The organism is Pedobacter nyackensis, assembly GCF_032678475.1.
GTDB lineage: Bacteria > Bacteroidota > Bacteroidia > Sphingobacteriales > Sphingobacteriaceae > Pedobacter > Pedobacter nyackensis_A.
Window position 1 is genome coordinate 576,714 of record NZ_JAVTSF010000004.1, and the last position, 40,862, is coordinate 617,575.

Genomic DNA, 40,862 nt, shown 5'->3' on the forward strand with positions numbered 1-40,862 from the left:
AGTCTGAACATCAAGAAAATATCCATTGATGGCAAATCGACAAAACAAGATGGGGCAACTTTCCAATTCTTCTTTAACAAAAAGGACAGTACTGAGGTGATTGCCTATGATGATAAAGACAATATACTGATCCAACAGCGACTGGCGCTGAAATTGGGGGCTAATGTTTTTGGGGTATATCCTAAAAGTCCACTTGACCCTACATTAGTAGTCGGAAAAAATCCCCTGGAAGAAACGGACCGCATTGAGGGGACCTATCAGTTCAAGATATTGAACTATAACAAGATTATTTCGCCAAATGGTGAACCCATACGGTTAGCTATTTATAAGGGAATCCTGGTCTATGATGAAGAGACATTTTCGGAAGAAATGGTGTTTGAAGAACACCCCCTGGTAACAACGGATTTAATTACAGATGAAATTCCCGATAATTACATTGAGCTCCCAATTACGACATTTTATAGAGCTACGGTCCTGGATAAAGATGGAAATCCTTTATTGAAAGAAGGACAAAATGTATATATATACCCTCGGATATCAGCACTAATCGGTTATAAATCTGGCATCTTCTATTTACCTAATAAAGAAGCTGATGTGATTTTTGAAGATGATTGGACAACCCTGGTTGATGGACTAGGCTTTGAATTGTATGATCTCTGGCTAAAACAATAAAATAGCTTGTTGGTTACTACCATGTAACGGAACTGGGTGTCATCCTGCCGATGGCTTTTTATCACATAATTATAGAAAACCGCTTAAATATTAAAAGCCTTAGATTTCTCTAAGGCTTTTAATGCCTATTGATGTCTTATTCCCGAACCAATTGGTTACAAATACCGGCCTTACGGCATAGCTATCACCTGATTATAAATATTCTTTACCAAAGAAACATAATCTGCTTCAGGCGTTTCAGGAAAATTACCACCTAATTCATTAGCCCATTTTTTTTCAATGGTAAAGAAATCAATTGGAACCGGATTAGTTAGCTTACCATCCAATACCATTTGTTGCTGGTCTATAAAAAGCTTCCACCTGTTATAGTATAACGTTTTAAGTAGGCCATTCCATTCACGGTGTGAATATTCATGCAGATCTGTTGATGGGTTAGTATCAGGCCCCCATATCGTAATCAACAGCCTTGCGTTTCTTTCACACAGATCTTTTGACGCCTTATCATACCCCGCGGCTCGCGCTTGCTTAAGCCAGGTAGACAACATAAAACGCTGATCACCTTTCAGCAAATTATCCTGTAACAAAATGAGTTTAAGAAAGGATTTTGATGCATTTGCATACGCTTTAGCATTTTTTGCTAAGTATGCCTCTCTCATCCGGGTATGAAAAATCTGGCTTTTATTGGCTATCATTTGTCTTACTGCATCAATCAGATCAAAACGGTAAGTAGGTACATTTTTAAAACTGCCTGCCGCGTCCATCAAGTATTTTACCCCTGATTCGAACAAAGCCGGATCGTAAGAAATTCTACGCGTACCCCAGGTTGATACTGATTTTATATCCAATGATGGCCTTGCACATAACAAACTTTCTGTAGGGCCTTCCTGACTTTCGGCATGACTAAAGTAGGCTGTTTGCAAGAAAAATTCCCAGGCCTTAACCGCAGCGGCATTATACTTACCATAACGGTATTGTGGATAAGTCTGTACAAAATGTTTGGCATCATTTGAAGGGGCCATCCAGGGCATGCTGAACATCATATCATACACTATGGGATTATCCGCAATCCCTTCGGGCATAACCCCAATACCCGCAAATGTATTGGGATATTTTTTTGCTGCACGTTGTGGCTCCTGTAACAACCGATCCAGCTTACCATACATACCTTCTTTACCTCCAAAATTATTTACAATGTTCCACATGAAAGGAAAACCATTAAAACCATTACTTTTCTCCCATTCATTTCTAGCTTCTCCAAAAAGATCCTGCACCATTGTATATTTTCTATCAAGCCCCGCCAGCAGATCGGCTTTTGGATTGCCTCCCCAGCCCATTAATAACCAGGTAGATCCTTTATAATGTTGCTGCATTAACTGCTGAATATTTTTAGCCGCTGCTTCAACATCAATTCCACCAGCTTTTCCGCCCTCATGAAAAGGATCCCCACCAAAATACTTAATATCATTTCCATAGAGTTTTTTCAATTCCTGATAATAAACATCTCCTACTTTTTTAAAAAGCGGGTCTGAGGGATCTAACATCGCCGGCCGGTCAAAACCACCTGCCCATTTTCCCTGATCAACTACTTTGGCCTGCGGAAACTTTTGTAGGAAAGACTTTGGTACCATTCCGTAAAAACCGTGCAACTCGGGTTCAATACCCAGTTCATGCATGCGTTTAATTATTTTTTGTTGTAAGACCACTTTGTCTTTCCGCATTCTTTCAGGCATAGGACCACCCCATCCCTCTAAATTCCCCATTAGCCACCAGGCGTGGAAAGCAGGGCCGGGTATAAAATCATCTATTTCAGTAGCGGTAAAAGAAAACTGTTTTAACGTATTATACCAAACTTCCTCCACTCCTGTTAGTGCCAAAGCAACATTTACACCATTTAAAGACATCCAGTCCAGTTCTCTTTCCCATTCTTTCCAACCCCAAAAACTCATGGTGTAATTAAAGGTACAATAATTATGTGCGTAGCGTTTATCAGCCCAACTGGCATGTATTTCCTTATTCTTTATTACCGGTAAACTGGATAATGGCTTAATATTGTCGCCATCAAGAGAAATCATTTGCTTTGCATAATATTTTAGATACCAATTGATTCCCTGACCAGCCGCAGATTTCGATGTAGCTTCAACATATAATTTATTATTCTTTGTACTAATCTCGAACCTATCGCCTCCATTTTCTTTGATTTGAGAAAACACGACTTTCCCCCCTAACCATGGTATCTGTCTGCTTACCAAATTTTTTAAAGGTGTAAAATCAATTTCCGGCTCTTGCGCCCGGATATTCAAGCCTTGTAAAAACAAGAGGCAGATCAAAACGTATATTTTCTTCATTTTTATAATTGTTATTTAAGGTTGTTATCAAGTAGTACGAATTCCGATTTATTGTTATTGTAAACAGAAAGGAGTTCCCTTATTGGTTGATTTTATCGGAATAATATTTTTGGAGTGATCTGTTCATAGCATGTTATCCTTCCTTTTCAATTAGCTATTTAGCCATATTATATTGGGTTTTAAAACCCAATATAATATTAATTACGACTAATGAAGCGTTGGGTCAAAGGTTCCACCCCAATCTTTGTTTTGCTCCAGTTTATTGGCATTCGCAATAATGCTTTGTTGTATAGGTGCAAAATAATATTTATCAGGTACGAAATTTAACCTTACACCAGATTGTGGAATCTGTACTAAGCTATATTTAAAATTCGTTTCTGTTAATAGGTTAGCCCTTGCCTGTGTCCGTGCCTGTGCTAATGGCATTTCTGTCCCATCAGATTGTATCGCAATTGATTCTACACCGTATTTAGTTGAGTTATTTAACAGGTTGAACATTCTCCATCTGCGCAAATCATTAAATCTAAACCCTTCGAAACAAAATTCTATATTACGCTCGTTTATGATCATGTTTCTCATATCCTCCCTCGTTGTTGCATTAATACCGTAATTTCCATCAGCTCCTGCATCAATCCCTGCCCGTTGCCTGATTTGTTTTAAAATATCCAATGCTTCTGCCAAATGATTGGTTTCATTAGCTGCTTCAGCATAATTGAGCATCACTTCTGCAAACCTCATCAATACAAAATCTATATCGTATTTAGTAACATCGGCCGCTATAAGTGCCAAATTATTGTTTTTTAAGACAAAAAATCCAGTATAAAAATTGTTATTGGTGGATCTTTCGGTTGAATTAGGGTTAATTCCAAAATTATCACCAGCTGCTGCAATCCCCAGACCAGTAAATTGTCTGTATCCCTGTACTGTCCCAGCAATTGGATATGGTTTTGCATTCCATACGATTGACTTTTCAAACCTTGGATCTCTGTTTTTCCAATAGGATTGCAAGAAATCTTCATCACTTACAAAATATTGACTGGTTGGGTCGTTATACATTTTTCCGTCCCTCATCGGGAATGCTTTAACCAGCTCCCATGTAGGACAACGTACAGAAAAAGAATTGGCCCCCAATGACCCTGGGCGTGTAACATTGTCCCAGCTAGCTGATTTATCTGGAAATTGATTGACAACAGAAAAAACGATTTCTGTATTTCTTTCTGTCAACGCAATATTTGAATAGTTATCGACCAATTTATAGCCTTTGGCTTTCAAATCATCATACGCCTTCTTATTAACCACATAAGCATCAGCCCAATACGCATTACCCCATGGGTTCGCCGGGTTAAACTGTGGAGATGCTTTATACAAAGCAACTTTAGCTTTAAAAGCCAATGCAAAAGCCCCATCTATTTTACCCCAGTCTGCCGAAGAAGGAAGAATGCGTGCAGGTAATAATGCGATTGCCTTATCCAAATCCTCCATCAAAAAGTCGAAACATTCTTTGGTAGAATTTCGAGGTACATTTAACTCATCCGTATATCTATCCTGCGGAACTTTGATGTAAGGAATACCTCCATAAGTACGTACCATTGCAAAATACCTATAGGCACGGAGAAAATAAGCCTGACCAAGCACTGAGTTTTTTACATCAGCAGGTAAACTTCCTTTTTCCACCTCTATTAGTGCCTGGTTTATTAATCTTATAGGAGCATAATTCCAATTGCCCAAACCTCCATTGGTGATGGTAACCGCGTTCTCCGGGAAAGAAATACCACCGATTTGCTCACTATTCATGTCAGCAGACAAGTTCCAGTTGCCAAAGCTTGAGCTATATATACTTGTCATATATGCATTGGCTAATTTCGGATCATTCCAGACTTTTTCGGGATCGTATCCATTAAGGTTTTCTAACTCAAGCGCCTTTTTGCAGCCAGACAGACAACCTATCATTGCTAAAAATATGAACAATTTTTTCATCTTTTAATGTCTTTATTTTTTATACTTCAGTTTAAATTTTCAATCTTATCCCTAAGAGGTAAAGCGTATTAAAATTTCACGTTTAAGCCCATTGTAAAAGTTTTCATGATTGGATATGAATCATAATTATCCTGCTCGGGATCCTGAAATTCTTTCATTTTTGAGAAAGTAAGCAGGTTTGAGCCATTAAAGAATACCTGTGTACCCGACAGACCTATTTTCTTTATCCATTTTTGAGGTAAGTTATAGGCTACATTTATATTTCTAACTCTTAAATACGCACCACTTCTCATCCAAAAGGTAGATGCACCGGTTCCGGATTCGGCCCAATTCTGTCCGTTTACACGTGGATATTTTCCATTAGGGTTTTCTGGTGTCCAGACATCATCGGCCCAAATAGGATAATAGGTTCTGAAATTGCCACCCCATTGCCGCATACCACCGCCTTCGTAATTGCTGATCATCCGGTCATAAGCACCCACACCCTGTAAAAGTGCATCAATACTAAATCCCTTCCACTCCACATTAAAACCAAGGCCAAAATTAATACGTGGACTCGCATTATTGCTCAGCAGTTGCAAGTCATTATCATCAATTTTTCCATCAGGACCTGGTGAAAATGCATCTCCGCGAATATCCTCATATATTATTGCTCCTAAATAAGGTGTTCTGCCATACTGTTTAAAGCCTTTCGCCTTTAAGGCATCCAGTTCGGATTGTGTACGTACAATACCTAAAGATTTAAATCCTATAATCCGATTATTTGGCTGGCCGATAGCCGATCTCCAATTGTTTACTCCGCCAGGTAAATAATCGGCACTTTGGTCTATGATATCCCATCTATCCTTGGTGTATGCCATATTGCCATATACAGAATAAGAGACTTCTCCTGCCCTATCTTGCCATTTCAAATCCAAATCAATACCCCTGAATGATCTTGCTGCATAATTTTCAGGCGCCAGACTTTGTCCATAAGAAGCTGGTAATGTAACAGTTCGATACCCTAAAATATCTTTCATTTTATTTACATAGGCATCTACCGAACCTGACAGTCTATTGTTTAAAAAAGCAAAATCCAAACCTATATTGGTATTTTGAATAGTTGCCCAGGTTACGTTTGGATTTGGAGTAGCACCCGGACCGATACCCTGATATAATGTATTACCAAACATATAAGAACCGGAGTTACCATAAGTATAATCGTAGGTAAAACCAGCAATTGCATTGCCGTTAACATCTATAGGATTTCCAGTTGTTCCATATGAACCACGTAATTTTAAATCATTGAGCCAACTTTCTGCATTTTTCAGAAAAGATTCTCTAGATAAGCGCCATGCTAAAGACACAGATGGAAAGAAACCCCATCTTTTATTTGCTGCAAACAATGGATTTCCATCATACCGAAAAGAGAAATCTGCAATATAGCGCTCATCAAAATTATAATTCAATCTGCCAATCCAGGATTGATTGGCTCCATTCCCTTCACTTGCTCCTCCAATTCTTTTTCCTGCAGCGGTAGGGTAGGCAAACATCTGGTCACTTTCAGTAAGTGGCGAATATCCAGTCGCAGTGCTCGAAATACTTCCTGCTTCTGCCTGTTCGTAAACTATCATTGCATTTACACCATGTTTACCAAAGGTTCTGTCATAATTTAAAAACCAGTCCAACTGGTACTTCCATCCTGTCGCTAAATTATAATTGAGTGATGGTTGATCCACGCCAAAGTTAAAAATGCTGGTTTGGTTAGGGTCTGGCGCAGCTGGAATGAAACGGTTTCCACTTGGGTCAGCTGGAATATATACGTAATTTTTTTGGAAGCTTAGGTAAGTTTTACGCATATAGTCATTAGCCTCATAGTTAGCCAAAACTTTTGTTGACAAGCCCTTCGTAAACTGATCTAACTTCACATCCATCGTTAGCGTAGGATTAAATTGTCTTCTTCTGGTATCTTGATACCTATCGCCAATTACCTGATCTATCACGCCCCAGGCCGTCCAGCTACCCATTGGTGTTTGAACTGGGTATGGCGTAATATAGTTTGCCGGTGTACCATCTTTTTCCGTGTAAAAAGGGAATAGTTTAGGCCAGTTAAAAGTAACGCGATAAAAACTGGCTATGTTAAAATCATCGGCTAAATTATCGAATGCCCAATAAAATCTATCGTCATTCTGCTGCGCCGCCGCAAGATTTAAATTTACAGAAATAGCCTTACTTATTTTAGCTGTGATATTAGACCGGAGGTTAAACTTGTTGTAATCTAAATTGATATACGATCCTTTTTCTTTGGTATAGCCCGCCATTGCAAAATAAGTAATTTTATCACTTCCTCCGTTTACGCTTAGCAGGTATTTCTGATTGGTTGGATTTCTCCAGATCATATCATTGGCATTGTAATTTTTATCTTTAAAATAATCAAATTCTCTTTGTGCATTTGGTGGCGTGAATACGGCTGGTCTATTTGGATTTTGCTCATAATCAAACTGCGCGACCCTATTTTGATAGATTAAATCATCGCTGGCCCTTGTCTTATCAGATAACAATTGCTGTGTTGGATTAGAAATTGAGTTTGAAACCTGGAAAGAAAAAACTGGTTTCTGCTCCGTTCCTTTCTTAGTTGTGATGACCAATACCCCATTACCAGCCTGAGAACCGTATACAGATGCGGATGCTGCGTCCTTTAACATGGTCATCTGGTCAATTTCGTTAGCATCCAATGCATCAAAAGCCTCCTTGTTTTTTATAACCCCATCAATAACGTACAACGGATTGTTAAAACTACCTCTTACCCTTATAGATGAACTGGCACCTGCAAGCCCGGAAGTATTAGTGATGTTAACCCCGGCAACCCTACCTGCCAAAGCATTAGAAAGCCGGGAAACAGGCATATCGGTCAATTTATCCATCTTTACCGATGCTACTGCCCCTGTAATAGCTCCTTTTTTCTGGGTACCATAACCCATCACTACTACCTCATCAAGATCTGAATTAGGCAATAGCTGAATATTCAGCATCGATTGCCCGGATTTACTAACGACAAAATCATTATTGGTCCAGGTCTTATATCCCACATAAAATACACTGATCTGATAAGACACCTGTGCCTTAAGACCGGATATAAAAAATTTACCATCGTTATTGGTTTTGGTTGTTTGTTTCTGGGTATCCTTGTTACTGGCTACCACAACTGACGCTCCTATAAGAGGAGCTCCTGTTTCATCTTTTACTATTCCTTGTACATCTATTGTTTGTGCTTTCAATGTGCTGCAAATACAAATGAATACGAGGCAGAAAAATATTTTTTGAGTAATTTTTTTTCGCATAGCTTTATTTGGTTTGTTTTTTTGGACAAAAGACTACCTTTAAGCACCAATAAGTTTTTGGTCTCATTACCTACTGTGTTACCTGGTAGTTTTTACTTGTTTAAGTTGTCGTGGTTTAGTTTATAAAATATCTAAGCGTTCAGTATGACAAGCTTTCAATATTTCATGTTCTTTTGGGGAGAGCTTCTTAAGGAGTTTTTTCTGATTTTTTCATACCATTTCGTTTGTTTTTGTTTTTTACTTATATTATTGATTGGATTTAGTTCTGTTACTTATTATTGTATATATGGAATACATATCGTCCTCAACAATATGTCAGCTTTTACTAATTAACTAAAGTAAATTTTAGGCTTTTATAATTAAGTATTGTTCACTATTGTATCATAATACTATTATATAAACCAAAGTGTTAAACCTATAGACCTGAATGAGATGAGGTTAAGTGAAGTTTGCTGATTTGGTTAATTGCAGTAAATTTAACTACCTTACAATAAAATATTGTTCATCATAACACTATAGAACTAGATTGTAAGTCCTCGAAGCTAGTAAAAACTATTAATCCAGATGCAGTTAGATATCCTATCAACCCAAAACCGAAACATTATAGATTTCAGGAAATATGGTTTTACCGATTTACAGGTCCTTGGTAAATACAATTACAATAAATCTGAAACGAAGCTTCCTAACCATAGTCATGAGGGTATGATTGAAATTTGCTATTATGATAAGGGAAGTCAATATTTTGAGGTAAACAATAAACAATACCTGATTAAAGGAGGAGAAGTTTTTATTCATTTCCCTAATGAAATTCATGGTTCAGGTGGTCACCCGGAGGAAAAAGGGTTGTTGTATTGGATAATTATTAAGACAGAAGGAGGAGAAGAAAACACCCTGTCTTTTTTGTGTAATTATCTGATTGAAAAACAGAAACGCCATTTTAAGGGAGGAAAAGAGATCAAGAAATATTTAGAAGAAATATTTTTAGTTCACAGCAAAGAAGAACCAGTGCTGATTAAAAAAGCGCGTATTTATCTGATGGCACAGACCTTTATGCTGAAGCTCATTGATGCTATGGAAAGTGAAAGGCATGATACAGACAATGAGCGACTACATAAAGTACTAACCTATATCGACAAAAACATCCTGGACAAAATTTCCATCAGTGCTTTGGCAAATGAAATAAACCTCTCTGAATCAAGATTTAAAAATCTATTTAAAGAGCTCACAGGATTTACCCCGGGAGATTATATGCAGAGAAAAAAAATTGAAATTGCATTAGAAAAAATAAAAAGTGATCCTAACATCTCGTTAACGAACCTGGCTTATGAGCTCAATTTTTCCTCACCTCAATATTTTAGTACCGTAATCAAAAAATACATTGGGACAACCCCCAGTTCGATAAAATCAAATCCTTAGCAGTTCAAAAACTAAATAATCCTCAATTTTCTTTGTTTAAAAAAATACTATGCGTTTATCTTAAACATTAATTCGGAATTGATCACTCAACTTAGTGAAAATTATTTTTACATGAGCGACCAATTGATATCTAAAAATCTTGTTAACTTCTTTGAAGAAAATGGCTATGTAGTTGTTAAAAAGCTACTGTCAGCCGATGAAATAGGACATTACAAACAGCTATATGAAGACTTCCTTAATAATACAATTGATACGACGGCCTATCGATCTGACCTTGGGGGACATGTTTCAAAAAACGAATCAATCAAGAAAGAGTTAATTACACAGATTATGGTTCCCAGTAGAATATTACCTGAACTACTTAAGCAACCATTACACGAAAAATCCCTGCAGATAGCTCAGGAGTTACTGGGAGCAGATATGGCACTTGATTTCGACATGCTGATTGATAAAGCACCGCTAACGAATACACCAACACCCTGGCATCAGGACAGGGCGTATTGGATTACCATGCCCGACACCCGCGCAACCAGCTGTTGGGTAGCGCTTGATAAAGCTATCATAGCTAATGGATGTATGTGGTATGTACCCGGTTCGCACAAATTACCTGTCAGAACACATGTGCCTGCCGGTAAAGGTGGAGGTGCGTTACAATGCGACGCCGATGAAAGTGAAGGAATAGCCGTAGAAATTGAACCTGGAGATTGTATCTTTCATCATGGAGGTACCTTACATTATAGCAGAGGTAATTCAACAGAATTAAGGAGAAGAGCCTTTATCACGAACTTCAGACCTCAGGCCATGATTGACTATGAGAGAAGTCAGGGTTATGATCATACCGGGAATCGCCAGGTACGTGATGAAAATGCACAATCGAAAAACACATAAAGCCTTGGATATTTTATTCTTTTGTCCACGCTGGGGAGCAGATGCTGTAGATTGGGAAACATTTTTAGATCAGGTTGTTGATGCGGGCTATCATGGTGTAGAGATTGGTTTGCCAGATGGAACTGCAGAAGCTGAAATGATATTAGAGCTAATCAACAGGAGAAACCTGCTGTATATCTTACAACATTACGAAACCACGGCCCCCGATTTTGAAAATCATAGAACTGAATATAAAAACAGAATTACCAGATTGGCCTCCTATCAACCTTACCTGATTAACTCGCATACCGGACGTGATTTTTTTACCGCAGCTCAAAACAGGATACTTCTGCATGATGCAAAGGAAATTGCCGATGCGCATGGGCTGAATATTACCCATGAAACACACCGAAGCAGATTTAATTTTGCGGCCCATGTTACCCATGATTTTCTGGATAATGATTGGCTAAAACTTACCCTGGATATCTCGCACTGGTTTTGCGTAGCAGAAACCATGCTTGAAGATCAGGAAGAGATAGTTACCGATACTATCCCTCATGTTGCACATATTCATGCCCGTTATGGACATACCCAAGGTCCACAGATAGACCAGCTTGATCATCAAAAGTGGGATTATATCAAAGAAAGACATTTGCAGGTATGGGACAAGATAATTGCCTATCATTTACAGCACAAAAGTCAACAGATTGGCATTACTACAGAATTTGGTCCATGGCCCTATATGGTAAGTGCTTCTCCTTTAGAAAATGGTCATACGATACAATTTGAGTGGAATAGAACGCTCATGACACTTTTAAAAACCCGTTATAAAACTTTGAGATAAGATATGCAACCGAAATCAAAAAATAGCTCTTACCGTTCAGCGTTGACCGCAACAATTTGTATCTTCTTCTTCTGGGGTTTTGCTGCATCAGGAAATGCACTTTTTATCCCTGTACTTAAGCAACAATTTTCGCTTGGGCAATTCCAGTCGCAATTGGTAGAACTCTCATTTTATGCAGCTTATTTTACGGGATCCCTACTTTATTTTTTGATTAGCATCAAAAAGTCTAACTGGCTAGCTACTTTAGGCAGCAAAAAAGTAATGGCAGCAGGCCTTACCCTGTCGGCCTGTGGTACAATTAGCCTTGCCCTGGCCACTGGTGTACATTCCTACATTTTATTTCTCGCTTCATTATTTATTATTGCTCTTGGCTTCTCATTCCAACAAATTATTGCCAATCCACTGCTAATTATGCTGGGTGATGAAAAGTCGGGGGCCAATCGGCTGATCCTTGCCGGAGCCATTAACTCTTTTGGTAATACCATAGCACCACTTGTGCTCAGCTATTTTATTTTTGGTAAACTATCAAGCAGCGGTAACTTATCTCTCATCGCTGTTAAGCCTTTATTTTTTGCAATAGCAATCTTATATGTTTTATTTGCCTGTTGGTTTTACAGCGTAAAATTACCTGCAACACTGTATACGGTTAAGGATCAGGTAACAGATATGGGCGCATTCCGATTTCCTCAATTGTTACTGGGTATGGTAGCCATTTTTTGTTATGTTGGCTGCGAAGTTACCATCCAGGGAAATCTTCCGGCATTAGTGGCAGATGCCGAGATTATGGGCCTCCCGGCCGACAAGGCAATCCATTATTTTAGTTTGTTTGGAGGCAGTCTGCTAATTGGAAGATGGACAGGTGCCTTGTTTATGTTTAACCTAAATAAAACACTAACTAACATCTTGTTGTTTATTGTTCCGATTACTGCATTCAGTGTTGTCCTTGCTGTGAATTTTATCAATGGTTCAAATCTTTCACATCTTATAACCTATACACCATTTATTTTTATTACTTCACTTATCTTACTGCTCAGTAATCAAAAGACCGAGAAAATACTTTTCTTTTCCGCGATAACATCCATTTTACTGATTGTTTTCAGTTTGACGGTTGATGGCAGATTGAGCATGTTCTGTATTATTTCCATTGCCATGCTCAGTGCTTTATTGTGGCCATGTATTTTTTCATTAGCAATTAGCGGCTTAGGAAAATACAAACAACAAGGCTCGTCTTTACTTGTGATGATGATTGTAGGTGGTGCATTATTTCCTCCAATTCAAGGCTTTATTTCCGATTTACCAACAATAGGCATCCGATTATCCTTTTTACTACCGGCGTTGGGTTATTGTTATATAGCATGGTATGCTTTAACAGCAAAAAAACGGGACAATTTTACCACTCTTCACAGTGAAGATCCAGAGCGTTGTGCTATAGAAAAAGAGGATAAAAAATCAATCAAAAACCAAACTGCTCCGCTAGAAATTTAATCGATTACTCCATAAGTTTATGTATTAATCCTTTTTACGCTTAATCCAAAACATTTGGGGTTGATCTAACTGATTGTTAACCTCTCTGGATATCGAACCATGAATTGACCTTCCGAAACTTTTCAGTGCAGAAGAACTAGAAATAAAATCTCAGCAAAAATAAAAGCTTTAGAGAAATCTAAGGCTTTTATAGTTATTTAACAAGATGATCCTTAATCAGCATACCATTTCGAACGGATTCTACTATATAGTTTGTTCCCGCTGGCAATGCCATTAACTTATTGAATTGCTTACGGTCCTTCAACAGCATTTTAGCGGTTAACCCGTTTAATGTTTTTACTTTAACACCAGCTGTGAGGCTCACCTTGGGATTTTCAGATGCTATTAAACTGATCACCTCCAGTTCGCCCTCTAAATTAAAGCCAAACAGGTATCCACCAATGACAAAATCATATGGGTAATTATATGTTTTGTTTGGACTCAAATGAATCTCCTTTTTCTGCATGTTAATGGTAAAATTGTATCTGCTTATTAAGCGAACCCCTATTGAGCCATCGAAACCAGGATTCCAGCTTTCACTTTGTCCGCCACCGGCCATTAAGGTTACCGGCAGATTAATAAGCGGGGACATATCAGACAAAGTAAAATCAGATGCTTTACCGCTAAAAGTTGGCGTGGTCATACCCATACTAGTCGTAGAACCACTGTATTCTGATTTAAAACCACTCACCAATAATTTGTTTTTCTTTACAAAAGGTCTGAAGCATATCAAACTATAAGAGGCTCCTGTATCAAAAACAAAATCGCCCTTGTGGCCAGGTTCTGTTGTAATTCTTAAAGACCCCGGAATGATAAACAAGCCTGAAGGTATAGTAAAAGGAACTGAAGCGCCCGCCTTTTCATACTGATAATCACCAAAGCTATAAAGTACCATCTCCTTTTTATCGTAATCTATTTTGGTGATGTATTTCCTCGCAATCTGGTTACCCATAATGCCATCATTTCCCTTATACATTTCTTTAAATATGGCGATGCTTTGATTTTTAAAATCAAAATCCCCCATATGAACGATATTGCCCTCAGAAACCGAGATGTCCATAGTCCCCCCTACCACTGATGCCTTTTGTGTGCGGGAAACTTTCAGGCCAATGGAGTCGGCCAAAGGTTGTGCAACCGCCATGCCATCAGCACCAGTATCAAACAGCAGGCGAAGTGGGCGCGGAAAATCGTTTAATTTAACGGTTAAGATGATGGTGCCATTATCCGATTCAAAAGGAATTCTGGCCACCTCTGTTGCTTGTTGTGCAGCTGCAAAGAGGCTAAATAATAACATCGAAAAGGTCACAGCGACCCGTTTGTACTTTAATATCATTTGGTTATATATCGAAAAAAAAGGCCAACCGTTGGTTGGCCTAAAATTTATTATTTAGCAGCAAGTGTTTTTTCTAATAAAGCTTTGAGAGCCGGATTAGAAGGACGTGGTGATTCAACTGTCACAATTTTACCTTGTCTATCGAATACCATAAAACGTGGGATGCCTTTAATCTTATAATATTGCCCCAGATCCTTTTCTCCATTAGCAAACAACTGGATACCGCCAAGCTTTTCCTCCTTGATCATCTGAAGCCATTTTCCTTTATCCGCAACCTTATCAAGAGAAATACTCACTACCTGCAGGTCAGTGCCTTTCATTTCTTCTTCCAGTTTTTTAAGATGGGGGATTTCTGCTTTACATGGCCCGCACCAGGTCGCCCAGACATCAACCAGAACTACCTTACCCTTCAGATCAGACATTTTTACGGTCTTGCCATCTTTATCCGGATAAGAAAAAGCATAAGCCTGATCACCAGGTTTTAAAGTAGCTAAAGCTGCCATCATATCCATACTCCGCTTTTTCTGGCTTTTTGTAAGCACATATTTATCATAGCTATCTGTTAGTTCTTTATATTCCTCAAAAGTTCGTGCACGTGCCATATTTTCCAGAACAAAATCCCCTTTCAGTGTGTCGTTTTGCAGAAAAGGCAGATCATCTTTCATCATTTGCAAAGTTGTGGAATACTTTGTGCCAGCCTGCCTCTTGTTTACACTAAGCACACTACTTATGGTACGGTTTCCCCAGGGCTGGCTATAAGCCTCAACTGCGCTTCCGGTAAAATCCTGTACTTTAAGTTTCGCATAAAAGGGGCTGTACTCTTCTACCGAAGGATGAGCGGAACGAGGTGTATTTAGGAAGGTGGAGGCATAAAGCGCCATATCCCATTCCATATTACGTTTCATCATCTTATCAAATTTGGCATTACCAGTAGCTTTACCGTTTAAGAAGCCCTTGGATTTGGCCGATATCTCTTCCAGCTGTGGAAAAAAGTCGATAAATGTGCTAAGAATCTTTGTATAGTTGGCTGCTTTCTGAAATAAAGGATTGGTAAGGTCAGCCCATTGTTTAAGTATCTGGTTTTCCTTAGAACTTGACTTTCCCAAAGTATAGCTGGTATCCCTGAGCGTTATATCCAGCTGATCGCCAGGTTTAAAATAGAATTTGTAATTCTCTGCCGGACTTATTGCATTTCCGGTCCCAATAACATACAATCCTTCATAATCGGGATAGAACAGGAAGCCAAATTGTTTGGTATCATTGACCGTGGCATTGGCAATTTCTGAAATACCTCCATCTACAACCTTATAAAGTTTCACCTGATTCCTATTGCTTAAAACTGTGCCTTTTACCTGAACCGGTGCTTTTATCTGAGCAAAAGCGCTGCCCATACCCAGCATAAAAAATGCACAGGCCAATATTTTTTTATTATTCATTATTCTTAAATTTTACTCTCTATAACTTACATCTACAATTTTCCCCAGTCCGGTAAATGAACGGTATAATGATATTTCCCCGTTCAGGTTAGGTACGGTATACAAATCCATTGTACCAGAAGTTGCCGGGTTGGCCTCATCATAAGAGCAAACGATGAGTTTTCTACTGTACTCTACGTGACGTGCGTCGTTCGAATACACAAATCGGTTGTATTTGATCAATGAAACCTTCCTGGCACCTAAATCAAGGACCATGGCATTGGCCTTATCCGATGGATTGTAACGGTATACCTTTGACCCCACCACATACATGATATAGCCTGACACCGGATCAATCGCAAACTGGGTTGCATTTAACATCTCCGGCGCATTGACCTCATCGAAAGCAGCCGGATTAAATGCGGATAAAGTGCATACAATCCGTGCCAGGTAGATTTTATTTGCACTGTTTTTTAAGATGGCAAAATTCTGTCCTCCAAAAGCTGGTGTATTATCCATAAACATCAGGTCCATATTCATGTCCCCCGGTGTAAACAATGTGGATTTAGTTGAAGGAACAGCAGATGCGGTACTGAACAATTTGTTTTCCAAAAAACGTTTCTTCACCACATCGTACATCAGGACATGGGTGGCGCCAAGTCCATAAGTTACAGCAAAATAAGGAGAAATTGTAATGTTCTCGCCGTCGGAGGTACGATTTACACGTGTACCAAAGACCGACCTGTTAGCTGCAAATTCAAAAAAGAGGTTACCCTGGCTATCGAGCATATATGCCATATTTCTACCCTGCGTACGCACCTTTTCCGCATAATAGGGTGGTGGCACATAGTTCGACATCGAATTTGTGATGTTGCTAAAAGAGCTAAACGTATTGTCCTGTGTGTCGATGATAAAGGTGGCCTGGTCCGTTCCCACAAAGATACTCCGGGCTGTAACCAGTGAAAAAGGATCTCTTCTTTGGTAGAAGTAAAGCATTTTCGGTTTGCCGTTTAACTTAAGGGTACTAAATGAAGCCAGGAGATCGTTATAGTACGCAAAATCGTTATTTACATAATTGAAGAAATCGAGTCTGGCATCTCCATTGATATCATTCAATACCAGCCAGCCATCTGATATGTTGCTGGTAACGGTCAACGTGGTTGATTTTCTGAACGTCAGGCCCGTACTTTTTTCGGTCACCTCGAACAACAACTTATAGGTTGTATTATTCGATGGATTTGAGATTGTCCAGTTCAGATCTTTGGTTTCTGCAATAACCCTCTCTTTAAGAGGGCCATCACCGTAATCTATATTTGTCCATTTATAGGTATACTTACTGGGGTCATTACTCATATCTTTAGTATAGGTAATGGTAGGAGTAATGTTCAGTACACTTCCCTGAAGACCTGAATAGGAATCCTGTATATTGGATATCCCCCACTCATTTATATCCTGGTAATCGTAATTACCTTTATCCTTTTTGCAAGCTGAAAAGGCCAGGGCCATCAGGCAAAAACTTAAAAATTTTGCAATTCTCTTCATGTTTGTATTGTAAATAGGTGTTCTACTTCGCATAAATTCCCAAAGTCATTTTTGTGACACCATCGGCCTCATAAACCGGGTCACCCGCATTATCTCTTTGTTTTAAATAAGCACTTAAACCTAATGCCCAGGCGCCAAGCCTAGTAGAATTACCGCTTTCATCCACCCATTTTTGTCTGGCCAGATCAGTTGGATCCAAATTATATCGGCTAATCAGCAATTGATATTTACGTGTACTAAATGCACCATAATAGCCATAAACTGTCGAATAACCAGAACTGGCAGGTGTCCAAAAAAACGGCGCTCCTGCAATATCATCTACTTTAAACTTAAGTCTCGTATTATACTTTATTTGGGTAACATTATTTGTAGTAACTGATCGGGAAAGGTAGCTGTTTGAGAAGTGCTCATTGGGTTTTAAGTCCAAGTATAAAAACAAACTGTCCTTGGCCAATTGTTCTGTCCTATGAAATTTAATTTTCAGCGTATCGGTCACTTTCCCAGCTTTGATGCTGAACGTAGTATTCAAAAAATCGTAGTCTACTCCCCGTTTCACCGTACTGCTATCTGCTACACTCAGATTATAAGGTCTGTCAACAGTTGCGGGAGCACCTATGGTCCGAATGACAAGGGACACGACAGAATCTTTAACCTCATTTTTGGCATAGCCAAAACTAACAATGAGATCGTTTAAAGTATCTGCCTTGGCAAAATAGATACTGTTCCCCACAGCCTTATCATTATAGAGGTCAATCTCTTCTTTTTTGCATGCGCTCAGCATGATCAATGCCAAAACACATAAATAAAAATTCTTATACATAATTATAGTTTTTTAACGTGGTGTAGTTTCTGATAATGGAACAGGAAAGGTATAATTCTCCGGAGTAATCGCTTTGTCTGTATTGGTTGCACCTGAAACAACAGAACTAGCCCTTGTCCGCTTATAATAGAAAAACAACTGTCCTTCACCAAAAACTTCTTTACGGTATTCTTTCATAATTGCTGTAGCTAAAGCAGGCGCATTTATTCCCGCAGGTAGCCCTGGGATCCCCCTTTTTATACGCAGGGTATTTAGATATTCAAGCCCTGTTGCCACATCCGGCTCACATTCGGCAGCAATTAAATACATTTCACTCATTTTAATCAGTGGGATTGTATTGTTGCTGTTGTATGAAATACTTGCTTCGTTCATGTATTTAAAAAAGGTAGGAAATGGCTTCCCCGCGATCTTCCAGACGTATTGGTTCCGGTAGTCTCCGGGGTTGCTTTCAAATACTGTATTGTTGGTAAATGCGCCCGAATTGATTGGTGCTAAAATCTGCGCATCAAACAGCACAGGACTAAAATTGTTGGTAAACACATCGTTGAGTTTGGTGTTCTCCACCCCTAAAATCATTTCAGTAGCAAATATTTTATTGCTTGGCAGACCGTTTAAATCTGTATCGGTTGTCCATGGGAATTTACCCTGCTGGCCAATCAACGCTTTTGCAGCTGCCAGTGCGGTAGCCTTATCACCCCGCCACAGGTTAACCCTGGCCTGCAAGGCTTTAACTGCATAATAGTTCATCTGATAATTCCTGGAATTACGCCCAACGGTCATCGTAACCTTGCTTACCCTTGGCTGGTTTACCGCCGGGTCACTGTTCTGAAGTAAAGCTTCTGCTGCTTTCAGGTCATCCAGTATTTTTTTCATCACATAATTGGTTGGCATATACTCCGAGGGCTCATGGGTAAGCTTGTCGTAATAAGGCAAGATCTTACTTAAAGAATCAGTTGCATACGGCCTGGTAAACATGCGCATCAGGTCAAAATAATACATGGCCCTTAATCCAAGCGTTTCACCCCTGTACCGGGCCGCAGTACCAGCATCCAGCACATTTGGATAGGTATCCAGACTGGTCAGCAACTTATTGGTATTGGCAATATTCGCATACATATCAGTCCAAATGCGGTCTATATGTTCTTTCGCCTCTTTTTCCCCATAGCTGAAAGTCGACATTTGATAATTGGTCGTATTCTGCGAACTTACCGCATACAGTTGTGCCAGCACATCCATAGTGGTACAGGTAAGTGTAGCACCGTACAACCTATCTAAACCATTATTGATATAAAATCCATTATTTGCATCAGCAAAACCTTGTGCATTGGAATAGAGTTGCGATTCTATGAATTTATCTTCAGGTTTCACATCCAACCAACGTTTACAGCTGGTAAAAGTTGCCGCTGCCATCAGCAGCATGATATATTTCTTAATTTTTTGATTCATGGTCTATTTTATTTAAAAGTGGCCCTGATACTCATTGAAATTGATTTCGCATACGGATAGTCTATACCTCGTTCCCTGATCATGCTCGACAGATAAAAAATATCATTTGAGTAAGCATTGATGGATATTGCAGACAGAGAAGCTTTTTCCAGCCATTTTTTGTTTCTGAACTCATAGCCAAGGTTAATTGACTCGCCCGAGAAATAGCTTTCTGACTGAATAAAACGGGATGACATTGGAGAGGCATCATATAGCGCTATACCTTTGAATGCGGTAACATCTCCGGGATTTTTCCAGCGCTCATAAAGTGCCCTTTTGTCCTGGTTATACCTTAAGCTCTCGAAGCTAAGGTTTTCAACTTTATTGTATAAGGCTGTATTGAACTGGCTCTTGCCCAATAGATACCTGACAGACACCCCCAGGTTAAAACCTTTATAAAACAGTGTAGAACTTAAAACACCCTCTGCTTTAGGCCTGGACGAGCCTACAACAACCTCATCGGCAGGGTCATAGGTAAAAGTATGCTGCCCATCACTCCTAAGGAAAACTTCTTTTCCGGTTGTTGGGTCAATGCCCAGTGACCGGACAGCCCACAAGTCATAAACACTATACCCATCACGGTAACGGGTAAAAGAGTTGCTTTTCTGCAATTGATTGTTTAAGCCGCTTAGCTTATTGTCAAATTTGCTGTATACCTGGTCGGCAATGGCTCCGGTTAAGCCCAGTGTCCATACCACCTCGCCTGGTTTATATACAGGTGAAAATCTTAAGTTCATTTCCATACCTTTTACCGTAGACCGGCCGGCATTAAACGAATAACTACCTAAGCCCGTTGAAGAAGGAAGCGAAATGGCCACTACCAAAGGGTCTGTGATCTTCTGATAAGCATTCAGGTAAAAATTCAATCTGTTCTTCATAAAGGCAGCATCCAGGCCTATACTGGTTTGCTTTGTTTTTTGCCATTCCAGGTTCTCGGCACCAAATCCCGAAAGGTAAACCCCTTGTCCAAGACTATTAATTGTAGAATAATAATTATACACAGACTCGCTTACGTTGTTGAAATTCTGATTACCGGTTAAACCCCAGTTTGCCCTGAGCCTTAAATTATCTACCCAGTTTATCTCTTTCATGAACTCTTCATTGATCACATTCCAGCTTACACCTGCCGAATAGTAAGGGGCATACCTTCTATTGGAACCAAATGCTGTAGATCCGTCGACATTTAAGTTCAGGTCAACATTGTAGCGTTTGGCATAGGAATAGTTGAGCGCGCCAACAAGAGCATTCTTTCTAATCAGTGAATTGGCTCCATTTGGGGTTGAGCCATCCTTAAACCCATAGGCAAAAGCCGGGTTACCGTTGGCTGCTCCCGGGAAACCGGTTGCTGTATAACCATTAATGTTTTGGTTATCCTGACTGGCTTCAACCCTCAAATTCGTGGTTAGTGAGTGCAAATCTTTAAACACTTTAGCATAAGTTAAACCTGCATTTACCGTGTAACTTAAACCGCCTAATTTGCGATAGGTATAACTCCCCTTTAACAAAGGGTCTTCTATCCCGTCATATTGGGTATCGAGCGACGAAATAAATCCAGTGGTTTCATTTACAGATTTATTGATCTGGACATTCAGCTGAAACCGCAAAGCACTGGTAAAATCAGCCGTAGCCTGAAAATTATTTAGCAAATTGAAGCTTGTACCCTTATTGAAGCTGTTTAAGGAAGCATTATAATAAGGGTTGGGAATTGCCTCGTGAAAATTGCTACCGTTATAAGAAATCAGCCCATCAGCAAACACACTTGGCGAAGGTACAACTTCAAGGTATTTGTAGGTTGCATCCAGAGGACGGTAGTAAGGATTTGTTTTCGCCCAGTTCGAAAATAATCCAAAGGGCGAATCAGCAGATTCAGTTCCGCTTACATAAGCCCTGTTGCTGAAATTGAATATTCCTGAACGGTAAGACAAGGTTAAATTTGCGCCCCAGTCGTCGCGTTTGGAACCAATCATTGTGGCAGCATGTTTTCTGAAATTTCCACCGAAATCGTAACGGATCTTGTCATCACCGCCCGAAGCGTTAATCGAATGGCGATGCGAAAAACCTGTTTGTAAAGGTCTTGACAACCAGTCAGTATTTACTCCGCGCAAGACTTCCTTTAACCTAGAATCATATACCGTATCCAGCAGCAGCTGCCGCTCAATAGAGGGAGAGCTATACCTTCCGGCCAGCCTTTCAAACTGGAGCTTCTCGGTGGCATTCATCATGTTATAAGAACCCAGGTCAGGAAGTTCAACATTTAAATCAGAGGTATAGCTTAACCTCAGCTTGCCAGGCAATGGCTTTTTGGTTTCGATCACAATAACCCCGTTAGATGCTCTTGATCCGTAAATTGCTGTAGAAGATGCATCCTTCAATATGGTAATGGAAGCCACGATGTTCATGTCCAGATCTACAATAGTCCGAAGCGATGTTTCAAAACCATCCAATATAAATAACGGTTGGTTAGGATCTGTGGAGAACTGGTCCCTCAGGGTATTAGTCGAAATACTGGTCTGCCCACGCAGTTCTATGGTAGGTAGAACATTCGGGTTCGATCCCATGGCATTGTTCTCGATCTGAATGATAGAAGGATCTAATGTCCTGAGACTCTGGATCACATTCTGGTTTCCTTTGGCTTTCAGCTCATCGCCAGTAAACGTAGCTACAGCCCCCGTAAAGGATTCCTTCTTCCGGTTTATTAAACCCGTATTGATCACTACCTCGCTCATTTCATTTTCGGCCATGATCATTTTTACCGTTATTGGTGCCTGATTGGCAGTAACCTTAATTTCCACAGGTTTATAACCAATATAAGTGAACACCAGAATATCACCTGCTTCAGGGACCTTAATGCTAAACTCCCCGTTCTTATCAGTCACTACCGGTCTTATGCCGTTTGTACCTTTTACGCGGACAGTAACACCAGGAATAGGCCTGGCTGTTTCATCCACGACTTTTCCTGTTACAACTATTGCGGCAAGTACAACGGGCTTCGATTGAATGATAATGGACTTATCTTCAATACGGTAAATCAGCTGCTGACCTTCAAAACAAGCATCCAGCACCTGGTAAATGGTCCCGTTGTTTATGGAAACAGAAACAGGTTTGGCCTTGTTTAATGTTGCAGAGTTATAGAAAAAATCATAACCGGTTTGTTTTCTGATTTTTTCTATCACCTTTTCAATAGGCATGTTTCTCTCCTTCAGGCTGATCTGCGCATAACTGATCGCACTCACCTGCAAACTTGCCCCTATAATTAATAGAATTATTAGCTTCACTTTGAGTAATAAATTAACATTCCGGCGGGCATACCCCTCCCGTAAAATGTTATGTAAAATTTCATACATTTGCTTTGTCTGGTTTTGGTCTTAATGTTAAAAATTGGTTTAATCGTCAAGTCAGATCCAAATATTTACTCCCGCAAAGAGTATTACCGCCGGAAGCATTCCAAGTGCTTCCGGCTTTTTTTGGATCTGGTAAAAAGTAATTATTTAGTCACCCAAATCCTCCTTCCTTCATTCTTAAAGTGTACGGTTCCTTCCCTATCAATGATATTGAGCGCTTGTTTTAATGTTCTTTTTCTTGATATTTTACCACTGAACCTTATATTTTTGAATTCCTCAGGGCAGATAAATTCTACATCATACCATCTTTCAAATTCATTCAATATGTTTTCCAGTGTCTCATCTTTAAAAGCAAACTGCTCATCCTTCCAAGAGATAGCTGTTGCATCTGCGACTTCATTTACAGTTAAAGCCCCGTTTTGAAGCAATGCCTGTTGAAATGGCTTTAGAATAACTTCGGTCCGGCCGTTCGACACCTCAACCTTACCTTCAAACAAAGTGGTCCTATAAACCTGGTCATCCGGGTAAGCATTCAAGTTAAAGTGGGTACCCAATACTTTTACCACTTGCCTGTTAGCTGTTTTAACTATAAATGGCTTTTTAGGATTATGCGACACCTCAAAATAAGCCTCCCCAATCAACTCTACCTTTCGCTCATCTTTAGCAAACATGGCCGGATATTTTAAAGAGGAGCCAGCGTTTAACCAGATTCTGGTACCATCCAGCAGTACCAGTTCATAAGTTCCTCCAACAGGAGTCTCTATGGTATTGTACTCTATCCTGTTTCCGGTCTGTTGTCCTTCCGTCTGATAAACCAACTGACCATGATTCGTTTTAGTCACCCTTATTCCTGGTAAACTTGTTACTTTTCCCTCCGGAATGTCTGTTAACGGGATCCGCTTTCCATTGGCCAGGATCAAAGTTGCCTTATTGCCGCCTGCCATAATCTGTTCGAGTGAAGCAAGTCTGGTGGCAGGATTTTTTGTGCTACTGAAATAAAACCATCCCAGCCCTATAATGATTAACAATGATGCCGCGACAGAAAGACGGGCTAATAAACTGATTTGCTCAGGATGCTGCTGATGTATAGGCAAATTCTTCCATACCGCAATCTTGGCATTATAGAGTTCCTCTTCAGCCAGTTCGGGTTGTACAAATGCTGAAGACTGGTACCAGCTTTCCAGCATCGCCAGTTCTTCTTCGGTACAAGCCCCTAGTTTGTATCTGGATAAAAGTAATTTTGTCTGAGTTTCGCTCATAAATATTTAGCGTATATGCCCTTTAATGATGAAGACAATTAACAGGAAGACAGGGAGTAGATAAAAATGTTTTTTTTTACAAAACGATCAGAACAAATGATTCCCCTAATTTTTTACGGAGTATTTTGACCGCATTGGCCACTTGTTTTTTTACCGTAAGTTCCGAAATGTTCATCTGAATACCGATCTCTTTATGAGAAAGTGTTTGTTTTCTGCTCATCTCAAACAGGATCCTCATTTTTTCCGGTAACTGAGCGATTTGTTCATCAATAAGGCTGATCAATTGTTTTTCGCGTATCCGATGGTCGGTAATGGCATGCACATTACTGATGAATGGAGGCAATGTTTTTTTATACTTTTGCTCATGTTTTTTACGAGCAATAGTATTCAGAATCCCATTTCTGACAGAAACATATAAATACGCTTTCAGGTTATTGATCGCCATTAGTCCGTCACGTTTGTTCCATAGCTGAGTAAAAGCCTCCTGAATAACATCTTTGGCATCATCGGGCTCGGTTAGTTTATGACGTGTGTGCATATACAAAACATCGAAATAACGATTGTATACTTCAGTATAAGCCATAACATTCCCCAAGCTTAAATACTCGATCAGTTGATCATCAGATAAGGAATTGTAATCCAACACGGCTCCTGTTTAAATTAATGAGACAATTTTGGTTAGTTGATTAGAATATAACTAGTCCCCCCTGGGTATTTCCCAACTTCGTTACCGGAATCATCTACCATATTCAACTCACCATTAATTTTTTCTAGCTTTAAAACCCTCTCCTGGTCCCCTATCAATTATGATCGGATAAATATTAAATCTGGTAAACTATTTACATGCAACCTTCTGCATAGTCTATCAAAAGTAATCTTCATTTTCACAAGAGACTTGAACCATTTATCACAACACTTGAAATATTTATAACAATGCTTTCAAAGATTCATGACATTTCACGAAATTCCGTAGGTGTAACCCCAGTGTGTGCCTTAAAAAAATTTGAAAAATAAGCGTGATCGACAAAATTAAGTTCAAAAGCGATTTCCTTAACAGATAGCATCGTGGCTTTAAGAAGCCGTTTAGCTTCCAGTACCAGTCTCTGCTGGATTAACTTTGTTGCAGAAACCTTTAGATACTTTTGACAAATTATGTTAAGATAATTGGCGGAAATATTTAATTTTTCAGCGTAAAATGAGACTAACTTTTGATCTTTAAAGTAAATATCGATCAACTGCTCAAACCTGGCTATTCTTGGCTCACCTTTATAAATATTGACATCACTGAATATTTTCTCTGCTTCCTTACTCACAATTGAAGCAATGATGGCCGTACGTGAGCTTATCAATTCCTGAAGTGAATCTTCACATTCCAGCTCATTTTTAATCGCATCAAATTCATAATGAAGAAGCTTGAAAGAATTTTCAGATAGCTGGATAACCGGATGGCTTTGATAACTGGCAAAGGAAAATCTGAAACTTGGAGAAAATATCTCAAAAAAATCACGGCTGATCATCAGTTGATAACCTGTTGTTCCAGGACCAATATTCCATTTATGCACCTGCCCCGGGAACAACAAATGCACTTCATGATTGCCTATGTTATAATTTATGAAATCAATATTGTGAATGCCCTTTGCCTGATCAAAAAGTACAATAATAAAAAAGTCATGCTGATGAGGTTTATCTATATGTCTTTCACCATGCAACTCATTAAACAACAAATCTCCCTTTCCGGCAAATGCTCCCTTACTGAATTCCTGGAGGCCCAAAACCGGAAAATGCTCATTTTTATTGTATAATGCCATGTTAATACAGTAATTTAATACTAATGCCAGAAAAACATTCTGTTTTTCTGGCACCTAACACATTAATAAAAACTCAGGGGTTATACTATTTCTGAGGTTCTTTGTGCGTTGTGGGTGTATGGATAATGTCGAAATAAATCGTCTTATCATTATTATTTGGATAAATCCTGTAGGTAAACTCCTCTTTTGTCAATACCGTAATATCCACCACTCTTGTAAATAGCACTACACCTGCATCATTCTTCGCTACAATTGTCCGCTTCTTACCATCAGCTGAAACTGACCAGTCGCCATGCATTTTTGGCGAATTGTCCAGGTTGTACATTGTAAAGGTTCCATTCGTTTTGAAGTAAGCAAACCCTACAAAATTGGAAACATTTAAATTTGTTAATACCACATCATTACCTTGATTGTCTTTTGCATTGGTTGTCTCCCAGGAGATACTGGACAAAATTTGACTTGGGGTTAATTTAGGCTCCTCTACTTTCTCATCGTCTTTACTACAGCTAAAGGTAAGTGTACTTCCAATGATGACTAAAAGCACCATGGTTATTTTTTTTAATCCGTTCATATTTTTATGATTATTTACACTGCAAAACTACCCATGGTACAAATCATTATTTTGAAGAATTTATCCGATCATTTGTGAAATTTATTAGTACATCCTATTAGCATTACTTTTTCATCAGGAGGGAATAGCAAAAGGATAATAAGTTTTAACTAATTCATTAATTTTTAAACACTTCTGCGATTTTTTTATCCATCGCCTGATCATCCTCTCCGCCACCACCATAACGGCCAATAATAGTCCCTTCCTTATCTATCAGGATCTTGGTAGGCAAGCTATGAATACCATAACCTTTGCTGATGTCGTTAGTGGTATCATAACCTTTGTCCGACATCTTCAATCCTCTTAAAACATGTCTCCATACACCGATCTGGTCTTTTTCAACAGCCTTTTTCCAGGCTGCAGGATTACCGTCATCATCAGAAACCCCCACTATTTCCAGTCCCTTATCCTTGTATTTACTGTAAAGAGCAAGCAAATGCGGGTTACTTTTACGGCAGGGCACACACCAGCTCGCCCAAAAGTCCACCAGTACATATTGCTTGCCTTTAAAATCGGCCAGGCTCAGTTTTTGCCCGTTAATGTCGGTTGCCGAAAAAACCATTGCCTGACTTCCGGGCGATCCGTTCTCCAGTTCCAGAATTTCTTTGTGTACCTCTTTACCAAATGTGCTGTTCTTTATTTTTTCCGTCCAGGTATGGTAAACTGCTTTAGCTTCTGCAATCCCCATTGAACTCATTTTATAACGCATCAGATAAGCGGAGATATAAGAATCCGGATGTGTGCTGATGAAAGCCTTGTCTATTTGATCCATCCTTTTATTAAAAGGTTCAAACTGCTCTTTTATAGCTGCTGCCTTTTCCCGGTTCTTTTCAATTCTGTAAGCTTTGGAAAGCGGCTCCATCTCTTTGCGAATAGGCTCTTTTTCCTTGTTCAAAGCAGCGAATTCATCATTACTGGGCGATCCTTTCAATACATTTTTTTTAAAAGCCCCGTAGGTAAGCGAAAGGCTCATGTCACCGGGTCCTATAAAAATCTGTCCTGCGTTCGGATCATCATCATTTCTAATGTTTTTCGAGGCAGTAAGGTAACCGAGTACCGGTTCTGTCAGTTTACCCTTAAATAAAAACTCGCCGTTGCGGACAGCCGCACTGTCTGTTTTATAATTCTCGCTGCCCACCGGATAAAACAGATATATATAACCTGTCTTCTTCCCTGCAATCTTACCTTTAATACTAAAATTTTTCTGTGCAAAGCCTGGCAGGCTTAAAAATGCTGCCAGGCTGTATAACCATAGTTTTTTCATACTTTACTTAATTTCTTGCGTATCCGGGATTCTGTTCCGCTTTAATATTCGCATCCAGTTCAGAGGCAGGAAGCGGCAATAACAAAGAAGTTGCCGATTTAATCTCCGGTCTGAAATCCGGTAGCTGGATCGTCAGGAGTGGCAGCCTGCGTAAAGCCAGCCAGTCCAGCCCATTCTCACCCACAAAGTTTTTCATCGTTTCCTGAACTACCAGCACCTGGAAAGCTTCCCCGCTGTTTGTCCCGTCAACCGTACCAAATTCAGTAAAGCCAGCATGCGTCATTACTTCTTTCAGCTGGGTTTTGGCAGGTGCAAGGTTTCCTCCCGATAATGCAATAGCTTCGGCCTGCAGCAGATAAGCTTCCGTTAAACGGAAAGGATAAGCGTTAACCGATAATGGCGTAAAACTGATCACACTGGCATTTCCTGAATAATACTTGGTAAACATATTCGAAGTTACCCCTCTTACGGTAACCGGTTTATAAGTCCAGTCCAGCCTCGGATCATTGGTCATCAGTTTGGTCAGCTTCGGTGTACCTATATATTGCATGTAAAACTGGTACTGCCTGTATTTATCGTTCTCGTTAGGAAAAGGTTGTGCACTCATCATCACCTCTTCGCTTTGAAAGCCCTTTACCCAGAATATATCCTTTGTCAACCCTTCCAATTTAAATTTGCTGTTTTTAATAATATCGTCCGTAAGGCTGATTACCGTTGCATAATCCGTACCCTGGCCCCTGTTCATCAACACACGTGCTTTCAGCAATTTGGCCACCCATACATTTGCATAATACAACTGGGTATTTCGCAAGGGTAAACCAGCAATCGCAGCATCCAGATCAGCAATAATGGCATCATAACTTTCCTTAACACTCGAACGGGGCTGTTCAATATTATCAGAATTTACAAATTCAGTCCTCAGGATGATTCCGTATTTGCTGTTGATATCGCGATACTGTCCATAATGAAAAAGCAGGTCGGCATTACCGAAGGCCCTTAAAAACCTGCCCTCGGCGTTCATCTGCTTCTTTATATCATCTACAATATTGGTAGCAGGTGCAAGGTTTTTCAAAAAACCATTGGCCGCATTTACCAGGCTGTAACCATAGGACCATTTTGTCGCCGTTGCCGTACCAGTTCTGTCTATGGTAAAATCGTTCAGGCCGTCCCTGTTTTTGTTCACCAGTAAGCCACTCAATATCGATGGAGTAGTTTCGAAAACACCCATCCATTTCAAGGAAGGGATTCCGTTATTGTCTGTCGATGCATTTGCAAAACGATAATAAACACCGTTCAGTACGGTAGCCGCACTTTTCGCATCAATGATCACATTTCCGTCTACCTGACGATCAGTAGGGAGTACGTTCAGCTCTTTTTTACAGCCCATTAACACACAGGCTGGTAAAACAAGCATTAACCATTTTTTATATGAAGATTTCATCTGAATAAAATTAAATTGAATGTTAAAAACCTAGTTTAAATCCTAATGAGAACGATCTTACCGTTGGGTAGTTACTCACATCAAAATATCCGCCCCTTACGCTATACGTATCGTTGGTGGTTTCAGGATCATTTCCCGGATATTTGGTAATGGTAAACAGGTTAGTTGCCGAGGCAAATACGGAAGCATTCAATAGTCCGGCCCTTTCCATCCATTTCGATTTACCCAGCCTGTAGTTTAGGGAAACCGTTCTTAACTTGATATACGAGGAACTGTAAACATTCATATTAGATATCGGTGTGAAACCATCACCATACAATAAACGTGGACGTTCTGTTGTTGTATTGCCCGGATGATATCTGTTTAACATGATTGCATTGGCATTAGCAGATCCGCTGAATTGCATACTGCCAATATCATCGCCCCATACCAGGCTTCCCCCCTGCGAAAAGGTAAAATAAAATTGCAGATCCAGGTTTTTATAACCAAAACCCTGGGTAAAGCCACCATAATACTTTGGTGCTGCCTGGCCTATGATCTCTTTGCCTTTTGGAGAAGCACTTTCAAACTCTTTGTACTCATCGTAATCCAGTTCATACATCAGATCACCAATGTTGATATAAGGGTAAAAAAGCATTCCGATAAAGCCAAGCTCTTTTTTGTAGGCATCCAGCTGCTCCTGGGTTCTGATGATGCCTGTAGCTTTGTATCCGGTAATCAGGCCAAGTGGTTTGCCTTCAATCAGCGTAGTGCTGTTACCTGTTTCCAGGCCGGTCATGCTTCCAATCTGTTGCAGGTTGGCATTGGCACTCAGTTTAGTCACCAGCGACTTGTTCCAGGTCACATTCAGGGAAGCATTCCATCTGAAGTTTTTGGTACGTATGATATCGCCCTGTAAAGAAATTTCCAGGCCGGTATTTTTAATATCTGCCGTATTTCTCAGTAGCGAGGAATAAGAACTGCTGGAGGCAATTGGTAAAGCCAGTAAAACCCCCTCGGTTTTTTTGTTGTAATAATCTACTGTAGCCTGCAAACGGTTATCAAACAAGGAAACGTCCAGTCCGGCATCAGCTTCTTTTGTACTCTCCCATTTGATCCCTTCATTCCCCAGCTGTGTAGGTACCAGCGCGTTGCTTCCTGCATAAGAGAACGGACTATACAGCGTACGGTACATCTGATCGCCAATGTTCTGGGTACCGGTTAATCCATAACTGCCCCTGAACTTAATGTCGTCAATCCATTTTATATCCTTAAGGAAATTTTCCTGCGAAATCCTCCAGGCCACTGCACCAGAAGGGAAGTAACCAAATTTGTTGTTCGGTCCAAATTTTGAAGAACCATCGGCTCTGCCTGTAAAGGTAAACAGGTATTTATCCATCAGGGAATAATTTGCCCTCAGGTAAAAAGACAAGAGGTAACTTTGCGGTTTACGCGGGTCGTCCCCCCTGGTAATTAATGGTGTAGTAGCCGACGAGAGGTTATTCAGCACTTTATCATCCGGATAGCCCGTAGCCGTTGCGCTGAAAAAACTATTCTTGATCGTCTCATAAGAAGTACCGCCCAGCACAGTCAGTTCGTGGATATCGTTAAAGGTTTTGTTATAGGTCAGCGTATTTTCTAAAAACCAGTTGGTTAACCTGCTGTTTGAGTTACTACCAATCCCACCGTTGTTAGCCACATTTCCATAAAAACTACCGATATTTAAAAAGCTGGGCATATAGTTGCGCTGATTATAGGTCTGCATGTTTAATGAGACCGTACTTTTAAACTTAAGCGCATTTGTAATATCGTACAGACCAGAAGCCGAACCCATCAGACCAAAGGTTTTTGCATTGTTGGTGGCCTGCAACAGCGCTACAGGATTCTGAAATCCCTGATAGGAGTACCCTACCGTTGAGAAATCTGTAGGAACTCCTTTTTCATCATAGGGTGCAAAATCAGGGCGGGCCCTTAATGCCTGTCCGTAAGCCCCATCTCCCATTTGCTGATTGGTATAACCCAGCAGTATGTTCGTTACAAACTTAAAGCGCTTGCCAATCTCATTTTCCAGGTTCAATTTACCGGTTACCCTTTGATAATCGGTAGCTTTAACTACTCCGGGGGTATTGTTATAAGAGATAGAGCTGAAGTATTTAGAAAAAGCACCACCCCCCTGCACAGACAGATCCGCATTGTGTGAAATGGTATTCCGGGTCACTTCGTCAATCCAATTGGTATTCGCCTTTCCGAAAAATGCAGAAGGGTTTTTCACAATGGTCTCTACATCTCCCGGCATATAGTCGTCTGCAATGGTATGTTCGTCAAAATCATTTTTTGCAGCTTCACTGATGAGCATCCTGTACTGGTCGCCAGTAAGCAATTTCGGTGTAATGGCATTGGTTGCTGTAGTGTAGTAATTCGCCGTAATCTGGGGTTTCATGTCCTTTTTACCACTTTTGGTGGTAATGATCACTACCCCATTGGCTGCTTTAGAGCCGTAAATAGCCGTTGATGAAGCATCCTTAAGAATACTGATCGATTCAATGTCATTGATATTCAGTCCGCCAATACTGTTCAGTCCGTTTACAAAAGAAGAAGAAAGGCCTGCACTCAACCCACCAACATTGTTGACATCGTTACCCACTGGTGTACTTACATCAAAACCCGGATCGATAAAACTACTACGCACCTGAACCGGTACTCCATCAATGATATACAAAGGATCGTTACCGCCCAATAGTGAACTGGAACCACGGATCCTGATCTTCACTGCCCCACCAGGGCTTCCATCAGCTTTAGTTACCTGCACACCCGCAGCTTTACCGGCCAAAGCATTGTCAACTGTGGCAAAAGGCAGGTCCTGCACATCTTTTACACTTACCGTAGCAACAGAACCGGTCAGGTCTTTCTTTCTACTGCTTCCATAACCTATAACCACTGTTTCTTCCAGCTTATTCTGGCTCTGCTGCATGGTTACCGTCATATTGTTCCTTGCCGACAATTCCTGGGTAACATAACCTGTATAAGAAAAAACTAAAATTGCGTTCTCCGGTACCGAAAGGCTAAACGTACCTTCCCCATTAGTTGTAGTAGCATTTCTGGTGTCTTTTACTTTAACATTCACTCCTGCCATGGGCTGGCCATTCTCACCCAGCACCCGGCCGCGGACATCCATGTTTTGAAATCGGGCAATCACTTCGTCTAAAAAAGAAGGTTCCTTTCTTCTGATGATTACCGTTTTGTCTTCAATTTCATAAGACAGTGGAAGCCCTTTAAAAATGCTCTTCAAAGCCTCCTCTACGGTTGCGTTGGTTAAAGCAACGTTGACTTGCTGATTTTTTGACAGGATTTTTCCGTCATAATAGTAGGCATAGCCGCTTTGTTTTCTCACTTCTTTCAGCACAGCTTCCAGATTGATGCTACGCTTATTTATCGTAATGCGCTGACCAAAAGATGCAGCACTCACCTGCATTAACGATGCTATCAATATTATGGTGGTTACTCGCATAATTAGCATGATTTTATGGCATAGTCTTACTATACCCTGTTTCCCGGTATAATTTTTATACATTTGTTTAATTTCGGTTAAGCAGTTCGCCATTGTCTTCGAAAACTGAGGGCTTACTGCGGTTTACAGTTGATTATTTATTGATTGCGCCGAATTGAACCAGAGGTGTCGTTAGCACTTCTGGTTTTTTTATTATCTTAATTTTTCTGTCGTAGATATTCGATCATCCTGTTGATTTAGTGGTCCATAATTAGTTAGTTATTCCTTATTCAGATACGTGAACAGTCCGTCCTTCAATCCTGAAACGTACCTGTCCCGATTTCTCTATTAATTTAAGTACCGATGAGAGCTGCATTGATCTCGAAATGTAGCCGCCGGAAATCATGTCGTAAGGCACAGTGGGATCATACACCACTTCAACATTATACCATCTGGCAATTTTTCTCATTACCGTCCGGAAGTCAACCCTATCTAAAATAAACCCGCCTGATTTCCAATCTACAACCGTTTCCACATCCACATCCATTACCTGAATGGCACTGCCATTGTTAATGGCCTGCTCTCCCGGTCTGATCGTTTGATCCAACCCTTTCCCCGTCACTTTTACCGCACCTTCCAGTAAGGTCGTAGCCACCACCGGTTCATCTGCATAAGCATTCACATTAAAATGCGTGCCCAGCACTTCTACTTCCTGTTTCCTGCTCTCTACCACAAAAGGATGTGCTTTATCTTTTGCAATTTCGAAATACGCCTCACCATCTAATTCCACCTTACGTTTACCACCACTATTCAGATCAGCAGCGTAAGTGAGGCTCGAAGCCGCATTTAACCATACCAGCGATCCGTCCGGCAAGCGCAACTGGTAGCTTTCCCCTTTTGCAGTAGTTAAGGTATTCATTCTGCCGGGATCAGCTGCTGAACCCTTCACTTCATAAATCAGCTGTCCATCGGCAGATTTTGAGATGACCACCCCCGCTTCTTTGGCCAGCTCACCATTAAGCGCCTGGTCCAGGCGGATTTTTTTTCCATTGGCAAGCGTGAGTGTTGCACCGGTTTTACCCGGGGCAACATCATTTTTATAAGCAATTTCTGTTAACAGCGCCCTGCGGACATCGAAATTATAGTAGAAAAGTCCGGCAAATACCAGCACCGTAGCAATTGCCGCGGCAATTGCAAACCTGGCCTGTAACCTGAAGGTTTTTTGTTTAACTACCGGTTCAGCGTGGGCAAGTCCCCTTGAAACACCTTCGGCTCTAAGTTTATTCCATTTCTGATCCACATCAAAAGACTGATATAACTGAAATGCATCCGAAGTTTCGCTCATCAGCATTCTCAATTCCTCAAGATTTTGTTTCTCTTCGCTGGTTAAAATATTTCCTTTTTGCTGTTCAGACTCCAGATGGTCCAGTAACTTTTCCCAATTTTGATCTTTCGACATAACAATAGCTATCCCTCTTTTAATGATATGTCGTAAAAAGCGCCAGAGTATGTGACAAGAAAGTTAAGTTATCTTTAAGAAAAAACCTAACCAACTATAAATCAACTACAAATATTTTATAAACGAGAGAAAAATTACACCGGCTGCTGATTTACGTAACGTGCTGTATGCCCGGGTAAGCTGGGTACGAACTGTGTTAATGGAGATCCCTTGTTTTTCTGCAATCTGCGCATAAGTCAGCTTTTCCACGGCGTGGAGCTTAAGAATTTGCTTTTGTCCTTCCGGCAGGTTATCTATCAGTTCAAAAATACGTACCAGGCGTGTGTGCCGTTGGTCAAGATCATACTGCTCCTGTTGCGGATCAAAAGCTTCGGCCAATCCTGGCAATCCCATCTCCCGCTTTAGCTGCACCGCTCTTTTTCTTATGAAGTCTATGCTGATATTTTTAACTGCCTTTGTCGCATAATGTTTAAAGTTATCAGGATCAGGACGGTCTACGTGCTGTTCCCAGTACTTGATAAAAAAATCCTGTACCAGATCTTCAGCAAGATCCTTATCATGTATATAATTCATAGCAACCAGACATAAATGGCGAAAATATCTGCGAAAAAGCAATTCAATATTATGTTCGCCGATCTGTGCCTTCATATCCATTATTTACTATTAGCGCTTTAAATTTAAAATAAGAATTTCAATAATAAGTAAAATATAGGTATTCTTTAAGGTACTGTACAGAAAATCCAGAAAACGATATAAATTGAACCTTAAACTTCTTAGACAGACATGTTAAAATATGCTACAGGACAATAATAAAGGAGAAAATCTCATTACTGAAATTCTCTCTTTTATTATTATTCATTAATGGCTTCTTCCAACTGTTTAATTAATTTTTCCCTATGCATAGGATATCCTGCTTTGGAACCGAAATAAAAAGTCTGTGGCCCATTAAAGACATTCCAGATGTGATCTCAAATGTTCTTCTCCTATTGTGTCCAATAGCTCCGTCATACCATAATATTTAATAGCAGTAACAATATCAATATTGATTAATATATCTTCAACTTCGATCCCGTCAATACCAACCTCTAAATGATGTGTCGCTGAAACCGGAGTAACATGTACAATCTCAGCATTTTTTATAATCAAATGCACTTTATAATAAAACATTAAATTTCAAATCGACTTTTCTATTAAGCTGTGCCGGTTAAATTCTTTCAACATCTCCGGTTATCCAACTTGCATCAAACATGACTGATCTTTTTGTTACATTTTTAAAATCTTAAACTCAGTACGTCTGTTGGCCTGGTGCTCTGCCACAGAACATTTCACTCCATTTGCACAACGGTTTAACAATTGTGTTTCCCCATATCCTTTAGCTGTTAAGCGGCTTCTGGAAATACCACGGCTAACCAGATAATTGACTACAGAACGTGCACGACGTTGAGATAGGTCAAGGTTATAAATATCTATCCCGCGACTGTCGGTATGCGAACCCAGTTCAATTTCAAGTGTAGGATTGTCGCGCATGGTACGTACCAGTTCGTCCAGAATTTTAGCTGCATCCTTACGGATATTATCCTTATCAAAATCATAATGAATGTTTCGAATGGCAATTGTTTTACCAATTTCAAACAAGGGCTCTAAGCGCAGGGTTACACTTAAGGTATCAGATTTCGTCAGGCCTTTGGTTGTTACCATTGCCGAATCGCTATAAAACTTATCTTTCCGACCAAGCACGGTATAATCAGTTTCTTTTGCCAGTTCAAAAAAGAAAGTACCATCTGCACTACTACTTTGTTTGGCTACAATCTGACGTCCATTGGCATATAAGGTTACCGTAGCCGCGGCTATTGTTTCACCTGTTTTTTTATTCAGGGTAAGGCCTTTTAAAGCCAGGATCATTTTAGGTTTGATGTTACTGAAACTATAGATATCGTCATTTCCTACACCACCTCTGCGGTTAGAAGAAAGATACCCCATCACTGCACCTTCATTTGCACTATTGGTAATGAAAGCAAAATCATCACCAGCAGAATTAACCGGATATCTCAGGTTAAGGGGTTTAGACCAGCTATTTTTTGCACCTTTTACACTAAAGATATCTAATCCACCCATTCCTGGTAATCCATTACTTGAATAATACAAAGTACCATCTGTCCCTATGTTCGGGAACATTTCGTCCTGACTGGTATTGATTGCAGGTCCGGCATTTTGAGGTTTTCCCCAGCTGCCATCATTTTGCAATTCACAATACCAGATATCTGTGTTACCTAAACCACCAGGCATATCAGACACAAAATAAAGTGTTTTTTCATCCTGGCTTAATGCAGCGTGACCAACAGAATACTTCTTCACCTCATTATAAGGAAAAGGCACAGCTTCATACTTGCCATTGTTTGCAGTATAGATATACAGTTCCAGGTTATTGGTTCTGAATTTCGTTTTGTTCTCTTTACTAATTTCTCCGGACTGACCCGGATAAGTACGTGTCACAAATAATACATTTCCTTTTTGATTGCTAATGATCGGTCCTACGTGATAATTCTCATCATTGTACGATGACTTGTCAATCAATTTTGCACTTAAGCTATTGTCCGCAGAGCGATCAGCAGTATAGACTCTTAAAAAAGGATTACCTGTACGCCCATCTTTTTGATTCAGGAAACCCTGATCCGGTTCGGCAGTGTACAAGATTTTATTACCCATTGGAAACACCCCAAATTCCGCAAAAGCAGTATTGACCTGAGCTTCGTTTTTGATTTTATGCGCGGTCGGTTTAGCCATCCATACCAAAGCAGAATCACATCCGGCGATTTCATTACCTACCCTTTTGGTATCACCGCTTTTACTGGCATAAGTCTGCAATATTTTTTTTGCTTCTGCATAGCGGGAATTAGACTTAAGTATCGCTCCATAGCTGATCAGGTTTTCGGCTTTACTTTCCGGATCCTGGATTACCCTGGCGTACCAGTTCTCGGCAGCCTCGTAGTCATTCATTTTCTGATAGCAATCTGCCAAACGTTCAAGATCAGTTAATTTTGGTTTTTTGGTATCGACCAACTTCAGATAAATTGAAGCTGCATCAGCATATTTATATTGTGTATACAATTGATCTGCCCTTCGCTTTAAGCTTGGTTGTTCTTGTGCAGAAGCTGCATGAAAAGCACATCCCAGGCCTAAAAGGAAAATGTATCTGGTATATTTTTTATTCATCATGTTCATCAGTTTAAACGATATATCGATTATTGATCCTAAAAGAATCTTGGACTAAGTAAACGCTTGCTCTTTCCAGGGAATGTTACCCCAATTGTAATTTCATGGGTACCATTTTGTATGCTACTCAGCTTGCTCAGGATGTGATCGTAAGAATATCCGATTCTGAATGTATCGCTTACATAAAACTGCGTAATTGCAGAAATGGAATTGAGACTGCTCAATTGCTGGCCTTTAGTATAATCTTTTTTCCAAAGGTTGGCTCCCGTTCTATACGATCCACCGATCCAGAACTTCTCAGCAAAGATTAACATGCCACTGATGTCTAAACTTGAAGGACCTTTTAGATCTTCTTTGTACAATAGACTTGGACGAAGCTTCGTATCCTCAGATAAATTAAATATTGTACCTGCGATCAGATAATAATGGCGTTTACGTTTTAGGTTCTCCACATTATTTTTATCCCAGTTGAAGATGCTGTTTGATTTATCTCCGGAGAGCAAGTCCATTGCTGAAGCACCAATGTAAAAGCTTGGATTGTAATAGTAAACCCCAAAACGAACATCTGGAATGGTGCTACTAATTTTACCAACCGGCAGATCCGGATCGTCAAAATCAACAGGTCTTAATTTATTGCCATCCAGTCCATATTGGGTAATACCCGCTCCTACACCAAAACTTAATCTTTGTGTATCCTCATCGTTAAGTCTTAAACGATAAGCATAATTTGCATAAATCGAAGTAGCCGACTGCGGTCCTAACCTATCGTCTGTAATTTGCAAACCCAGGCCTACATTCTTATTGGCATCAGCTACGCCATCAATAGACAATTGCCCGGTTCTCGGTGCACCGCTAAGACCGGTCCACTGGCTCCTCAGAGCCAATTGTGCAAACCATTCTTCTTTGTACCCCGCATAAGCAGGATTCACACTTAAAGAATTAAAGATGTATTGAGAGAACTGAATATTTTGCTGCGCCTTCGCTGGCATCAGGCCTGCAACAGTTAGTCCCAACCCCAGTATGACTTTTTTTATGATATGTTTGTTCATAATCTGTTTGTATATGGCCGGCTTTCACCGGCCTTATCAATTATTTTTTTAATAACACCCAACCTTTATACACTTCCTGTTTACCATTATTGTTCAACCTGATCAGGTAGTAATAAGTTCCTGCATTCAGTCCCTCACCAGTCCAGGTGTTTTTATAATTGTTATTTCGGTAAACTTCATTACCCCAACGGTTAAAGATGGTTATGTCACAGTTTCCAAAGTTTTCTAATCCTACAATGACGAAGGTGTCATTTTTACCATCTCCATTTGGAGTGATTACGTTTGGAATAAAGAAGCCTTTAACATTGATCTTAACTGCCGCCACATCTGTCCAGTTACCATACTCGTCCTTAACACGATAGTTAAAAGTATCTGGTCCAGTATATCCGCTGTTCGGCAAATAAGTAACCGTTCCATCAAGATTAACTTTTATGGTACCATGTTTAGGTTGCGCTGTGATTTCAACTGTGCCTTTATCAAATGCAGCATCGTCAGTTTTATCATTACCCAATACCGGAATTTTAACTTCCGTATTCCATTGAGTTTCTGCGGTATCATCAATAGCTACCGGCTTGGTCGGCACAACAGTTAATGTAACTTTAGCCGGATTGGAAATCTGACCATTTTTATCCGTTACCGTATAGGTAAACTCATCCGTTCCGGTATACCCCTGATTTGGTGTGTAGGTTACCGTACCATCTGTATTGACTTTAACCGTTCCATTTTTAGGTTGTGTAATGATAGTTGTACTGCCAGGAACAATCGCACTGCTACCAGGTTCATCATTTCTCTGTACATCAATTACCACTAGCTTATTCTGCTGTGTTTCCTTGGTATCGTCTTTTACAACTGGTGGTTTAGCAATGGTGATGACTGTAGGATTATCATTATTGGTATCCGTACCTGACTGATCTGTTACATTTCCGCCTTTAGGATCAGTGGCTTTGATGACCGCCTGATTGTTGACCTTACCAGCTACTACATCTGCCGCGGTAATGGTATATTTCTCAACGTGACTTACCGATTTACCAGGAAGAATTACTCCAGGTATTGTAATGCTCAGTTTGTTTAACAATGGATCACTTAATACCAGATCTTTCAGACTCACATTTCCTGTATTGGTCACGGTAAAGGTATATTCAATCTGGTTGCCCAATACAAAGGCTCCATTTTCACCTGTTCCGGCATTAGTTACCGTTTTCACTAAAGCTACTGCACCTTTTTGTTCTACTGGTGTGATGGTACATGTTGTACAAGTTGGATCCACTGGTGCACCAGGTGTAGGTGATGGATCAGTTGATTCGGCATGTACATTGCCTCCTTTTGGATCTTTACCATCTGCATTCGCAATATTGGTTACATACCCCTTATCTAAGTCAGCCTGCGTTACGGTATGTTTAGCCGTAATATTTGCTGTAACATTTGGGGCAAGGCTAGCAATCAATGCAGGACTAATGCTACCAGCATCAGCATTTGCATCTGTAATTGTAATTGAGGTAACTGTTACATTTCCAGTGTTTTTAACCACTAAATTATATGTGATCACATCACCAACCTTATTATATGGTCCAGCTACTGCAGTTTTGGTTAAACTCAAAGCAGGAGTCTGAGCTATTGGTGTAACTGTACAATCGGTACAACCCGGAACTACCGGTGTACCTGGAATTGGCGTAGGGTCTGTAGATTTTGCTCCAACATCTCCTCCTTTTGAATCCTTGCCATCAGCGCTGGCGATATTCGTCACATAACCCCTATCCAGATCAGCTTGTGTTACTGTATGTTTAGCAGTAACGTTAGCCGTTGCGTTTGGTGCAAGACTGGCAATGCTCGTTGGCAAGATACTCCCTGCATCAGCATTCGCATCAGTAATGGCAATCGCTGTTACGGTTACGTTGCCCGTGTTTTTAACCACTAAATTATATGTGATCACATCACCAACTTTATTATATGGTCCAGCTACTGCAGTTTTGGTTAAACTCAAAGCAGGAGTCTGAGCTATTGGTGTAACTGTACAATCGGTACAACCCGGAACTACAGGTGCGCCAGGGATTGGCGTAGGGTCTGTAGATTTTGCTCCAACATCTCCTCCTTTTGAATCCTTGCCATCAGCGCTGGCGATATTCGTCACATAACCCCTATCCAAATCAGCTTGTGTTACCGTATGTTTTGCAGTAACGTTAGCCGTTGCGTTTGGTGCAAGACTGGCAATGCTCGCAGGCAAGATACTACCCGCATCAGCGTTGGCATCAGTAATGGCAATCGCTGTTACGGTTACGTTGCCCGTATTTTTAACCACTAAATTATATGTGATCACATCACCAACTTTATTATATGGCCCAGCTACTGCAGTTTTGGTTAAACTCAAAGCAGGAGTCTGAGCTATTGGCGTAAT

26 protein-coding genes (1 of these 26 only partly in view) are annotated in these 40,862 nt (G+C 40.1%); 5 read left to right on the top strand and 21 right to left on the bottom strand.

The window, feature by feature from the left end; translation table 11 throughout:
• A protein-coding gene (locus tag R2Q84_RS16320) for a hypothetical protein (RefSeq protein WP_316817644.1) crosses the window boundary here: on the top strand, nt 1-672 show its 3' portion. 138 nt of this gene lie to the left of the window's left edge; 672 of the gene's 810 nt are visible here — the last part of the coding sequence; its start codon lies beyond the left edge, outside the window; it ends in the stop codon at nt 670-672.
• Nucleotides 673-842: 170 nt separating this feature from the next.
• Here R2Q84_RS16320 and R2Q84_RS16325 read toward each other — a convergent pair whose 3' ends face one another.
• The 3 genes from R2Q84_RS16325 to R2Q84_RS16335 form a co-directional block, all read right to left on the bottom strand.
• Nucleotides 843-3,017, bottom strand: coding sequence for an alpha-N-acetylglucosaminidase (locus tag R2Q84_RS16325; RefSeq protein ID WP_316817645.1), 2,175 nt, complete (start codon nt 3,015-3,017; stop codon nt 843-845).
• Between the two features lie 207 nt (nt 3,018-3,224).
• The gene (locus R2Q84_RS16330) at nt 3,225-4,994 is read right to left on the bottom strand and encodes a RagB/SusD family nutrient uptake outer membrane protein (protein WP_316817646.1); all 1,770 of its coding nucleotides are present in this window, start codon (nt 4,992-4,994) and stop codon (nt 3,225-3,227) included.
• 68 nt (nt 4,995-5,062) lie between these two features.
• On the bottom strand, nt 5,063-8,314 hold the full coding sequence (locus R2Q84_RS16335; protein ID WP_316817647.1) for a TonB-dependent receptor: 3,252 nt from the start codon (nt 8,312-8,314) through the stop codon (nt 5,063-5,065).
• A 564-nt stretch (nt 8,315-8,878) separates the two neighbouring features.
• Here R2Q84_RS16335 and R2Q84_RS16340 point away from each other — a divergent pair.
• The 4 genes from R2Q84_RS16340 to R2Q84_RS16355 all read left to right on the top strand — a co-directional run bounded on the left by R2Q84_RS16340 (nt 8,879) and on the right by R2Q84_RS16355 (nt 12,926).
• A complete protein-coding gene (locus R2Q84_RS16340) occupies nt 8,879-9,730 on the top strand; it encodes an AraC family transcriptional regulator (RefSeq protein WP_316817648.1) in 852 nt (283 codons plus the stop codon).
• A gap of 111 nt (nt 9,731-9,841) precedes the next feature.
• Entirely contained in the window at nt 9,842-10,618 is a 777-nt protein-coding gene (locus R2Q84_RS16345; protein WP_316817649.1) for a phytanoyl-CoA dioxygenase family protein, read from the top strand.
• The gene (locus R2Q84_RS16350; RefSeq protein WP_316817650.1) at nt 10,542-11,441 is read left to right on the top strand and encodes a sugar phosphate isomerase/epimerase; all 900 of its coding nucleotides are present in this window, start codon (nt 10,542-10,544) and stop codon (nt 11,439-11,441) included. The genes R2Q84_RS16345 and R2Q84_RS16350 overlap by 77 nt, the downstream gene beginning before the upstream one ends.
• 3 nt (nt 11,442-11,444) lie before the next feature.
• On the top strand, nt 11,445-12,926 hold the full coding sequence (locus R2Q84_RS16355; protein ID WP_316817651.1) for a hypothetical protein: 1,482 nt from the start codon (nt 11,445-11,447) through the stop codon (nt 12,924-12,926).
• 193 nt (nt 12,927-13,119) lie between these two features.
• Here R2Q84_RS16355 and R2Q84_RS16360 read toward each other — a convergent pair whose 3' ends face one another.
• The 18 genes from R2Q84_RS16360 to R2Q84_RS16445 form a co-directional block, all read right to left on the bottom strand.
• On the bottom strand, nt 13,120-14,298 hold the full coding sequence (locus R2Q84_RS16360) for a retropepsin-like aspartic protease (protein ID WP_316817652.1): 1,179 nt from the start codon (nt 14,296-14,298) through the stop codon (nt 13,120-13,122).
• Nucleotides 14,299-14,348: 50 nt separating this feature from the next.
• Nucleotides 14,349-15,734, bottom strand: coding sequence for a TlpA disulfide reductase family protein (locus R2Q84_RS16365; protein ID WP_316817653.1), 1,386 nt, complete (start codon nt 15,732-15,734; stop codon nt 14,349-14,351).
• 12 nt (nt 15,735-15,746) lie between these two features.
• A complete protein-coding gene (locus R2Q84_RS16370) occupies nt 15,747-17,255 on the bottom strand; it encodes a PKD-like family lipoprotein (RefSeq protein WP_316817654.1) in 1,509 nt (502 codons plus the stop codon).
• Nucleotides 17,256-17,277: 22 nt separating this feature from the next.
• The gene (locus R2Q84_RS16375) at nt 17,278-18,075 is read right to left on the bottom strand and encodes a DUF4843 domain-containing protein (protein ID WP_316817655.1); all 798 of its coding nucleotides are present in this window, start codon (nt 18,073-18,075) and stop codon (nt 17,278-17,280) included.
• 12 nt (nt 18,076-18,087) lie between these two features.
• Complete coding sequence (locus R2Q84_RS16380; RefSeq protein WP_316817656.1) at nt 18,088-19,521, bottom strand: RagB/SusD family nutrient uptake outer membrane protein; 1,434 nt, start codon at nt 19,519-19,521, stop codon at nt 18,088-18,090.
• An 8-nt stretch (nt 19,522-19,529) separates the two neighbouring features.
• Nucleotides 19,530-22,835, bottom strand: coding sequence for a SusC/RagA family TonB-linked outer membrane protein (locus R2Q84_RS16385; RefSeq protein WP_316817657.1), 3,306 nt, complete (start codon nt 22,833-22,835; stop codon nt 19,530-19,532).
• Between the two features lie 209 nt (nt 22,836-23,044).
• The gene (locus R2Q84_RS16390; RefSeq protein ID WP_316817658.1) at nt 23,045-24,160 is read right to left on the bottom strand and encodes a FecR family protein; all 1,116 of its coding nucleotides are present in this window, start codon (nt 24,158-24,160) and stop codon (nt 23,045-23,047) included.
• 76 nt (nt 24,161-24,236) lie between these two features.
• Nucleotides 24,237-24,803: an RNA polymerase sigma-70 factor gene (locus R2Q84_RS16395; RefSeq protein ID WP_316817659.1), complete on the bottom strand. Its 567-nt coding sequence runs from the start codon at nt 24,801-24,803 to the stop codon at nt 24,237-24,239.
• Between the two features lie 304 nt (nt 24,804-25,107).
• A complete protein-coding gene (locus R2Q84_RS16400; RefSeq protein WP_316817660.1) occupies nt 25,108-25,968 on the bottom strand; it encodes a helix-turn-helix transcriptional regulator in 861 nt (286 codons plus the stop codon).
• Between the two features lie 85 nt (nt 25,969-26,053).
• Entirely contained in the window at nt 26,054-26,539 is a 486-nt protein-coding gene (locus R2Q84_RS16405) for a DUF4822 domain-containing protein (protein ID WP_316817661.1), read from the bottom strand.
• Between the two features lie 157 nt (nt 26,540-26,696).
• Nucleotides 26,697-27,842, bottom strand: a complete 1,146-nt coding sequence (locus R2Q84_RS16410; RefSeq protein WP_316817662.1) for an AhpC/TSA family protein — start codon at nt 27,840-27,842, stop codon at nt 26,697-26,699.
• A 7-nt stretch (nt 27,843-27,849) separates the two neighbouring features.
• Nucleotides 27,850-29,283 carry a RagB/SusD family nutrient uptake outer membrane protein gene (locus R2Q84_RS16415; protein WP_316817663.1) on the bottom strand — a complete coding sequence of 478 codons (1,434 nt, stop codon included), beginning with the start codon at nt 29,281-29,283 and terminating at the stop codon, nt 27,850-27,852.
• Between the two features lie 22 nt (nt 29,284-29,305).
• Nucleotides 29,306-32,770 carry a TonB-dependent receptor gene (locus R2Q84_RS16420; protein WP_316817664.1) on the bottom strand — a complete coding sequence of 1,155 codons (3,465 nt, stop codon included), beginning with the start codon at nt 32,768-32,770 and terminating at the stop codon, nt 29,306-29,308.
• 265 nt (nt 32,771-33,035) lie between these two features.
• Nucleotides 33,036-34,208 carry a FecR family protein gene (locus R2Q84_RS16425; protein WP_316817665.1) on the bottom strand — a complete coding sequence of 391 codons (1,173 nt, stop codon included), beginning with the start codon at nt 34,206-34,208 and terminating at the stop codon, nt 33,036-33,038.
• A gap of 105 nt (nt 34,209-34,313) precedes the next feature.
• Nucleotides 34,314-34,856 (bottom strand): RNA polymerase sigma factor, encoded by a 543-nt coding sequence (locus R2Q84_RS16430; RefSeq protein ID WP_316817666.1) that lies wholly within the window; start codon nt 34,854-34,856, stop codon nt 34,314-34,316.
• A gap of 615 nt (nt 34,857-35,471) precedes the next feature.
• Nucleotides 35,472-37,424, bottom strand: coding sequence for an OmpA family protein (locus R2Q84_RS16435; RefSeq protein ID WP_316817667.1), 1,953 nt, complete (start codon nt 37,422-37,424; stop codon nt 35,472-35,474).
• A gap of 35 nt (nt 37,425-37,459) precedes the next feature.
• The gene (locus R2Q84_RS16440) at nt 37,460-38,470 is read right to left on the bottom strand and encodes a type IX secretion system membrane protein PorP/SprF (protein WP_316817668.1); all 1,011 of its coding nucleotides are present in this window, start codon (nt 38,468-38,470) and stop codon (nt 37,460-37,462) included.
• A gap of 40 nt (nt 38,471-38,510) precedes the next feature.
• Nucleotides 38,511-40,862, bottom strand: a 2,352-nt coding sequence (locus R2Q84_RS16445; protein ID WP_316817669.1) for an Ig-like domain-containing protein, incomplete at its 5' end; no start/stop codon positions are given.

Coding starts and splice junctions, on each gene's coding strand:
- R2Q84_RS16370 (WP_316817654.1), bottom strand. CDS start 17,255: ATGAAGAGAATTGCAAAATTTTTAAGTTTTTGCCTGATGGCCCTGGCC.
- R2Q84_RS16340 (WP_316817648.1), top strand. CDS start 8,879: ATGCAGTTAGATATCCTATCAACCCAAAACCGAAACATTATAGATTTC.
- R2Q84_RS16325 (WP_316817645.1), bottom strand. CDS start 3,017: ATGAAGAAAATATACGTTTTGATCTGCCTCTTGTTTTTACAAGGCTTG.
- R2Q84_RS16365 (WP_316817653.1), bottom strand. CDS start 15,734: ATGAATAATAAAAAAATATTGGCCTGTGCATTTTTTATGCTGGGTATG.
- R2Q84_RS16355 (WP_316817651.1), top strand. CDS start 11,445: ATGCAACCGAAATCAAAAAATAGCTCTTACCGTTCAGCGTTGACCGCA.
- R2Q84_RS16420 (WP_316817664.1), bottom strand. CDS start 32,770: ATGCGAGTAACCACCATAATATTGATAGCATCGTTAATGCAGGTGAGT.
- R2Q84_RS16440 (WP_316817668.1), bottom strand. CDS start 38,470: ATGAACAAACATATCATAAAAAAAGTCATACTGGGGTTGGGACTAACT.
- R2Q84_RS16415 (WP_316817663.1), bottom strand. CDS start 29,283: ATGAAATCTTCATATAAAAAATGGTTAATGCTTGTTTTACCAGCCTGT.
- R2Q84_RS16425 (WP_316817665.1), bottom strand. CDS start 34,208: ATGTCGAAAGATCAAAATTGGGAAAAGTTACTGGACCATCTGGAGTCT.
- R2Q84_RS16430 (WP_316817666.1), bottom strand. CDS start 34,856: ATGAAGGCACAGATCGGCGAACATAATATTGAATTGCTTTTTCGCAGA.
- R2Q84_RS16410 (WP_316817662.1), bottom strand. CDS start 27,842: ATGAAAAAACTATGGTTATACAGCCTGGCAGCATTTTTAAGCCTGCCA.
- R2Q84_RS16350 (WP_316817650.1), top strand. CDS start 10,542: ATGAGAGAAGTCAGGGTTATGATCATACCGGGAATCGCCAGGTACGTG.
- R2Q84_RS16345 (WP_316817649.1), top strand. CDS start 9,842: ATGAGCGACCAATTGATATCTAAAAATCTTGTTAACTTCTTTGAAGAA.
- R2Q84_RS16380 (WP_316817656.1), bottom strand. CDS start 19,521: ATGAATCAAAAAATTAAGAAATATATCATGCTGCTGATGGCAGCGGCA.
- R2Q84_RS16390 (WP_316817658.1), bottom strand. CDS start 24,160: ATGAGCGAAACTCAGACAAAATTACTTTTATCCAGATACAAACTAGGG.
- R2Q84_RS16435 (WP_316817667.1), bottom strand. CDS start 37,424: ATGATGAATAAAAAATATACCAGATACATTTTCCTTTTAGGCCTGGGA.
- R2Q84_RS16405 (WP_316817661.1), bottom strand. CDS start 26,539: ATGAACGGATTAAAAAAAATAACCATGGTGCTTTTAGTCATCATTGGA.
- R2Q84_RS16335 (WP_316817647.1), bottom strand. CDS start 8,314: ATGCGAAAAAAAATTACTCAAAAAATATTTTTCTGCCTCGTATTCATT.
- R2Q84_RS16400 (WP_316817660.1), bottom strand. CDS start 25,968: ATGGCATTATACAATAAAAATGAGCATTTTCCGGTTTTGGGCCTCCAG.
- R2Q84_RS16360 (WP_316817652.1), bottom strand. CDS start 14,298: ATGATATTAAAGTACAAACGGGTCGCTGTGACCTTTTCGATGTTATTA.
- R2Q84_RS16330 (WP_316817646.1), bottom strand. CDS start 4,994: ATGAAAAAATTGTTCATATTTTTAGCAATGATAGGTTGTCTGTCTGGC.
- R2Q84_RS16375 (WP_316817655.1), bottom strand. CDS start 18,075: ATGTATAAGAATTTTTATTTATGTGTTTTGGCATTGATCATGCTGAGC.